The following is a 42,183-nucleotide window of genomic DNA, read 5'->3' on the forward strand; positions in this document are numbered from 1 at the left end:
AATAATGCAAATCAATTGAATTTGTTCAAAAGTGTCTAATTGTCAACCCAAGGTCAACCTATTTCAGGCATGGACAAGTGTTTTACTCAAGGCAAACTTGTGGCTTGTTGCTAAAAGCTATGAGTGACTAGCTATCAGCTTCAGGCGACAAGTGTTTTACTCAAGGCTTGAACCACAGCTTTAAACTTGTGGCTTGTTGCTAAAAGCCTGAAGCTATTACTTCCTTATATTTTTCTCTGGAATATAGAAATGAGCCAAAAAGATTAGAATTTTCGTTCTATATTTGAAAGTTGGCAATTATACAATTAAAATAATGCTCAAAAGGTTAGACAAGTATATACTTAAGAAGTTTTTAGTTACCTTCTTTTTTGTGGTGATTATATTAATCTCTATTATAGTAATCATTGATATTACCGAAAAGATTGGGGACTTTAACAAGATGGATCAAACGGTTTGGCAAATCTTTACGAAGTATTACCTCAACTTTATTCCTTACTGGGCAAACTCCCTCAGCCCTATCCTCATATTTATAGCTACAGTATTTGTAACTGCCCGCCTTGCCACTCATACCGAAATCATTGCTATTTTGAGCAGTGGCGTAAGTTTTAAACGTATGCTGGTGCCCTACCTGCTGGGCTCTTCACTGATAGCAGTGCTCACCTTTTACCTCATTGGGTGGGTGATACCCAAAGCCAACCGGGTAAGGCTCAAGTTTGAAAATACCCACATCAAAGACAAGTTCTATTTTACTGACCGTAATGTGCACTTGAAAATAGCTCCCAATACCTTTGCTTACATAGAAAGCTACGACAATACCAGTCATGTGGGCTACAAATTTACTCTCGAAAACATCAGTGGCTTTGAGTATGACGGCAAAAAACAACAGAAAAAATTAAACAGTAAAGTAGAATGCCGACGCATATTGTGGGACAAAGACCGCAAAAAATGGGTCATGGAAAACTATAAAATTACGGAGTTTAACCAAGGGGATTCTCTCAACTATAAGATTACTTACGGGCAAAGCCTGGATACTTTGATGAATCTGAAACCATCAGATTTTGAAAGCAAGTACATGTTCAATGAACAGCTTACGTCTGATCAGCTGGAAGCCTACATTGCTGAACTGAAGCAACGGGGGGTAGGCAAACTGGAAACTTATCTGGTAGAACGTTATGAGAGAATGGCCTATCCTTTTGCCGTAATTATTCTCACTGTAATTGGAGTGATTGTGTCGAGCCGTAAAACCCGTGAAGGTGCAGGTTTACAAATAGCGGTAGGCTTTGGGCTTGCTTTTATTTATGTCATGCTGATTATGGTAAGCCGGAGTATTGGTAAAAATGGTGAGTTGCCTCCCTTGGTGGCCGCCTGGATGCCCAATATCTTATTTGCTTTGATTGGTTTATTTATGTACAAACGAGTGCCTAAATAGCATTTATACTTGGAACGGCATGGTTAACCGAAACCTGGTTATTCTAATGGTTGTTGTACCGATATACATCGGTATTCAAGCTCTCCGCTCATTGTTACGCTTCGCTTAATGGCATAAAATGGTTGTAACGGGATGCAAGCACGCGATGCGGTACAAAGATTGGAACCTAAAAACGGTTTTTTATCCCATTCACAGTATATTTACTCTAATTGCCCAGTTTTATTAAAAGTCTACCGACTGCACTAAGAAACCTGGCAGGTATAATCAAAAAAAATCCCGGATAAAGCCTGTACTTTATCCGGGAATCAATGCCTATCGTTTTTTAATGTAGTGCTTATTTACACTTAGTGCTTTTCAAAGCGTCGTTGCACCGTAAACTGGCGGTTGCTCAATTTGATAATATACACTCCGGAGGCAAGGTCGTTTACCCTCAATGACCACTGACGACTACCACGCGTCCAACGTCCTTGTTTGACCGTTTGCCCCGACACATTCACTACCTCCCACTTGATGTCCTCGGTAAGGCTTTTGGTAGACCCATTGGCAGGAAAGGAGATGTTTAATTGATCGGCAGCCGGGTTAGGAAATATGCTCCATTTACCCGCTTTCAAATCATCTACAACACCAGTGACCTGATTTTCATCATTGACATCGTTTTCACGACCGTTTGCCAGCACATCGCTTACCTCTGCCTGGTATATTTCTTTGGTTTCATAATCTGCCACAAACACCACCACCCGTAGGTTGTTGGGCGAAAGCCCTGTTACAGCGCTGTAGTTCCAGGTTTCATTCAATGTTTGGCTATTGCCTACCACCCAAGACTGCGCCCGGAAGGTACCTGCTGCATCAGGCAACATTTTGCGCACCGCATTGTAGTAGTTATTGCCCTCAATGTTAATGGTGTCTTCTATTACGGCAATGTGCATCACCACCTTGCGGTCAAGTGCTTCGATGGCGTTTACAGTAGCCGAAACGGTCAAAGTACCATTGGTAGCTGTAGCCTGGCTTATATTAATTAAGAAAGGAGCCGCGCGTAAAGTACGCTGAGCAAAAGCCGTGTCTACCCAGGTGCCCACATAACTCCCGGTAATTGACTCATCTCTTACTTGCCCGTCAAGGGTAGGACGAGGTACTTCACGTATGCCGTAATGAAACGCCCGACCACTGGGGTCTTTTGGGCTTTGGTTATTGATAGCGTCGTTGCCCGGAAAAGCCGTATGGTAGTGAATATTAATCGCCTCGGCTTTGCTGTTGGCATAGGCATGGGTAGTGGCATCCAAGGTAGCGGCGTTGGTTACAGCCTGATTGATAAAGTACTCCATCAACACCAGGCGGTTTCGGTTATTGACTTGGAAATTGTCAAAAGCAAACCCATCGTATTTTACGTCGGGGTTATTGTCGGCGTTGCTGCCAAAAGCCACCCTAAACCTTACGATGCGGTTGGTTATGTTTTCGGCAATCATTTTTTGCAGCACAGCATCTAAGCCAAAACGCGCCCTTTTCCACCCCAGGGTAGTAATTGTGCTTTGGGCATTGCCCGACCAACCTTGCCCATCGCCGTTGGAGGTAGTAAAGTCATCGCCTGGCTTGCCCAAAATAGGTTTGGTATTGTACCAGTCTAATCCTTGATTTTGCTCCCCTACCCTATGCCAGGTAGCTCCATCATCCACGGTATACAACAATACCACCCCGTCGCCTCCCCGGTCGGTATCCGACCAGTAATCAAACGATACCATGGGGCGGTTCAAGGCATTGATGTCAAAACAAGGGCTTTCTACATACGATTGCTCGTTGGCGTTGTAATTGGCAATGGTATCTGTTTTAGCCGGGTTGTCGCTGTTATCGGTCACCCAGGCATTGCCTTTATCCGCCGGAATGTGTTGGGCAATCCCCGCTGGCGTTTTTACCTTCCAACTGGTACTGTCTTTTTTCAAGCCTGATACATCTACCCAACCGTGAGAAATCCAATTGGCGGCTCCTGAAGTAAAGTCTTGGATGTAAGGGGTATTGGGGCTTACGGCAATCACCGGGAAAATATCGATGCGCTTACGCAAAGTATAAGAGGCTATCCCATCTTTGGTGGTCACGGTGAGCGACACAGGATAAGTACCTGGGGCTGCATAACTATGCAGGGGATTTTGTACAGTAGAGGTATTTCCGTCGCCAAAGTCCCACGCCCAACTAGTCAAATCATCGGTAAGCGAAGTAGAGACATCGGTAAACTGGGTAGGTGTACCCAAACACTTGCCTTTAAAGGTAAAGTTTACATTATAGCTCTTGGTAATGGTAGCCTGACAACCCGAAGTATTGGCGATGACCACCTCGTAGTTATGAATCACGGTATTGTCGGGGCTGCTCAATGTTTTCAACGGATTTTGTGCCGCAGCACTCGTTCCATCTTTAAAGTCCCACGCCCAGCTGACGCTATTGGTAGCAGCAGAGGTATACTGCAGCTCAGGTTTGTCATAGTCTTTGGTGCTGGTAATGCGGATATTTTCCGGGGCAGGCACCACATTAAAACTCACCACGACACTGGTGTCTTTACAATTGTTGGCGTCTTCGTAACTGTAGGTGATTTTGTAAGTGCCTACGCCATTCAAATCATTTTTAGTATGGAAACTGGCAGAACTAAACTTATACTCAAACGAACTAGGCGCCTCTTGCCAAATACGAAACTCTCCATTGGCAGGTACTGGTGGGCTTTGGTTGTTTACCAGGCGAGTTAAAGCGACGTTGCCTTTGTCCAGACAAAAAACATCGCCATCGTTTATACCCGCAAAAGAGGCTTCTGAGGGCTTGTTGGTAGTAATGGTATAGGTCAGGCTTGATGAACACTTATTCAACCCGGTTTCTGCGTGTACAAAAGTCACCTCGTATTTACCCGCAGGCAAGGTGGTGATTTTTAACTGATCGTCGGGCAAGGTAGTTTCTACACTGGTGCCCAGGTTTTTTAGCTTGATATAATCTTGCGCGGTTCCTAAAGTTACCGTGTTGGCTCCTCCCCCTCCGGCTGGGGTTACCTTGGCCACCAGGCTAATGTCGTTGGTGTTGGTACAGTAAGAGGCATTGTTTGTAATGCCCTCTACTTCAAGCGTAGGAGTAGCCGTAATCACCAGGTCTTTTTCGGGGGTAGTAACAGCACAAGAGCCCACTGTATAGGTGTAATATACTTTGTAGGTTTTGCCCGCAGTAAGGGTACTTAAATTGATGCTATGGACTGCCGCACCAAGACTGGTAATATTGGCGCCATCTTTTATCGAAAAAGTTCCGTTTTGTGCTTCCAAAGCAGTAGGAGAACCTCCATTGACTGTAGGAGCCAACTGTAAGGTATTGCCAACCCCGTTGCAATAAGTGCTGGCAGCAATATTGGCAAAGTCTATAGTAGGAGGCGCCAATACTTGAATGGTAATCAGGGATGATTCCTTAGAACAAACATCGGTATGCGCAAACTTGATGCGGTGAGTGCCTACGCCTAACTGCTGAGGGTTAAAAGTATGGTTGATGTTGCTTATTTTGTTGCTGCTGTTGAGTACTGTAGTAAAAGGACCATTATCGGTGCTCAGATAAAACTGTACTTCTTTGGTAATAATGCTGCTTCGGTTTTTCAGGGTAAAATTAAAGTCGGTGCCTTGGTTGTTACAATAGCTAGTGGGCGCATTGGGGTCGGTAACAGCAATGCTGAGCTCTAAACCAGGGTAAATGGTGACTTGAGTAGACTCGTTTTTGACAACATTCGTGAGGGCGTTGGTAACCGTATGGCGGCAAACGTGGTTGGCAGTGACGTTGATGGTGACTACAGTAGGGGTAGTAATGGTGCCTACCGCCCCTGGGTTGAAGGTAAAAGTACCACTCGATGAATTGACACTGGTAATAAGCCCCGAAGTAGGCGAAGAAACCGAATAAGAAGAAGACTGGAGGGTATTCAGAAAAGCACAAGAGGCTGATATTTCAGACTTACCAGTATTTACTTTAGCCGCAAACGAGGTGTTTTCTTTGCAAATATTGATGGGCAAAGGGTCACTAGGACCGTTGTTTAGTTGAATCAAAGGCTCAAGCTCGGTGACGTCTATGTCAATATTGTCGGTGTTTTCGCAATTGGTTGTGCCGTTTTTGTAGGTATACACCACGTTGTAAGTTTGCCCGGTAGCCAGCCCGTTAGAGTCAAAAATATAGGTACTCGCCCCGGTTTGTTTTACCCCAGGCCCGGTAAATACACCTCCGGTGGGGTTTCCGCTAAGGGTAGTGGTGCTTCCGGTAGTTACCACAGTAGCGCCCGACGAGGCAGTGACTGTAGGTTTGGGGTGTACGGTAAAGTCCTGGTTGGGCGAAGAAGTTACCTGACAGCCCCCATTGGCGCCCGATGCGGTACCTACCACCCTCAAACTATAATTATTGGCAGGCAGGTTGGCTTTGGTAGTAAAGGTACCACCCGTGACGGTGCCCTCAGCGGCCGTGACGGTGGCAAACCCTGAGCCTTTGTCGATCTGAAAAACGTAGCTACTGGCTCCAGTAGCAGTGTAAGAGAGGGTTTCGCCCCGGCATATTTCGTTAGAAGCCGCATTTCTGATCAACGATACCGTAGGGGGTTCGTGCACGGTTACGGTCACCGTTTTGACCGCACTATAGCAACCATTGTGTTCGCGGCGGGCATAATAAGTAAGGGTAGTGGCGGTGGTGGGCTCTACCCCAATGAGGGCATTGCTGCCAATGCTTTCGGCACCATTTTGCACCAACACCTCGTTTCCGGTGGCCACTTGGTTGGTCAGGGCAAGGTCGGAGTACCAATTGGTGGTGCCCGTGCCTCCGTTTACGTTGAATTTGTCGGCGGCAGTAAAAGTAGCACCTACGCATATATCTACATTGGTAAGCCCGGTAAGGTTAAGATCGGCGGGGGAAGTTTTGGAGCCATAAGTAGCCAAAGGAGAAGCCGCAGACTCGCTCAAACCAGTAAAAACCCCATCGGTGGTGATGCCGCCGGGGTAGATTGCCTCGCTTGCCACTGCCGTAGCAGACAATGCCCTTACCTGCAAGCCCGAAATGGTGATGGCGTCTAGTTTGTCATTTTTTAACAAGTCAAAAGTAATGTCAAAATAATACATAGCTCCCGTATTAATGACCTCGGTAGTGCTGATAGACTTGATATTGGTGCCCGAGGTATTGGCAGCAACGCTTACCGAACCCGGTCCGGTTTTGAACTCAAAATTGGTGGTATTGGCGGTCCTTACCCTTAATACAACGTTCATAGCTAGATCAGTGTCATTGTTAGGGTTGGTATCCGTAAAACTATCGTTGGTGGTTTCGTAAATGGTGATGTTGGGCAGGGTGACAAACTGCCCGTCTTTGCAGAGGGCGGCGGTGCCGGTAAAGTCGGGTGCCGTAATGACCACATTGCCCGCGGCGGCGGTGGGTTTGAGTAGGGGTAAAAAATGGCCGGAGGGCAAGGCAGGCAGGTTAGGAGGGTTCACCACCTGAGGGGTTGCCCGCCACCAGGAAGACCGGATAGCCGGATGGGTTTGTAACCATAACCCTATGATGCCTGCCAGGGCAAGCAAGGTAAAAGATGCCTGTGTTTTGGATAAAGTCAACGTTTTCATAGATGTGTACAAAATAATAAACAATAAAGATGATTTAATAAATTGATTGCTTAAGGTGGTGGAACCCGCCCTCTTTGATGGGATTGGGTGACCAAAAGTAACCCCTTCTTTTTGAAGGAATAAAAAATTGAGGGGAACTACTTCAAATATACTACATTTGGGGCAATGAAACGGATAAAATTTCGCGGTTTTTATGGGCAAGGTAAGTTTTTAGCCAAACCTCTCCCATTGCCCTGCAAGGGCAGCCAGGGTAATGCAGGTGGGGCAACACCTGCTTTACTTCCTGGTTATCAATCAGTTGACTAACACCTACCCACATACTGACCATAAGTCAGTGTTTTTTGAGGGCGTGCCAGTACCACCTCCAGCCATGGACAAATCTGACCCAACCGCTTTGGCAATGCCTTAGCTAGGCGCAAATACCTGCCTAAGAGGTACTTAAGGCAGGTGGGCGTGTAAAAAAGCCAAAAAAAAGTATGAAATTTCGCGAAAGACGTATCTTTGTAGGTAGGAAACCAATTTTAATCAAACCTAAAATACTGACAAAGTATGCAACAAACACAATTCTACAACGCACAAAGGTTATGGAGTATCTTGATGGCACTCTGCCTGCTGGCTCCCCTGCAACTGACCGCTCAAACTGCCTTGATATTAAAAGATACTGTGGGCACTAAAATAGACGGCACGGGTGATGGAGAACTCAATGCCCCTAAAAAGATAGTCTTCAACGATGATGGTAGTTTTTGGGTGGTAGACGCAGGCAACGACCGGGTGCAAAAGTTTGACAAAGACGGCAAGTTTGTCACAAAATTTGGCACCCCTGGCGCGGGCAATGGACAGTTTAGCTCTCCTTATAGCATCACCAAAGATAGCCAAGGGAATATTTATGTGACTGATTCAGGCAATGACAATGTCCAAAAGTTTGACAAAGACGGAGGACATCTAAAAACATTTGGCGGCAATGGCACTACAGACGGGAAATTTGAATCTCCCAGAGGCATTGTGATAGACGCTTCAGGCAATATCTATATAGCCGATGGACCTAACAACCGCATCCAGAAGTTTGACAAAGACGATAATTTTGTAAGTAAGTTTGGTACTGCAGGTACAGGAGATGGGCAGTTTGACTTCCCAGACGAAATGGCGATGGATGCAGACGGCAACCTGTATATAATAGATAGGAATAACAAAAGGGTGCAAAAGTTTGACAAAGATGGAAAATACCTAGCTCAATTTGGTGGCGCAGGCACCACCGATGGCAAATTTGATAATATTCAAGGAATTGCCATTGACAAAGACGGATTTATATATGTAGGCGAAGGCGGTACCAGAGACATTATTCAAGTATTTGACAGCAATGGAAACTTTAAGACCAAGTTCAACTCTAACAATGAGGCAAACGGCAACAAAGTAGAAACCCACCTTACCTTTGATGCCAACGGACAATTATACATCAGTGAAACTATTGGAGACAGAATCAGAATCATGGCGCCCGCCCAAGAAATCAACCTCAAAGCAGGCACGACTGCAGTAGCTTCGGGAAGCACGGTAGATTTTGGCAGTGTGGTGGTGAGCCAGTCGAGCGATAAAACTTTCACTATTGAGAATTTGGGCGGCATAGATTTGACTTTGAGTGGTACTTCGGGCAGCCAGGTGGCAGTGAGTGGTACCAATGCTACTGACTTTGTGGTGACCCAAACCAGTGTAACCGATAAAATTACTGGGTTTAGCAACGTTACGTTTAGCGTAAGCTACAAGCCTGCCGGGTTGGGCGCCAGCACCGCAGCTTTGACCATTAGCAGCAACGATGCCGATGAGGGTACGTATACGATCAACCTCACGGGCACTGCTACCAGCAATGTAACCGGGGTAAGCCCCGACTTGAAAGAGGGCATCTTGACGGTAGGCCCTAACCCTACCCAGGGCAAGCTGCACTTGAGCATTGAAGGCAAGGCTTCGGGCAATATCAGCTACCAGGTAGTAAATATGCAAGGACAAACTGTAGCAAAGGGTGCTCCACGTAAGGGAAGCATTGATATGGGCTCGTTGCCTGCGGGTAATTATGTGTTGCTGTTGCAAATTGGCGATGAGCAGGTGGTACGTAGAATTCAAAAAAAGTAGGCTAAATTATATTATATGGTTATATGGTTTTATGGTTCGCGAAGCGGGGCTTTTTATACTAGGATTAAAGTGATTTTAGGATTTACAGGATTAGCTGAAGCTGAGCTCAGCACAGCAAAGCTGTAGCTTCGATTGATTAATGTTGGTATTCAGACAATTAGTCAAAATCCATCCTCAAAACCATTTTTGTTTAAGTATAACAGTAAAGCCACGGACTTCTGCCGCAAGTTGCTACTTGAAGCTTGTTGCTTAAAGCTTGTAGCTATAAAAACTATCACCCAAAAGAAATTTAACTCATGAAAAGAACACATATATTTTTAGTTTTGGTGGCAATGGTTGCCGTATTTTCTCAAAGTTGCAAAAAGAAGAATGACAACCCCGCCCCTACCATCGAAAACCCAGAGTTGCTCAAAGCCTGGAAAGTAAGCCAGGCGTTGGAAGGCACCCTGGACGTAACGGCTGAGTTTAGCCAATACCGCCTGACCCTTGCCGATGATGGCACTACCAAAAGCTATACGTTGGTAGACCGCACCGGCACCTCTAGTACGGGTACCTGGGCTTTGTCTACCGACAAAACCACCCTCACCCTTACGCCTGCCAGCGGCACCGCGGTTACTTATAGTTCGGTGAGCTTTAGTGCGTCTGAGCTGAAGTACCAGGGCAGCACTACAGGCAAAGGTGGTTCGGTGACCATTAACTTTGTATTGGTACCCGCCTAAACCAGGCTTTAGCCAATCACCAGGCATTTGAACCCATGACACCGCCCTTCTCAAAATAGAGGAGGGCGGTTTTTTATTGCCTTATTTTGGAGTAAAATAGTTGACATTATAAACATTTTGTTTACATTTGAAATATATACAACCACACTTATGAAATGCCGTACACAAAACCAAGGTTCGGAAAGAAATATTTATCTTTACATCAAGCACTATACAATAAGTTATGAAACAAATACAAAACGAACAAGATCAAACACCGCAAAACCAGGCACCCCAACAACAGCGTCGTACTGATGACTCTCATAGAAGTAAGCACAAGCCCCACAAGGCAAAGCAACGCCCGATAGACAGGAGCAAGCCCAAGCCTCACCAAAGCCACCAGCAACCCGTGGGCACCAGCGACTATACCCAGCAGAAAGAAGAGCAAGGGCAAATGCCGGTAAAAGGCGACTTGAAACTGCTGAACTGGAAAGTAGCCGAGCGGCCATTGGGCAAACACTGCAAACTATCGGTAGACTGCGCCATACTATATGCAGGCAAACCTTCGGTAGAGTATGGCATACTCAAGTCGAAAATGGGGAGCGCAACCGTGGCTGAAGCCAATATGAGTAAAAAAGGAGCCGCTTTGGGTAAGTATTCGCGCAAACTGCTCGAACTCGACCTCAGCAATGGAGGCGTAATACTGGCAGATGGGGTAACATTAAGTGCGGGGATCAACCTGTTTGAGTTTAAAACTTCGCTCAGCGATATAAAAGGACTCAAGTCTAAAAATAACAAAATAGGCAAAGGAGTAGCAGGCATGGGGTTTGACATGGACTTTGCCAGTTTGTCTATCAAGGCAGCCTGCGAAGTAAGCAAGCAAACCCAAGGCAATGGATTGGTACGCCTGATAGCAGGTATGCCTGGCATAGAGTACGCCGTTGCTCACGACTTGCCCCTGAAGTTTCAGGTGGAGTTTAAGTTTTCGTTGCTGGGACCCGACCTGGATTTGCTCAAAAAACAAAAGCAGCTCTACAATGCCCTTGACAAAAAAGCTACAGAAGTAGAAGGGCAAGCTCAACAACTCGAAAGGGTGAAGCAACAACAAAAAAACAACCAAAAGCTGCGCAAAAGAATAAGAAACCTGGAACGCAAGGCCGCCCAAATGAGTAAAAATGACCAAAAGGCCATTGCCACCTATAGAAAAGAACTAGAAGCCTTGAACAAAGAGTATGCGGAGTTTGTAAAAGCCCGCCAACATACTGCCCTGCTCGACACCAAAGGGGTGCCCTTGAAAGACCGCCCCGCCAAAACCATCTATTACGACAACCCCCACATAGGCAAAACCACCACCGAACAAAGCCAGTTTGTAAAAGGGCAAATACAAAAACTTGAGCAACAAAAAGCCACCAACAGCGCCAGCCTAAAACGCTACGCTGGACTAGGCGATAAACCTCCCAGCATACAAGCACTTACTGCACAAGGCAAAGTCATTAAAGCAGAAATTGCCCTTGAAAAGGCCAAGCTCAAGCAGCTCACTACCGAACTGAACCAAACGGCTAAAGAAATAGCTGAAGTGGGTGCCAAATACGAAACCAAGCTGGGGCGTAGGTTGGGCAAAGATTTGATGGCCAAGGCCGGACGCAGGTTGGCACAACTCAACCTGATAGCCGAAGTAGTAGAAGCCCTGGCGTTTTTGCTGGCTTGGGCAATGGCTCCCGAAAGACTGACTTCTATATTTAGCGGTAAAAGTTCGTCAGACGGCACTGCCTTGCTTACCTTGATGGTGCAAGACCGCATGGAAGGCGACAAAACCCATAGCGTAAACGGCACCACCGACATACGCAAATCAAGCCAACACGGTACCAGCAAAGAGGTGCTGGGCGGAGTCACCACCGACAACCCCAATGCCCACCGCAACGACAAGGGCAAACGCAAAATCGTGTTTAACAAAAAAGCCGAAGAACAGAAAAAAGCCAATGGCAAAATAACCCAATTACTAAAAATACTGGACACCCAACCCCAGGCAAGAAAATTATGGGGTGCCATGTTAGCAAATGCGGTATTGAAAGGGCAACATACCTCGCTTATGAAAGAATTTACTGCGCAACACGCCCACGAATTGGTACGTATTGCCCAACGGTACGGCAACAAACTCGACCTTATAGAAGTAACGAACAAGCATAACCGAGCCACTACCGACAAAGGTACTACCATGGACGACTACTTGGCGAAGCTAGAGGGGGTTTGTGCCCGCACCCTGGACCCTACCATAAAAAAGGGCCAAGAAGATAACCCCAAGGTAGACCGCGAAAACCAACACGTGGTGCATGATAAAGGGCTGGAGAAGGAGAAAAAGCCTTTAACAGGAGAAGCGAAAAAAGGCAGAAGTATATCTAAAAACACTGTCAATTATAAACCTAAAGGTCGTTACATCATAGAAGGAGTAGATAAGTCTTCTTATGCTATAGATTCAGAGCTTATCCTTAGGTTTTATGGTACTTACCACGGACAAAAGGCAGATTTTAATGGTATAAAAGTAGTAGTGGTAGAGTCACCTCGAACAGTGAAAGGCACACGTTATGTAAGAGTTAAATTTCCCTATGATCAGGAAGTGGTAATTCAAAAAATCAATAAAAGCGTTTACTTTACCCCCGATTTAGGCAGTTTTTATGTGAAAATTAATTAACCCAATGAAATATACTAAACTAAAAAATTATAGCTTATGTATCCTGTTGTTGCTTTTGCCCGTTTGGGCAAAGGCTCAACGCTCCATAGAGTTTACCTGGCAAAAAGAGCAAGAATACCGGGCAGGCAAACGCTATACTGAAGAAAAACATTATAAAAAGGGCAAATTGCACGGTGTGTATAAGAAGCTAGATGCAACAGACAATGTGGTAACTAAAGGTTGTTATGTGGTAGGCAAACGACACGGCAAATGGCGGGAGATGATCACAATGTATGGTACTTATCATTATATACAATATACTTATCGTTATGGGACACTAAAAAAAATATATGAATACAAAGGTTGGGGAGAAAAAAAAGATTCCATAAAATATGTAACCCGTTGGTATAACCTAACACCAGATACCAGAAATTATACAATGCATGAAATTTTATGGGATGTAAAATACCTAGGGAAAAAAAACGAAGAAGAAATATATATAGTTAAAAAAGGAATAACAGTTTACCATAAAATAAAGCGTTGGGACAAGGGAATACCTTGGGAAATAGAAGAAAAAAAAGCCTTATATGACCAAAATGGCAATAGCTTAGGCTTAAAAAAACATGGTTATTGGGCAATATGGAACGAAGACGGCACCCTGCAAAAAGAAACCTGGTATGACATGGGCAAGCTCTTGCGGCAAAAGCGGTATGAGGGGGGCAAGTTGGTAGAGGATAAAAAGTATTCAAAACTAAGGCGATGATTATACTTATTACTATAAATGTGGTATTATGGATATGGCAAGCTACCTACAAAGGTAATAGTGAAACTCCTTTGTCTATTACTTTTACCGCTTATGCCATTTCTTTAGTGATAGCGGGTGCACTGGTGATGGTATATTTGCAGCCTGTTGTATTTATTTTATATATAGGCATAGTGCCCATAGTAATACATGGGTTAATATACCTACACCTGATATACAAAAGTGATACTATAGAGCACGCAAAACAAATACTAAAAAACTACGGCAGGGCTCAAGAGAATACTCAACCTGATAGCATCGAACTATCTCCAAAAACCAAGTATCTCCATGAGCAAGTAGCATTTTTGCACGAAAAAAAAAAGCGGCTTCATAACAATGTAAAAGCAGCCATAGGGCAAAAAAAGGTTTTGCTAAAGCTTTCACCCCACAAACGTTTACCACATATTCAGGGGCATATCAAACAGTTGAAACAAGTACAAGATCAATTAACTACTTTAGAGCAAGCGTATGATGATTTTGCTCAATTAGTCAAGTCAGTGTATGACCAAAAGCTCATTTCGACCACTTCTCACCAAGCACTATTAAAAGAGGTAGGGCTTTATCAAGCAGCAATTGTGTTATTACAAAAAGAAAGGCGTGATTGTGTAGAAGCATTGAACCAACTGAGACCTACAGTAGAAAAACCTGCGTCTTATTATTTACACCAACAACATAAGCAACAAAAGCTAAAACCATCAAGAAAACTCAAACGACTTGATAAACAGGCAAGTACTTTATGGCAGTCGTTTGACTTACAAAACGAAGAAGTATTTTGGAAAGCATACAATGCTATGATTGGCCTGGCTCGAAACCAACAAGCACATATACAACAAACAAGTAAGTAGTTTTTGTAATCATTGCACTCGCCTTGGGTATACGCAGTGACCTATTACCCCGATATTTCGCCTATGGAGGGCTTACGTAAAATATACAGGTATAATTCGCCTTTCAACCATAGAATGCTGAGCGAATATGGGCTAAAGCCCACGTTTAGCGTGAATATGAAAACTTTTGAAGAGTTTTGGCTCAAGCACAAAGCCCAACTACAAACCGGGCAAGGCTACGACTGGAACATAGACCCTGGACAAAGGGTATTTATCGATCTGAAAGTGATTAGTTTTAAGCGTATAAGAGAGCTGGCAGAAAATGAGAAAAACCTCAGCGATGAGCGCTACCGCAAGGCTACTCCCTGGGAGGTGTGGCTCAGAAAAAACATAGACCAAACTGCCTGGGACGATTTGGTCAATATGGCTTTTGACGATGCCGTACAGCTACAGCTGCCCCCTGGTGGCAAAGACCCTGACGGTGAGCCCAAGAAAGTTATTTACCCATTGGATGCGGTGAACCGCCATGAAAGGCCTGAAGAAAAGTATAATAAGACTTATTATGGGGAGGATATTTATCAATTGGATAAAGAAGGGGAAGCTGATCCAGATAACTCTACCAGTCTGGTATCACAAAACCCGATTCTAGCCCGTGGAAAAGTAATGAGTAGAAAGTATGTAGTGAGTGAACATAAAGGTTTTTATTATGATCAGGAAGATTTAGAAAGAAAATATTGCTATTACCCTGTAACTCTTGTTAAGACCAATAAACAAGCTGTACATTATATCTACAGGGTGCAAGCAAAACAAGCAGGAAATATGTCTCGAAGTCAAGTAATGAATAGTCAATACCTTTATCTAAAGAAATAGTTGAATGAAAAAAGTAACTTTATCAATATTCCTAATTATCCAAATATCTTTTTTGTCTTGTAAGCCCATCAAAGATAATAAAGCTATAAAAAAAAATGGCTTCAAGGGGGTACACAACCTACAGTCGTTAAATAACCTGATAGTACGCTGTAATGTGTATCAAAAGAAACAGTCTGACAATACCCTAATTCAAATACAAAAAAGGTTTAAAGGAGAGCCTGCTACTTTGAAGAAAGTAGTTAGGCTTAAAAAAAGCACCTTAAATTTGATGCAGTTTATCAATAAATTAAGGGTAAGTTTGATAAAAAATGCTGGGCAAGGTATTAATGAAAACACTCATACTTTGATGACACCTCATGAAAAACAAAAAGTGAGACAATACATGGTCATAGAAAAAAACGCTTATGTACTAGAAAAAAAACTAAATAACTATGTGTCATTTATCAATAAAGAATATCAAGAGTTTGGTATACCTAAAATGCTTTTGATAGCGAAAGGAAATGAGCATAATATCTTGTATAAAGATGACCCTATTAAGTCTAAACAAAAGTTTGTTGAACTCTATTTTGAGAATACTCCTGTTATTTTGGCACTTGCTTATTTGAGTTGTTTTCAAAACACTGTCCTTCGTTACGAGGAAGAGGTTTTCAAATACATGATATTAAGTTTGGTAGATAAGAAGTAAAAGCAAGATAACGCAGTGGCTCAAGTAGTCGCTGCGTTTTTTTGTGGTAAACATTATCAATGCTTGCTCAACCTGCCCCCACAGGCAAAGCCCCCGATGGTGAGCCCAAGAAAGTGATTTACCCGTTGGATGCGGTGAATCATCATAAGGCACCTGAGGAGAAGTATAACAAGACGTATTATAAAGCTGGGTAGAGTACTACCCAGCTTTATAATCATATTTTTTTGACAAATCGCCGTTTTATTTTCTAAAAACGTTTTTATGAAAAACCTACTTGATAAGCTTCTCTTGATGGTACTTGGCTTGGCTTTATCGCCCTTGCAAGGCTGTCAACCTTCTGCCCAACACAATTTTATCATGGCTAAAGACACTTGCTTTAGAAATAGCCTGCCAATCAATCCGACAATTAAATACGGCATGGCAACGGGTCAGGACAATTTCCAATATCCGCATATCTACAAATCTTTACTACATATGCCAGGGGTAAATATCATTAAAGATTCGATGGCTTTTTTATCAAGAGATAAAGAAATAAGGATTACACACTGGAAAGCATCCAGTGCTGAGGGACGCCATAAAAAGTTGATGAAAGAAGTACTTACCTATAATGATTTAGCAAAGTTTAATGACTATGTAGCAACACAAAAAATGTTTATAGCAGACTCCAGTATGCAAATAAAAAGTAATGTAATGTATAAAAATTGCAAGCATCCTCACTTTATTATGCAAGGCGCTACAAAAACACATCATTATTTTATGAAAACCGAGCTAAGTGGTTTGCCATTAATCAAAAACAAAGTGTTGAAGAATTGTTTGATACGTTTTCCTAAAAAGCTAAAAACAAAGTACTGGGGAACTGTACATCAGATGTTAGCCAAAACTGGATACATACAAACTGATACTGTAAAGTTAAAGCAAAATTTGGCAGAAGTAGCTTTAGAAGAAGCGTTTTACAAATATATAGAGGAAGAAGGCGCCAACTTACCTTTTAGTTTTACAGTATCGATGGATGCTTGTTTTAAAAACAAAATTAAACCTCATCAAGGTATTAAATATCATTCAGTTTTTGATACACTTTATGCCTACCGGGTACCTGTCATCAACAACTCATCTCCAAAAACTTACGCAAACAAACAATTGTCAGATTATCAGATGTTTTCTTCACCTGATAGCAAAGTATTGGTTACTGCCTGGCACGGGCATGCTGTCTTAACTGACCAAAAAGATAGAAAAGGTTATATAAATACGGCCCCTTGGACACATACGTACTTAGGCTTAAAGGTATTTAATAACATGGCAATAGGTCATCAAGTGTTTAGCAATGATAAAACAGTAAAAGTGGTTAAAAATGTAATGTATGAGAAATGTAATAACCCACACTTTATTATGCAGGGTGAAAATGAACAGCACATTTATTTACTTAAGAGTGAATTGAGCAATGTACCAATTGTAGGCAAACCAGTGATAAAAACCTATTTAATACGGTTGGCAAAAGATGCTACTGATAAATATTGGAATACTGCCCACCAAATGCTACAAGAGTTCGGGTATGATGCACCTAAAAAAGTGCAGGATTAGTCAGTTTGCTTTGGGTGGGCTACTGCCATCAACTTTACGCTGGTGCCTGCCTAAACTACGTTCTGGAAGAAAACCAGGCATTTGGATCAATAAAAAACCGCCCTTCTCAAAATAGAGGAGGGCGGTTTTTTATTGCCTTATTTTGGAGTAAAATAGTTGATATTATAAACATTTTGTTTACATTTGAAATATATACAACCACGCTTATGAAATGCCGTACACAAAACCAAGGTTCGGAAAAAAATATTTATCTTTACATCAAGCACTATACAATAAGTTATGAAACAAGCACAAAACGAACAAGATCAAACACCGCAAAACCAGGCACCCCAACAACAGCGTCGTACTGATGACTCTCATAGAAGTAAGCACAAGCCCCACAAGGCAAAGCAACGCCCGATAGACAGGAGCAAGCCCAAGCCTCACCAAAGCCACCAGCAACCCGTGGGCACCAGCGACTATACCCAGCAAGTAGAGCAACCACAGGAGCCAACCCTCCCGGTGGGTCTTACCGGAGACATTACTTTGTATAAATGGGTCTTTTTGGAAACCGACACCACTCGTGGTGGCAAAAAGCTGCCCTTTAAGCTGAGCGGCGAGGTGGCTATCATGATTCCTAAGCGTACTACCCAACCCATACCCACGGGTACGACGCTCGACAAGTATGTAAAAGCGTCGCGTTCGGGTGGGGGCACCACCATCAAAGAAGTGCACAGCCCCAAGGGGCAAAAAACCCTGGGTAAGTACTCTAGCAAGTTGTTTGACCTGAACACCCAAGAGGCGGTAATGGGCGGGATTAAGCTCAAGTTGAGCGCGGGCTTTATGGAGTTTAAAACCTCGATGAAAGATGCCAAAAAACTGAAAACCAACCCCCAAAACAACCTCGCCAACGGAGTAAACCCCCACACTGCTCGCGTAGGCAAGGGGGTCATGGGCATGGGCTTTGACTTTGACCCCTTCAATATATCGTTGAAAGTAACGGGCAGGCTCCACAAAAACAGCCCCCAAACCGAAATATTTGGGTTTATATCGAATTTGCCTTTGGTAAAGCAGGCATTGGCATCGGGCATTACCATAGACATAGTAGGGGCGCTCAAAATATCGCCTACTATAGGGTTTATGGAGTATGGCAAAATAAAAGCCCAAAAAGAAGCCCTCAAAAACCTGGAAACCAGCAAACGCCAGCAAATAAAGCTGGAGGCCGAAGCAAGTACCAACCCCGCCAAACAAAGCAGGTTAAAAAAACTAGGCAAACAACGCCACGCCCTAAACAAAGAGATAAAAAAAGACCCTAAGCTACGCCAACTCATGGAAGACCTGAAAGCACAACAGAAAAAAATAGACCAACTCAACCAAGACCATAAGCAGGTGAGACAAAGCCGAAAAGACCTGGCCAATACTCCGCGTAAAAAATGGCAAGAAGTACCCAAAAAAAAGTTTGGGCAAGCGGTGCGCCAAGACGTAAACCTGACCTCGATAGACCGCACCATAGAACAAAATAAACTAAAGCGGCTCAAAGCCCAAATGCGCGCCGAAGAAAACAAACTGGCTAAAAAACTAGGGCTAGGCGCCGACATACCCTCGCAAAAACAACTGATAGCCCAACAAGCCCAATTGCGTAAGAAAGCCAAAAACCAGGCTGCAGAACTAAACAAGCTCAAAAAAGAGGTAAAACACCACCTGAGCGAAGTAGAGCACATGGCGGAGGAATATAGCACCAAATACGGCAAAAAAATGGGGGCAAGGGCAGTGCAATTCGCCCGCGTGGTGGCACACCTCAACCTTGCCATGGACACTATAGACGGCTTGGCGCTGTTGCTTGCTTTTTTGATAAAGCCCGACCGTGCCACCCACATTTTTAACAGCAAAAACACCATAAGCGCCACCGATATGCTGCTACTACTCGCCCAAGACTTGCCCGAAGGCGACCAGGAAAACAGCGCCCACGGCACCACCGACTGGCGCAAAGCAGCCACCAACGACCAAAACAAGGCAGGCAAGGGCAAACCAGCCGCCCGCAACCGACAAGAGGCAAGCGGCGACACTGTAGTGGGTAATGGTAAAACCAGCCCCACTAAACCCCAAGACAAGCACGGCAACGGCAACCGCGAAGAGATAATGAAGGTAGTTTTTGCGAACCTCCACGCCAAAGCCTTGTGGCAAACGATGCTCGCTGAGGCGATTTTACGGGGAACCCACGACGCTTTTTTTGCCGACTTTACCCTGCAACACGCCCAGGCATTGGTGCGTATTGCCCAAAAGTACGGCGATGAACTAGACATAAGCAAAACCGCCCAGGAGTATAGCCAAGCTGCCCAAAAAACCACTAAAGGCACTATGGACGACTACCTGGCGAAGCTAGAGGGGGCTTGCGCCCGCACCCTGGACCCCAGCATAAAAAAGGGCAAAGAAGATGACCCCAAGGTAGACCGCGAAAACCAACATGTAGTGCATGATAAAGGGCTGGAGAAGGAGAAACAACCTTTGAGAGGTAAAGCAAACAAAGTTAGGGGCATACCTAAAAACACAGTAAATCATAAGCCCAAAGGGCGTTATATTATAGAAGGAGTAAGCAAAGCTTCTTACGCTGTAGGTACAGAGCTTGAACTAAGTTTTTACGGCACCTACCATGGACAAAAGGCTGATTTTAGTGGTATAAAAGTGATAGTGGTAGAAACACCCAAGGAAGTAAAAGGGATAAAATATGTAAAAGTTAAATTTCCGTATGATCAGGAAGTGGTAATTCAAAATATCAATAAAAGTGTATATTTTACGACTGATTTAGGGAGTTTTTATGTCAAGATCAATTAACATAATGAAAAAAGTACTATTGATAGCATGGTTGCTTTTGCCCGTTTGGGCAAAAGCCCAACGCTCCATAGAGTTTACCTGGCAAAAAGAGCAGGAATATCGGGCAGATAGGCAATACACTGAGGAGAAACACTACAAAAAAGGAAAACTGCATGGGGTGTATAAAAAACTGGATAACCAAGGTAATCTAGTAACCAAAGGGTGTTATGTGGCAGGCAAGCGTCATGGCAAATGGCGGGAAATAATGACCATGTATGGAGGTTATAATGACTACATAGAATATACTTATAAACGTGGGGTAGTAAAAGAAATATTCGAATATAGCGCTTGGGGTAAAAGCAAAGATTCGCCCAAAAGAATTGAAGATCATTACATTTTACAACCTGACTCAAGAAATTATACGGTACATGAAATATACTGGGATGGAAAACTAATAGGGAAAAAAAACGAAGAAGAAATCAAAGTAGTTAAACAAGGAATAACAGTTTACCATAAAATAAAGCGTTGGGACAAGGGAGTACCTTGGGAAATAGAAGAAAAAAAAGCCTTATATGACCAAAATGGCAATAGTTTAGGCTTAAAAAAACACGGCTATTGGGCAATATGGAACGAAGACGGCACCCTGCAAAAAGAAAGCTGGTATGAAATGGGCAAGCTCTTGCGGCAAAAGCGGTATGAGGGGGGCAAGTTGGTAGAGGATAAGAGGTTTTAAAAAAAACACAAAAGCTCCTCGTAGTGGGGGAGTTTTTTGTAAAAATTAAATGACCTGTATATGTATAGAATAAATATCCTATTATGTTTTTTATGGGCAATGCCGTTTGGGGCATTTGCCCAACTGTCTCCAGGCAAGTTTGATTTAGATTTAGAGCTTGAGCACCGCCAAGGAAGAGCCTATAAAGAAGAAAAGTATTACAAACATGGTAAGCTGGATAGTGTATACCGCAAGTGGGACGTTGCCACCGGGCAAAAACTAACCGAAGGTTATTATATAGAAGGCAAACGCCACGGCGAATGGACAGAATGGCTTAGTTATTTTGAAAAACAATACTACCTGCGTTATACTTATTCGCGTGGCAAATTAAAAAAGCTATATCAATACTTTGGTTGGGCAAACGCCCAAAAAGACTCTATCAAAAGTAGAGAGTATCATTACATATTTGAGCCTGATGGTAAAAACTACACTGCCCATAAAATTAGTTGGAATAAGAAGCTTGGAGGGAAAAAAACGAACGTTTTATTGTTGTGAGAGATAATGAAACCTTTCATCGAAAAATAAAACGTTGGCGCAGCAATGGCTTACCTTGGGAACAAGAAGAAAAAAAGAAAGCCTACGACCAAAATGGCCATAGCTTAGGCTTAAAAAAACATGGCTATTGGGCAATATGGAACGAAGACGGCACCCTGCAACAAGAGACTTGGTATGACATGGGCAAGCTCTTGCGGCAAAAGCGGTATGAGGGGGGCAAGTTGGTAGAGGATAAAAAGTATAACTGATAGTAAAATAAATTTGTTACAGATTTAATATGCGTGTATTTAAAAAAAATGTGTTCGGGTTACTTGCTGCTTGTTTATTTTTGGGTATAGCCTATACAGAGTATAGAAAAACCCAATACATACTCAAAGATGGTAAAGTAGTGCAAGCAAAGGTGGTAGCAGTAAAAGAAATACCAGCTGATGAAGATACCGACTATGCGCTTACATTTGAGTATGTCGACTTTCGGCAAAGAAAACAAACCGCACAGTTAATAGATGACCTTCACTACAAAGTAGGTGAGCAAACCCACATTATTTATAAACCTAACAACACCGCACACGTGCGTATTTATGGGTTCAGAACTTTGTTTCTTGGTATTTGCATTATGCTCTCTCTGGGTTTGGTTTTTTTGATTCCCACCGTTTGTTTTTTGTGGTTTAGACGCAAGCTTTATTTAAAAATTATATTCCCATGATCTTTATTTTATTCCATTCGGTGTGCTTTGTGGTAGGTGCAGGGTTTTGGATTTATGCCCTTAGGGGGCTATTACAAACAAGGGCATTGTTGCGTAACGGGGTAGTTGTGCAAGCCCAAATTATAGACTTTTTTGTAAAAGAAGACTCTGAAGGCATAGAGGCTGTAAATGCTGTGTGCAAGTTTACTGATCAAAATAATAAAACACATCAGTTGACCGACCCTTCAGATGTGCGAGAATTGTACTATGTAAAAGGAGACCAAGTAAAGATGTTGTACCCGGCGGGTAAACCCAAAGAAGCCCAACTTATGGAAGATTGGCACTTGTACGGTGAAGATATTATATTGATCTCCGTTGGTTTACCATTTCTGATAATTAGTACTGGCTTTTTTTTAAGTAGATGGTGGCTTTGGTCTCAAATTTAACTTTTTAGTAAAACTACTAAAGTAACCTGAGCCATTTGACTAATCTTGTAGCCCCAGACTTCTTGAAAAAATATGTCCATAGCTTTGGCTATGCAAATATTTTTTCAATCGCCTAAAACTAAAATATTGCACCAAATTAGCCGCTGGCAGAGCTCGGCACAGCAAAGCTGTAGCCATCGGTTTGGCTCATTTTATTTTTTCCGTTTTACTTAAGATAAAAAGAGTGCCACTGCCAATGGTTTTAACCCTAAACAATAAAAAATGAATAATAATATCGAATACTGTTTACAGTTTTGTAAAGTTTGTCAGCATCAAAAGTTTAATTTACAAGAAGGCATCGTGTGTGGGTTGACTGATAAAAAACCTGACTTTGCCGACACCTGTGCGCATTTTGTAGAAGACCAAGAAAAAAAAGAAAGGGTGGAAGTCCGCCATCGCGACAGTTTTGTAGCCACTCAGATGGTAAACTCAAACACCCGCCTGATACACCACATAGTAGATGTTGTGGCGGTTTATCTGTTATTTTTTGTGATCATCAAAATATCATTGAGTACAGGTTCCAGGCTATGGTATAGAATGACTTACTTTGATGTAATACTGTTCTTCTACCTGGTCAAAATGAGCTATTACGCTTTGATGGAAATCTTTTTTAGCAAAACCATTGGTAAAATGATTACAAAAACCAAAGTAGTAGATATGGAAGGCAACAAGCCTACTTTGTTTCAAATCATCTTCCGTTCTTTTTTTCGCTTAATCCCTTTTGAGCCTTTTTCTTTTTTAGGAACAGATGCTTCAGGTTGGCACGATAAAATGTCGGATACCAGAGTAATTAGTGATAAAGCAGGCTTGTAAAAAGAGGGGTTTTTATTTTCAAATTGCGACAAATATATTGTTTGATGGTTGCGCGATGCGTAACCCAATCATTTAGCAATAAAGCTGTATGACCATCAAAATAAGTAGGTCTGCGTAACTTCAATTATTAAAAAAAGATTCAATATATAAACCAATAGTCCACAGCCTTGACAAGGTTCTAGGGACTAGGTGCAAGGTTCTAGGTATACCTTGTTCCACAAGTAACCAAACTTTTATATCACGTTGATTTTTAGCAACTTATAAAAAGCGTAGTTAGAAGCATTTAGTCCGTAGTCCATAGCCCTGACAGGGGCAAGTCCTTAGATGCCGATGCATATCGGTGCTTCAAGTCCTTGGATACCGATGCATATCGGTGCGACAAGTCGCAAGTCCTTAGATACCGATGAATATCGGTGCTACACCCTGTTCCACAAGTAACCACGCTTTTGTATAACACTGATTTTCAGTTATTTACAAAAAGCGTAGTTAGAAGCGGATTCGACTAAATGTTTACCCTATTAATCATTGTAAACCAATGGCGTATATTAAATTTGCGTACTTGCTTTATTTTTCAAAGGGTTTCACTTTTACGTCTAAACACGTAATTAAATAGTTTTTAAACTTATAAACATTTGATAACCGACCAACGGGAGCTCAACGAAGGTAATCAGTAATCAACTTTGACTAAAATCACTGAGGAGTATTGATAAACACATGCCTATAGTTTTACTCATGGCAGTACATTATGCTTTGCTTAGCCTGGCTCTTCTCGATAAACTCAAGCCAAAACAACAAACCCAACGCGTGCTATTACTTTCTGTTTTGGTGGCGTTGATAATGGCAATATAGACACCTAATAAAAAACCAACTGACCCTTGGCTACCTTATGTATTTGCCCAGGTGTTCGTTCCAGTCTTGGCAATCAGCATTTTTAAGCTATGGCGTATAGAGGCTAAAACAAACCCCAACACTACTAAACCACCTCAAGCTTCGAGTAAAACTAAACCTGCACCAACTATGAAAGCTGTCAAAGTATTCAAATTTTGGCGATTCGATCAGCGCGTGGGGACACTCGCTGAGGCGGTGACGGTATTTTTAAGTAATTTTTTACTATGCTCCTCTTAACCTGACGACTATGGTATCTTCACAAATCGCTCCATCGCAAGGTCTGGGAACAGTGTTTTTCAAGGATTCGATCAGCTCGTGTCTTTGCGAGCTGAGACGATGACGATGCTCTCAGCATTGGACTAAAGGTTATGGGTTATTGATATTTGAACCTGGACAAATATTTTCAGTCTATTTAATTGATAAAGTATATATATCCTCCCAAATTGCAGGCTGGTATTTAACTCCATCAGCATTAATTTTTGTAATACATTGGCAACACTCTTCGACGAACCTCAAAAATTTCCCCTGGCAGAGCGCTTACGACCTCAAACCCTGGCACAATACCAAGGACAAGCACACCTGGTGGGCAAAAATGGTGTCATCAGTAAACTGCTCCAGTCAGGCAAAGTACCCTCTATGATTTTATGGGGACCTCCGGGGGTGGGCAAAACTACCCTTGCCCGCTTGATAGGTAATCATGTCAAAACGCCTTTTTTTACCCTGAGTGCCATCAACTCAGGCGTAAAAGAGGTGCGTCAAGTCATAGAAAAAGCCAAAACCAGGGCGGGCAGTATTTTATTTATAGACGAGATTCATCGTTTTAACAAAGCGCAACAAGACGCATTGCTGGGTGCCGTAGAGACTGGGCTGATTACGCTGATAGGAGCCACTACCGAGAACCCTTCTTTTGAGGTAATTTCGGCGTTACAGTCGCGTTGCCAGATATATATATTGCAACCGCTCTCGCCCGAAACCCTAGTAGAAATGCTGGAAAACGCCCAAAAACAAGATGAATGGCTCAAAAAATTGAATATAAAACTGAAAGAAACTGAAGCTTTGCTCAACTTGTCGGGAGGCGACGCCCGCCGTTTGCTCAACTTGTTTGAACTGGTAGTAAGTGCTTTTCCGGCAAACCAAGACCCCTTGGTAATCACTAATGAGTGGGTGCTGAGTACTGCACAGCAAAAAACAGTGCGGTATGACAAAACCGGTGAGCAACACTATGACATTGTATCGGCTTTTATCAAGTCTATCAGGGGCAGCGACCCCAACGCGGCAGTATATTGGCTTGCCCGTATGATAGAGGGAGGCGAAGATCCTAAATTTATTGCCCGCAGGCTGGTCATATCGGCGTCGGAAGACATAGGCAATGCCAACCCCACGGCTTTAGTCATCGCTACCAATTGTTTTCAAGCGGTTACTATGGTGGGTTACCCCGAAGCTGAAATTATATTGGCACAAGCCACCACTTACCTGGCAGCGTCTGCCAAGAGCAACGCCAGCTATATGTCTATCAAAAAAGCGAAAGAGTTGGTGCGTAAAAAAGGAGATTTGCCCATTCCATTGCATTTGCGTAATGCGCCCACTCAGCTCATGCGGGAACAAGGCTACGGCAAGGGCTACCAGTATGCACACGACTACCCTCACAACTTTAGCCCCCAGGAATATTTGCCTGAGGCAATTGCCCATACTACGTTGTATGACCCTGGACAAAATGCCAGAGAAAATGAACTAAGGAAACGTTTGAAAAACTTATGGCAAGACAAATACGGGTACTAATATTCAATAGTCCACAGCCCCGACAGGAGCAAGTCCTTAGATGCCGATGCATATCGGTGCTTCAAGTCCTTGGATACCGATGCATATCGGTGCTACACCCTGTTTAACTCCGTTGAGCTCATCACAGCAAGCTGCCCCGATGAAACGAATCGGGATTTAGAAATACATTCGGTTCACAAGTAACCACACTTTTTTATCACACTGATTTTCAGTTATTTACAAAAAGCGTAGTTAGAAGTATTTAGTCCGTAGTCCCGACAAGGTTCTAGGTACACCCTGTTCCACAGGTATCTACACTTTTGTATCACGTTGATTTTCAAATACTTATAAAAAAGTAGCCAAAAGTCCATAGCGGATTCCAGTAAATGTTTACCCTATTAATCCCTGTAAACCAACCATAGGGAGCTCAACGAAGGTAATCAGTAATCAACTTTGACTAAAATCACTGCGGAGTATTGAATATTCTGCAATAATTTCAAATCGACTAAACGCTGCGGACGATTGAATAAGGGAGCGAACAAGAAAGAACCGGTATCCTATTTTTTAATTGCTCCCTAACAGCCCCTGTTTTTAACATTGTGTTCAAAACTCTGGGGGCAAAATGGTGGTTTTTAGGCATATTTTTTTTACCTTGTATATTTTACTTGGTCAATTAGAAAATACACGGTTTATGAGTTTAAAGGGAAGATCGCTTTGCCATAATCATAAGGGTCTAAACCGAGGGTGTTTGCTGGTGTTATTTTTTATTTTGCACACTGTTTCTACATCAATGGCACAAATGCCTTCTGGTAGTTGGGCGCGTGTAAAAGACCTGTACAAAGGTACATTGGTGGTGTATTACCTGGTCAATCAACCTTTTATTTATCAAGATAAAAATACCCAACAATTAACTGGTATAGAGCATGACCTACTCCAAAGTTTTGCCCAGTACCTGCTCCACCAACACCAAGTATCGCTTACCCTTGACTTTCAGTCTGCCCCTTCTCTTGCCGCACTTTATAACCAAATAAAAAACGCTCCCGTAGACCAGGCAGTTTTGGGCGTTTCGTCTTTTTCTATCACTCCACAACGCATACACGAAGTAGGCTTTACTACACCCTATTGCCCCGATATAGAGGTGCTCATTAGCAATTCGGCGGTACCAGGGGTAAATAATGTAGCTGACTTTCAAGAGGTAATGAGTGATTTTACTGCACTTTATATCGACCAAAGCAGTTTGGAAGAAAACCTTGATACCATCAAAAAACTCATCAAAGGACTTAAAACCGAAGCAGTACCCAGTTCTGACAATATACTACAACGGATAAGCACAGAGATAGACAAGTTTGGTTATATAGAACTGCCAAAGTATTTGCAGGGACTAAAGCAAGGACTCAAGATCAAGCGTCAGGGCGTATTTAGGGTAGATAGAGAAGGTTACACGATGATTTTCCCTAAAGGCAGTGATTGGGTAACCCCACTGAATGACTACCTTAAAAGCGATGTATTTAAACAAAAGCTCCCTGTTTTGCTGGAAAAACATTTGGGCAAAGATGTTCAGGAACTGTTGATTAAAGCAAAAACTAAAGTGAGTACGGAGAACAACTCAGGGATATTGAGAGTGGAGAAAAGGTTAAAAACGTTGGAACTTCAAAAAAAGGAAATTGAACATAAACGAGATCGTTTGTATATCAAAATTTTTATTACAGGTCTGGGGTTCGCCGCTATCATTATGGTGCTGTTGTTTAGAAACAATTGGCAAAAACAAAAAATCAACAGTTTGCTGCAACAACAGAAGAAAGAGATTGAAAAACAGAAAAATGATTTGGCCGAAAAAAACGAACAAATACTTCAGCAAAAAGAGGAAATTTCGCAACAGCGCGACGATGTAATTGCCAAAAATGTAGAGATAGAACAGCGGCGTGAAGAACTCAATAAGTTGAATCAAGTAAAAGACCGGCTTTTTTCTATAGTTTCACACGATTTGCGTAGCCCATTGAATAGTCTCAAGGGTACCCTGGCTTTGATGGAAATGGGGGCATTGGCAAAAGACGAAATGCAATATTTTACCGGAGAACTCAACAAAGAGCTTTCTTATGTTTTGGAGTTGTTGGAAAATTTGCTCAAATGGGCAAAAGCTCAAATGGAAGGGATTGAACCTCATTTCGAAAAAATTGACATGCAGGCATTGGTCAAAAGCAATATAGGTTTGCTACAACCCATTGCTGATAAAAAGCACGTTGCCCTCATAAACCAGGTAGCGGCTGAAGCTACTGCCTGGGGCGACGAAGAAATGATAAAACTAGTGGTGAGGAACTTGCTTAGTAATGCCATTAAGTTTACTAAAGAATCGGGTACAATCGAGGTAACCACAAAAACAGTAGAAAACATGCTTGAAGTAGCCATTGCAGACAGTGGGGTGGGCATCAGTGCTCAACAACAAGCACAATTGTTCAATACAGATACTCACTTTAGCACCCAAGGCACCAACCGCGAAAAGGGTACAGGCCTGGGCTTGTTGATATGCAAAGAGTTTATAGAAAAAAACAATGGGCATATTTGGGTAGAAAGTCAACCCGACAAGGGGAGTACGTTTAGGTTTACCCTGCCACAAAAAAACTAAAAAAACTATACTAGGATTAAAGTGATTTTAGGATTGATTAATGTTGGTATTCAGACAATTAGTCAAAATCCATCCTCAAAACCATTTTTGTTTAAGTATACCCTATGATACAACAAGCACTGGCTTTTCATCCGTATGCCGGCAACTCTACAACTCATTAAAAATACCTATTGCATAGTGTTGAGATATTTTATACCATTACATACCATCATTATTTGTTTGTGCCTAAGCACGGTGGTTCAGGCACAAACCCTTCGGATCACCCAACTTAAGAAGCAACTCAGTGCCACTCGTAATAACGACCACGCCCGTACCAATCTACTTATTGCCCTATCGCGGGCATACCTGCGCACCTCCCCTGCCAATGCACGGCAATATGCCGAACGTGCCTTTAACACTGCCAAACGTGCCAGCTTTGCTCAAGGAGTAGGGCGTGCGCTTAATCAAATGGGCCTGGTGTCTTTTCAGGTAGATGACTACGCCAAGGCGGTTAGTTATTTTTTGAAAGCATTGAATATCAATGAGCAATTGGGCTATAAAAATGGCATTGCCGATACTTATGGTTACCTGGCGCGGGTATATGCCCAACAACGCAGCTATGAACAGGCCATTGGGTATCATTTTAAAGCATTGAAGCTCAGGACTGCCCTCAAAGACCCTGCAGGCGCCGCCAGCACTTACAACAATTTGGGGCTGCTGCACAACCAGCTTAAGAAATATAACAAAGCCATTGATTTTTATACCCAATCGCTGCTTATTCAGCAAAAGCTGGACAACCAACAAGGCATGGCCATTACTTACAACAACATTGGCGAACTCTATAACCAACAACGCAACTACCCAAATGCTTTGTACTATTTTATAAAATCGCTGCAAATAAAAAAGCGGTTGAAAAACCTGCCCGGTGAGGCGGTAACCTTGAGCAATATTGGCAATATTTATTACCAAACAGGGCAGTATTCGCTGGCGGTCAATTCATTGCTCAAAGCACTCCAGATAAGGCAGCAGCTCAATGACAACCGACGCATTGCCAGTACTTGCAACAACCTGGGCAGGGTACTGGCCCAACAACAACGTTACAACACTGCCATTCAGTACTATACCCAAGCATTACAGCTTGCCAAAACAATCAAAGCCCATACGATGGTAGCCAATGCCTACGAGGGGCTTGCCATTACCTACCATCGTATGGGTGAGCACGACCAGGCTTTTTCCCATCACCGCAAGTTTGCCCAAATGAAGGATGTCATTTTCGACGAGCAAACCAGCAAACGTATCAGTCGATTGCAGGCACGTTATGACGCCCAAAAAAAACTAGACAAGTTGGCATTGCTCAACAAAGAAAACCAGCTTAAGCAAGACGAAATAGCCAAACAACGCTTATTACGTAATTCGTTTATTGGTATTTCGTTTTTGGTCATTGTGTTGGCTTTTGTCTTATACCGCAACAACCATAAAGAAAGAACATCGGGTGAGGTGTTTGCCCATAAAACCAAAGAAATAGAACGCAAAAACCAAGAGATCGCGTTGAAAAACCGGGCTTTGCAACGCCACAAAAACCTGATTGAAAATAAGAATAAAAACATTACTGATAGCCTTACTTATGCCCGTCACATTCAATCGGTCATATTGCCTACCGCTCAGGAAATTGGCAGTTTTTTGCCTCATCACTTTATTTTTTATAAACCCCGTGACATTGTCAGTGGCGATTTTTATTACTTTGCCTTGGTCAGGCATAAATACGTATTGGCAGTAGTAGACTGTACCGGACACGGGGTACCAGGGGCGTTTATGAGTCTGATTGGTAATAACCTGCTCAACCAGGTGGTAAAAGAGCAAAGAGAAACCGAACCAGGTAAAATACTGGATAAAATGCACGCTGGGGTGATTAATATATTGAAACAGAAAACTACTGATAACCATGATGGTATGGATGCAGCGGTATGTGTGATAGACCCGGCACTTAAAATTCTGGAGTTCGCCGGAGCCAACAGCCCTTTGCTACTGGTGCAACACCAACAAATGCAAGTAATAAAGCCTGATCGCCAGGGAGTTGGAGGTATATTTTCAGATGAAGAAGCCCAATTTACTACCCATATTATTGAGGCAAACACGCCTACCACTTTCTATATGTACTCAGATGGATACCAGGATCAGTTTGGGGGTAAAAACAATAAAAAATTTATGCGGCAAAATTTGCGTAAGCTATTGCTTGACAACCATCACTTGCCCATGGCTGAACAACAGCAATTGCTGGAAAATACTATACACCAATGGATGGCTTACCTGCCCAATGATGAAGACGCCATTCAGCAAATGGACGATATGCTGGTGCTGGGGGTAAAACTGAATTTTTAAAAAATTGCTACAATACTTTAGGCATCAGCAAGTCGCTTAAGCTGGCAATGATTCTTTTTTTGAAGTCAAATTCTTGCTTGCGTTGCACCCACCAATATTGCCACCCCATGGCTTGCGCACCTTGTATGTCAGCTCGGGCACTGTCCCCTATCATAGTGACTTCATCGCCAGGCTGCTAGTGCTCTGGGTACTAAATTTCTTTCACACCTTTCGGCTTCTTTTGCCTGCTGACTTCACCTAAAAAAACTCACGTAGCTTAGGCTATGCTCGTTTTTTGGAGGTTTGACAGCCACCAAAATAAACTCGAAATAATGTATAAACTACTTAGTTCCCAAAGCACTAGGGAATCAAATCAAAAATAGCTTGTTCGGGTTTTACAAAGCCTACCTCACAAGAAAAAATTGCTTGCTCGAAAAATCTGTCTAACTTTAACTCCTGATAGGGTTTTATATAAGGTGTAGCAAGGTTAGAGATCAGGTAGAGGGTGTAAGATGGGCGTAGTTTGGTAAGCACTTCGATGGTTTCGGGAAACAACCTAATCGAATTGAGTTCTTGCTGTAGTGCTGCGTCTATAGCTTTGTGGTCAATGTTTAGTTGATCTTTATACATCGCCCAAAGCGTTTCTAACGGTTGGGTCAGTGCCTTTCGGCGAAACTGTTGGGCAGTCACTCCCGCCTCTTGTCTATAAAGCTGCATCAATGGATTAAAAGGCTCAGTAATTTCTATCAACGTATTGTATAAGGAATGGTACCAAAATAAATTTACATTCTTAATCTCATCTTTTGAGGCTATACTTTGTTAAAAAATAGCCGAATAGCGCTGCTATTAGCCAATTTTTTGCCGCGTCTAGCAACAAAATATTTTATTAAACTATAGAAATTTATTTTTACACCATTCCTAAGTCAAAAACCAGTATTTTTTGCATACGAATAGTTACAAACAGGTTTACTGTAATTCATTGAACTACACAACAATGTTTTTCAAAAAACCTCTTTTTCGAAAATGGTAAAGCCGTAAAGAATCCCTATATTGACTTGCCTTCAAAGCTACATGTGACTTCAATAATAACATTAATCTATTAAACCAAATGAAAAAAGTTTTACTTTTCGCCTTTATTTCTTTGTTTTTTTGCGGTTTTGCTCAGGCACAATTAACAAAAACAGAAGTAGAAGCATATATGAAACCCCTTAACCTTCAACAAGTGAAGACAATATACCTTACTTACAACACCAACCAAAAGATGGTATCAAATGCATGGTCAGATAATGGATATGAATATCCCACGGTCGCTTCTCTTCAAATCAAATACACCGCAAACGCTATGCTTTTGACCGTAAACCAAAGGGCATATTTGATTCCTTATAAAGCAATTAAACTTTTGCGTTACCGCAAAAAAAACCAAGGAATGGAACTCATAGTGATGCTTTTTGACTAAAAACAAACAACGTTTACCATTCACCACAAAGCCACCCCTCACAGTCAAAGCAGGGGTGGTTTTGTGGTTGTTAATTTTTGACAAATATCAACGCTTCCAGGTTTCGGTAGTGGTTTTGCCGTCTACATCTTTAAATATAAAAGTATAAGTACCGCTGGTGTCCCAACTATAGTCTACCGAGCCCGCCACCCCACCAATGGTATAACTCAACACATACCCATTCTTGGCGGTTTTTTCTATTACTGAGGTAATCACCAAATTATCGCCATTGATGGCGTGTGGGTCACCCTGACGGATAGGAATAGCACTTGGTTGAGGTGAAATTTGGTTTTGAGGCGCAGTGCCTTCCAAGGTTACCTCACCACGCATTGCCGACATTACATAAGGGTAAGTGGTAGTGCCATGGTAATGGTATACATTATCACTGCCCAAGTGCCCTTGGTACTCGTCTAGTGTGGCCATAGTAGATCCATCGGGCTCTTTTGAGCCATATATAGCAAAACCATCAAAAGCATAGGCAATGGGTTGGGTACCAGAGGTGGCTTCGAGATGCAGCGGTGCGGTATGGTAATGATAATCGTCGGCACGGCCAGAGTGTCCGCCAAAAGCATCGAGTTCGCCTATTTCGTTAGACACCAAACCAGAAGCATTCAAGGGGTTAAAAATAGGAATGCCATTAGCAGCTATAGCCACGGCTCCCCGTTGAAAGTTGTCTTTTAAACTTATCGGACTTTCGGCATATTTGGCGCTCAAAGGAATAGACCATTTTGCATCATCTTTCAATACTTGTGGAGTAGGCACCTGGGCAATCCAGGCGGTGATTCCTTTCATCATTTCGTGCTCAGGAATCTGATCGGAGCTCACGTATACATAATTGGCATCGGCGCTGGTAGTTACTTTGGTATAAGGCGCAAAAGCCGCTTGAACAGTGGCTGCGGTGGTAGTAAAACTCAATAGCTCCTGAGTGGTCACTTCCTCGCTTTTTTTGCACGCTCCCAACAACACAAGAAACAATACCAAGCTTACTCCAGTAGCTGCTTTGCGCAAACGCTCTGCCCGAATGTACTGGTAGGCTACCGCACCCAATGCTGCCGCCAACAAAGCAAGCAAGCCGTACAATATGGCTACCCGATAGGCATAAAAAAACGAGGTGATGCCTGCATTTTTTTTCTGAGTTTTCTTTTGGCTGGCTTTCTTTTCTAGGGTCTTTTGTAGCAGTTTTTGGTTCAACCTCCTTGTTTTTGCCTGCCTTGCCAACACAAATGCCACGTCTGATGTAGAGAACTCGTTGAGCGGCTTGGTAACAATGTTTCCATTGGTTTGTTCTATCCACACCTGGTTATTCTTACATAGCACAAACCAACCTTTTACTGCTTGGTGGTCTTTGAAGCGCCACTCACGTAGGGTCTTTTTTGTCTTGTGGCTATGGTAGCCTCCATGGGCTTGTACTACAGTTGGGCTTGCCATCAGACAAACCAACCATAGCATATAAGTAAACATTTTTTGTGCTTTCATTTTTTTATTTTTTTGGTAAAGAAGTATCCACTACAAGTAACAGGAGTTCACTCATTGAACTCTCTAGCCCAAGCCAGGCAACTTTGCCATTTGGCTATTTAGTGTAAGTAATGGTTTTGGTGGTGGTGCCCAAGGTAATGTCTTTGATGGCGGTTTCGAGTTCAGCTTTGGTAACTTTACTACTACTAATGGTAGGGCAAGCAGACAAGGCATGTACAGTCAAGATATACTCTTTGGTGCCTGTTCCTTGTGAACAAGGAGGTGTATAGGCAGCTTGCTCGTTTACAGTATTTACTCCCCAACTTCCTATACTGGTTTCGCCACTGGCTAGACTTGTGGTGGCAACGGGAATGTTATACACCACCATGTACACATGCTCGTCGCCTGGACCAGGTATGTGGTGCATAGTAATGGCATAACAAGCTGTACCTTCAGGGGCATTTGCCCAGCTCAATTGTGGTGAAGTACCTGCTCCATCGCAAGTATGGTCTACCGACAAGGCTCCATCAGTGCTCACTGAGCCGCTGGTAAGGGTAAAGTCGGTGGTAGTAGTGGTGGTAGGCGTCACATCATCTTCTTTTTTCTTACAGCTGGTGGTCGTAAAAATAAATAACACAAGCACCATCACTAATAGACGGGTATTGGAACTGTTCTTCGTTTTGTAGGGGTAAAACATAGAATTTATTAAGTAAAAACTGTGATACAATCATTTTGCAGCAACATCAAAACTTTCTTTTAATAACGGTGCTGTTCACTTACATAAAGTATGGCATTCATACGATGTACTATGTTTTTACTGAAAAAATATTTTGATAATAAACTCAGTACAAAATCACTAGGCAAGCTTTGTTTTAGGTATAAAAGCGGATAAAATATTAGATTTTCACCTTAAAACACTGATAAATGCACTCTTTTAAAAAAATTGCCTGCTGCTTGAGCATTGCCCTGATCCTGTTGAGCAGTTGTAAAAAAAATGATGACTCCAACACTAGTCCATCTACTTCTACCAATGGATATAATGGCACCGGGTCGGTCACTCAAGGGCTTGCCAATACTACCAACAGCAACCTTTTTGCTCAAGGGCAAAGAGTAGCCGGAGTGGGTACCATAACCTCTACTGATAACACTGCCTGGACAGTACCCGCTAACGTAAATTACACCGATGCCAGCTTTCCAACGGCGTCTGATTTGTACAACCCTTATGGCAATAAATACAATACTTCTACCGAAGCGGTCAATGCCTTGACGGGCACGTCCGATATTATAGAAATAGATGCCAATGGGGAGATAGTCACGGGTTTTATATTTGCCGATAATTATTTTGAATTGTATATAAATGGGGTAAAAGTAGGTAAAGATGCGGTGCCTTTTACTGAATTTAATTCGCACATTGTCAGGTTTAAAGTAAGTAAACCCTATACTATAGCGATGAAGTTGGTAGACTGGGAAGAAAACCTGGGCATTGGCACCGAAAAACAAGCTATAGATCATCATCCTGGTGATGGTGGAATGATTGCCGTATTCAAAAATGCCAACAATCAGATAGAAGCCATTACAGATGCTTCGTGGAAAGCCCAAACTTTTTATACTACGCCGATACTTGACCTTTCTTGCCTGTCGGAAGATGGTCAGCAACGTGTTTCTACCAATTGCAGCGAACCCACCGCCTCTACCACAGCAAGCGCTGTATATGCCGTACATTGGACCATTCCTACCGATTGGGCAGCCAAGGGCTACGACGATACTGCCTGGCCTGCCGCCACTACTTATACTGCTGCGGCTATAGGCATGGATAACAAAGTGCCTTATACCAATTTTTCGGATGTGTTTGACGATGCCACCCAAAATGCTCAGTTTATATGGAGCACTAATATTGTGTTAGACAATGTGGTAATTGTGCGGAAGACAGTGGAGTAGTGAAGGAAGGAAACTTAGGCTTTTTTATGCTGACGGTTAAGTATATACTTTGTACAACGCTTGACTGGCAAGGTTTCGTTGTGCACACAACAGTAAAATGGTAAGGATAAAGGATAGATAAAATAAAGATAAACTTAAAAAAGGTTACTTTAGTCAAGTAACCTTTTTGTTTTTGAGAGCACTCACCTTCACCAAAACCAATGATTTAGCCCTCTCTCAATATCCTTAAAACTAATGAGGGATATCACAGTATAATTCCTGAAATTTGGCAAAGCATTGAGGTACAATGCCTTATTTTTCACTCAAACAAATCAGAAGTATAATGCCAAAACAACAAAAAATATTTGCTTTATTGGTAGGAATCAACCAGTACCACCCTGCAAGTAGTGTAACACCGCTGAATGGTTGCATTGCAGATATAGAAGCCACCGAAAAGTTGTTAAAAGAAGATTTCAAAGTAGCTTCAGGCAATATCTGCAAGCTCACCAATGAGCAGGCGACCCACGAAAATATAGTGGATCATTTTCAACGCCACCTCATAGCCAATGCTGCTCCTGATACCACGCTGTTGTTTTGGTTTAGTGGACACGGGTCACGTCAACGTACCGACCCGCGATTTTATAAATATTTACCAGAAGAAAATCCTGAAGATTTGAGAGATGAGACATTGGTGTGTTACGACAGCCGGGCAATAGTGAAAGGAATAATGCCCAACCCTGACCTCGCCGATAAAGAGTTGGCGGTGTTGATTGATTTGGCAGCTCAAAAGGGTGGCGACATAGTGACCATATTTGATTGTTGCCATTCGGGCGATATTACCCGCAGCGATCCTGACCACTATGAACGTGCCCGTTTGATAAAGGACAGGGATGAAAGGGAAAGCGAATTATCAAGAGACTACGGAAAGCCTAACGAATCTTTTAGTCGAAATTATTTGGGAGGATATTATCAAAAACACCAACTTGACCGCATTCCTAAAGGGAAACATTTGCTGTTGGCAGCTTGCCAATATTATGAAACAGCCAAAGAGTGTACTATTGACGGAGACAGGCGAGGCATATTTAGTTATTACCTGCAAAACGTCATTGCACAAAACCCTGCCATTACCTACTCCAACTTGTTTGAACAGTTACGTAGTATGATAGCTGCTGAGAGCACTCAACGCAACTTTAGCAGCCCACAAACGCCCCAGTTTATGGCTTATGCTGGTTTTGACACCCACCAATTGATTTTTACCCAACAAAAACCTGAGTACTTGAGCGACAAGTATGAAATTACTTACAGCAATGAACAAAAAGAATGGCAAATAAAGTATGGTGCCAACCAGGGCTTACCTACCTCAGGCAAGGTGATAAAGTTTGATGTGTATGACCATCCTCCTCTCCAAAAAGCAGCGACTGAAGGGTATGTCAAAAGTGTAGAGGCAAACTACAGCACCCTTACCTTCGAACAAAAACTGTCGCCCAAAAAACGCTATTGGGGAGCGCTTACTCAACTAGATGATGTACCTGTATATGTTAATTTAGAAGGTGATTTTACAGTGCAAAATGAGTTACACTTATTTATCAAAAAACATGGGACTATCTACTTTGCCGTAGATAATACTAAAAAACATGCGTTTAGAGTAAATATAAGTCAAGGGCACTGGCAATTGTTTAAGGATAAACAAACTGAAGCCTTGGTAAATGAACCTTTTACTCCTGGCAAAGTGTTTCACAAGCTTAACCGCTTGGGACGTTGGCATTTGCTACGGAGCAACCAACATAAAAATACCCGATTTAAGCTTCCTGAATTCAACTTTAGAGTAGAAGATACCCTGCACAATCAAGTGCTCAAAGGTTCAAATGCTTTTCAAAGTAAGACATTTGTTTGTACTCTTAATGAGGAGGAGGAGTGGATACTTGATGCTGAAATAAAAGGACAGAATTATACTGATAAAGAGCTGTTTTTTGCCTTGCTATATTTCACTTCTGATTACAGTATAAGAGTTCCTTACAATAAATGTGTGAGCGCCAACAAGCTTTTTGTAATAGACAATCAGGAGTTTGTAATGGAGCCTGGAAACACAACCGCAGAATGTATACAATTGATGGTAAGCACTGAAAAGATCGAGAGCCATTTTTTGTCACAGGAGGGGCTGACATCAGCCGATACTGGAAGGGCAATGAGAGAGAAGAAAAGACGTACAGATTGGTGTACAGTGACGATGGAGTTGAACTTGGCAAAGAAGTAAAAAATACAGTCATACCTGCCATGGCAGGCAACAAAAAAGCCTTATCAAATCTGATAGGGCTTTTTTGTTGCTTAAAGTTATGGTAACCAAACTCCCCCCTACCCCTTAAGAAAAAACAACCCGAAAGGAAAAATTCCTAACGGGTTTGTCACAAAAGGTAGTTAAACAAAAATTTATCTTTAATAACCAAAAACTATTCATTAACTTGTTTTCGGCAGATGTATTATCTAATACTTTGAACATTGTTATTAAAACAATGGATGTTGTATATAGCAAGCCCAAAAATGAGGGTATACACAAGAGGCAGCAAAACTATAAAACTTTATGACTTTTTTCATATAAATGACCTGATAAATTCGTTTTAGTTGGCTTACGCAAACAAATGTACAGCCAAAGGAATATAGGAACGGACGAACAAGTTACCTGCCATCTAACCATTACAACAGTGTCTTGCAGATAAAAATATACCTAAAGCCAGACAAAAGAAACCATGTAATACGTACAGATAGTAGTTGTCAAAGTACGTGTATAAACTTAATGTCATTGAAATGAATAAAATCATACTCTTCCTCTGGATGCTCTTAATGGGAGCATCGGGCTATACACAGGCTCAAATCCCTGTTTTAGCCAAAACACGGGCACATCACAAGAAACCTCCTCAAAGCAAAAACTACAAGTTTGTTGAAAACAAGAACCAGTGGAACAAAACTGTCAAATTCAGGGCAGCTATTCCAAGTGGTTTTATGTTTCTAAAAAATGATGGCTTTCAATATACTTATTATGACTCTAGGGCAATAGGGCGACTACACACTGCCAATGTACCTTCGGTGGCAAGCCGTAGAGCTCAAGCCCAACAAATAAAAGCGCATAGTTTTGAGGTAAAGTTCAAAGATGCTAACCCTCACCCTCAGATAATTGCTCAAGAGTCAGTACCCGAAACTATGAACTATTTTTTGGGCAAAGACCCCTCCAAATGGGCTACCAATGTTCAAAGTTATCACTCAGTTTATTACCAAAACATCTATCCGTCTATAGACCTGAAGCTGTATGAACGAAACAACGCTTTGAAATATGAATTTATAGTGGCTCCCAACACCTCGCCCAAAATCATTCAAATGCAATACAATGCGGCTGATAACATTCGCCTAAAAGATGGCCAACTGGAAATACAAACGAGCCTGGGCAAGGTAATAGAAAAGCGCCCGTATTGTTACCAAATCATTCAAGGCAAAAAGGTAGCGGTAGAGGCTCGCTTCAAACTCAACAACAATGAGGTAAGTTTTGAATTTCCTTATGGTTACAATCCCAACTTTGCCTTGGTGATAGACCCTGAATTGGTTTTTTCTACCTACTCAGGGTCTTTTGCCGACAACTGGGGCAACACTGCCACTTTTGATGCTGCTGGCAACTTATATGCTGGAGGCACCGCGTTTGGCTCTAACTTTCCACTTACGCTGGGCGCTTTTCAGTCAAATTATGGTGGGCAAATAGATGTAGGTATTCTTAAATTTAGTGCTCAAGGCGATCGCTTATTGTACGGGTCTTTCTATGGGGGGCAAGATGCCGAAGTGCCCCATAGCCTGGTAGTAGACAGCAACGATGACTTAATAATTATGGGTACTACTGGCTCTGATGACCTGCCTACCAGTAACACCGCCTTTGACCAAACTTTTAACAATGCCAGCGGTTTTCCATCGGTTACTCCCTTGGCGGGCATGCGCTACACCTCTGGCAGCGATATTTTTATTGCTAAAATAAGTCAAAACGGTAACCTGCTCAAGGCAGCTACTTATATAGGCGGCAACAACAACGACGGGCTCAATACTTCTACTTTGCCTCGTATTAAAAACTACGGAGACGCTTACCGGGGCGATGTGTTTGTAGATGGCAGCAACAATATTTATGTAGCCTCCACCACACTGTCTACCGATTTCCCGGTAGTTAACGCCATTCAACCCGCTATTTCGGCAGGACACGATGCGGTGGTTTTTAAAATGACCAGCGACCTGACAACTATGGTGTGGGGGACTTACCTGGGTGGTAATGGGTTTGACGGAGCTTTTTCGATTAAGGTGTTCAAAGACCAAGAGGTATTTGTAGCAGGCGCCACTACCAGTACGGGTTTGCCCAGCTCTGCCGATGCCCTGCACCGCAACAACCTTGGCTCTGATGACGGCTTTATTGCCCGCATATCTAACAATGGCAACACCCTCGAAAAACTCACGTATTTGGGTACCAATAGCGCTGATCAGGCATTTTTTATAGACCTAGACACCAACAGCAATGTCTATGCCTTTGGACAAACTTTTGGTAACTATCCAGTAACCCCTAATGTATACTCTAATGCCAATGCCAGGCAATTTATCCATAAACTCAACAAAGATTTGTCTGCCACCATTTATTCTACGGTGATAGGGTCGGGGCGCAGCGAGCCAGACATTTCGCCTACGGCTTTCTTGGTCAATGATTGTGAGAATGTATACATTACGGGTTGGGGTGGAAGCATTAACCATAATTTTTTACCCAATGGATATACCACTCAACCCATGCGCAATAGTAGCACCAATGGCTTACCCATCACTTTTGACGGGGTACAACAAACTACCGATGGAGACGATTTTTATATAGCAGTACTTTCTACTGGAGCTAAAGACCTGGTGTATGGCACTTTTCTGGGCAGCAATCTCTCAAGGGGTGAACATGTAGACGGGGGTACGTGTCGCTTTAGTAAAAATGGCATTGTATACCACTCGGTATGTGCCTGTGGCGACGGTTCTACCTTTCCTACTACGCCCAATGCTTACTCGCAGTTTAACCGTAGCAACAACTGCAACAATGCTGCTTTTAAATTTGACGTAGATATATTGACAGTCGATTTTGACATTAAAGACTCGGTGCAAAACAACGTTACTGAAATTTGCGCCCCAGCTACGCTTAACTTTGTATATAAAGGTCTGGGTGCCAGCACTTTTGACTGGAATATAAACAATGGTGTAGGCAATATTGGGAATACCGAATCGGTCAATTTTCGTTTCAACCAAGAAGGTTTGTTTACTGTAACCTTGGTAGCAAGCAGCCCTCCCAGCTGTTTGCGCACCCTTACTACCACCAAAACTTTTAGGGTGTATAAAAACACATTGACCGTGAGTTTGTCTGACACAATTTGCCTACGTGACTCTATTCCATTACGAGTAACCTCAGGCAAGTCGGTAGTGAGCTATAGTTGGACTCCAGGCGCTGGCTTAAGTGATAGTACCATTGCTAACCCTGTGGCAAGCCCTGCCCAAACTACGGACTATAAGGTGACAGTAAAAGATGTGGATGGCTGTGAAACTGCGGCTTTGGTAACGGTCAATGTCTTAGATTTTCCTACCACTAACTTTGTAGCTAAAGTACTGAATGAATGCGGCAAGGTACCTAGAGTAAAACTAGTACCCGATGCAGGTGAGGGATTGAAGCATACCTGGCAAATGGGCAATGGCGAAGTGTTTGACAGCGAATCGGGCGGAGGGTTTTATACCTATCCGGAGTCGGGCAGTTATACCATTACCTATACTGTAGCCAATAGTCATTGTAGTGCCACCGATTCGGTAAAGGTAACGGTAGACAACAGGGTGCCTGAACTGCCCAATGTAATTACGCCTAATGGCGATGGTAAAAACGACTTTTTTGTCAGCCCTTATACCGATCATAAGATAGAGATATACAATCGTTGGGGCAGAAAAATATTTGAGCGGGATCAATACCAAAACGACTGGGGCACAGACGCAGACCCTGGCATTTATTATTATATCCTTATTTCGCCAGAAGGCGTTCGCTGTAAAAATTGGCTCAAAGTAACGAAGTAGTGATTATACAGGCTGTACAAAAGCATGTGGGTTTGCATTGCTCAGGTCAACCTCTAATAAGATCTTCGCAGGAAATGGAGGTTGGGAAAGCATCCCCCCCAACCTACCTTTATCTTGAGTTTTTATAGACTTTTAGCCTTTTTCTTGAGCTATGATTGGCTTTTAGCCTTTAGCTTTTTCTTGAGCTATGATGGACTGTTAGCCTTTAGCTTTTTCTTGAGCTACGATTGGCTTTTAGCCTTTAGCTTTTTCTTGAGCTATGATGGACTGTTAGCCTTTAGCTTTTTCTTGAGCTACGATTG

General features: G+C 42.6%; 30 protein-coding genes and 1 pseudogene. 25 read left to right on the forward strand and 6 right to left on the reverse strand.

Translation table 11 applies throughout. From position 1 onward, the window contains the following. The first annotated feature begins 313 nt into the window (after window positions 1–313). A complete protein-coding gene (locus tag Q0954_RS16330; RefSeq protein WP_299458564.1) occupies window positions 314–1,429 on the forward strand; it encodes an LptF/LptG family permease in 1,116 nt (371 codons plus the stop codon). 344 nt (window positions 1,430–1,773) lie between these two features. Here the strand turns inward: Q0954_RS16330 and Q0954_RS16335 are convergent, their stop codons facing one another. Both Q0954_RS16335 and Q0954_RS16340 read right to left on the reverse strand, forming a co-directional pair. Then, window positions 1,774–7,023, reverse strand: a complete 5,250-nt coding sequence (locus Q0954_RS16335) for a PKD domain-containing protein (protein ID WP_299458565.1) — start codon at window positions 7,021–7,023, stop codon at window positions 1,774–1,776. Between the two features lie 151 nt (window positions 7,024–7,174). Beyond that, a complete protein-coding gene (locus Q0954_RS16340; RefSeq protein WP_299458566.1) occupies window positions 7,175–7,351 on the reverse strand; it encodes a hypothetical protein in 177 nt (58 codons plus the stop codon). A gap of 221 nt (window positions 7,352–7,572) precedes the next feature. On the opposite strand from Q0954_RS16340, the gene Q0954_RS16345 reads away from it, so the two are divergent. The 20 genes from Q0954_RS16345 (at window position 7,573) to Q0954_RS16440 (ending at window position 30,933) form a co-directional block, all read left to right on the forward strand. Further along, on the forward strand, window positions 7,573–9,144 hold the full coding sequence (locus Q0954_RS16345) for a choice-of-anchor D domain-containing protein (RefSeq protein ID WP_299458567.1): 1,572 nt from the start codon (window positions 7,573–7,575) through the stop codon (window positions 9,142–9,144). A gap of 296 nt (window positions 9,145–9,440) precedes the next feature. After that, a complete protein-coding gene (locus Q0954_RS16350; protein WP_299458568.1) occupies window positions 9,441–9,863 on the forward strand; it encodes a lipocalin family protein in 423 nt (140 codons plus the stop codon). 223 nt (window positions 9,864–10,086) lie between these two features. Continuing rightward, on the forward strand, window positions 10,087–12,531 hold the full coding sequence (locus Q0954_RS16355) for a hypothetical protein (RefSeq protein ID WP_299458569.1): 2,445 nt from the start codon (window positions 10,087–10,089) through the stop codon (window positions 12,529–12,531). Between the two features lie 4 nt (window positions 12,532–12,535). Further along, window positions 12,536–13,273, forward strand: coding sequence for a hypothetical protein (locus Q0954_RS16360; protein WP_299458570.1), 738 nt, complete (start codon window positions 12,536–12,538; stop codon window positions 13,271–13,273). Further along, the gene (locus Q0954_RS16365; RefSeq protein ID WP_299458571.1) at window positions 13,270–14,157 is read left to right on the forward strand and encodes a hypothetical protein; all 888 of its coding nucleotides are present in this window, start codon (window positions 13,270–13,272) and stop codon (window positions 14,155–14,157) included. The genes Q0954_RS16360 and Q0954_RS16365 overlap by 4 nt, the downstream gene beginning before the upstream one ends. Before the next feature lie 12 nt (window positions 14,158–14,169). Continuing rightward, the gene (locus Q0954_RS16370; protein ID WP_299458572.1) at window positions 14,170–15,006 is read left to right on the forward strand and encodes a hypothetical protein; all 837 of its coding nucleotides are present in this window, start codon (window positions 14,170–14,172) and stop codon (window positions 15,004–15,006) included. 4 nt (window positions 15,007–15,010) lie between these two features. After that, window positions 15,011–15,691, forward strand: coding sequence for a hypothetical protein (locus Q0954_RS16375; protein ID WP_299458573.1), 681 nt, complete (start codon window positions 15,011–15,013; stop codon window positions 15,689–15,691). A gap of 59 nt (window positions 15,692–15,750) precedes the next feature. Further along, window positions 15,751–15,885 (forward strand): hypothetical protein, encoded by a 135-nt coding sequence (locus Q0954_RS16380; protein WP_299458574.1) that lies wholly within the window; start codon window positions 15,751–15,753, stop codon window positions 15,883–15,885. Between the two features lie 67 nt (window positions 15,886–15,952). Continuing rightward, window positions 15,953–17,269 carry a hypothetical protein gene (locus Q0954_RS16385; protein WP_299458575.1) on the forward strand — a complete coding sequence of 439 codons (1,317 nt, stop codon included), beginning with the start codon at window positions 15,953–15,955 and terminating at the stop codon, window positions 17,267–17,269. Between the two features lie 279 nt (window positions 17,270–17,548). Continuing rightward, on the forward strand, window positions 17,549–20,080 hold the full coding sequence (locus Q0954_RS16390; RefSeq protein WP_299458576.1) for a hypothetical protein: 2,532 nt from the start codon (window positions 17,549–17,551) through the stop codon (window positions 20,078–20,080). Between the two features lie 4 nt (window positions 20,081–20,084). Beyond that, entirely contained in the window at window positions 20,085–20,792 is a 708-nt protein-coding gene (locus tag Q0954_RS16395) for a hypothetical protein (RefSeq protein WP_299458577.1), read from the forward strand. Window positions 20,793–20,852: 60 nt separating this feature from the next. Continuing rightward, window positions 20,853–21,326, forward strand: coding sequence for a hypothetical protein (locus Q0954_RS16400; RefSeq protein WP_299458578.1), 474 nt, complete (start codon window positions 20,853–20,855; stop codon window positions 21,324–21,326). Continuing rightward, a complete protein-coding gene (locus Q0954_RS16405) occupies window positions 21,323–21,574 on the forward strand; it encodes a prolyl endopeptidase (RefSeq protein ID WP_299458579.1) in 252 nt (83 codons plus the stop codon). The genes Q0954_RS16400 and Q0954_RS16405 overlap by 4 nt, the downstream gene beginning before the upstream one ends. Window positions 21,575–21,603: 29 nt before the next feature. After that, window positions 21,604–22,029 (forward strand): DUF3592 domain-containing protein, encoded by a 426-nt coding sequence (locus Q0954_RS16410; protein ID WP_299458580.1) that lies wholly within the window; start codon window positions 21,604–21,606, stop codon window positions 22,027–22,029. Continuing rightward, on the forward strand, window positions 22,026–22,454 hold the full coding sequence (locus tag Q0954_RS16415; RefSeq protein ID WP_299458581.1) for a DUF3592 domain-containing protein: 429 nt from the start codon (window positions 22,026–22,028) through the stop codon (window positions 22,452–22,454). Before Q0954_RS16410 ends, Q0954_RS16415 begins: the two co-directional genes overlap by 4 nt. A gap of 261 nt (window positions 22,455–22,715) precedes the next feature. Next, window positions 22,716–23,306 carry an RDD family protein gene (locus Q0954_RS16420; protein ID WP_299458582.1) on the forward strand — a complete coding sequence of 197 codons (591 nt, stop codon included), beginning with the start codon at window positions 22,716–22,718 and terminating at the stop codon, window positions 23,304–23,306. Window positions 23,307–24,020: 714 nt separating this feature from the next. After that, a complete protein-coding gene (locus Q0954_RS16425) occupies window positions 24,021–24,155 on the forward strand; it encodes a hypothetical protein (protein WP_299458583.1) in 135 nt (44 codons plus the stop codon). Between the two features lie 528 nt (window positions 24,156–24,683). Further along, a complete protein-coding gene (locus Q0954_RS16430) occupies window positions 24,684–25,973 on the forward strand; it encodes a replication-associated recombination protein A (protein WP_299458584.1) in 1,290 nt (429 codons plus the stop codon). Between the two features lie 733 nt (window positions 25,974–26,706). Then, a complete protein-coding gene (locus Q0954_RS16435; RefSeq protein WP_299458585.1) occupies window positions 26,707–28,575 on the forward strand; it encodes an ATP-binding protein in 1,869 nt (622 codons plus the stop codon). 180 nt (window positions 28,576–28,755) lie between these two features. Further along, entirely contained in the window at window positions 28,756–30,933 is a 2,178-nt protein-coding gene (locus Q0954_RS16440) for a tetratricopeptide repeat protein (RefSeq protein WP_299458586.1), read from the forward strand. Window positions 30,934–30,940: 7 nt separating this feature from the next. On the opposite strand, the pseudogene Q0954_RS16445 reads toward Q0954_RS16440, so the two are convergent. Beyond that, window positions 30,941–31,090 (reverse strand): annotated as a pseudogene (locus tag Q0954_RS16445) (HAD hydrolase-like protein); the annotation flags it as partial. 182 nt (window positions 31,091–31,272) lie between these two features. Further along, window positions 31,273–31,662: a hypothetical protein gene (locus tag Q0954_RS16450; protein ID WP_299458587.1), complete on the reverse strand. Its 390-nt coding sequence runs from the start codon at window positions 31,660–31,662 to the stop codon at window positions 31,273–31,275. A 358-nt stretch (window positions 31,663–32,020) separates the two neighbouring features. On the opposite strand from Q0954_RS16450, the gene Q0954_RS16455 reads away from it, so the two are divergent. Further along, entirely contained in the window at window positions 32,021–32,368 is a 348-nt protein-coding gene (locus tag Q0954_RS16455; RefSeq protein WP_299458588.1) for a hypothetical protein, read from the forward strand. 87 nt (window positions 32,369–32,455) lie between these two features. On the opposite strand, the gene Q0954_RS16460 is transcribed toward Q0954_RS16455, so the two are convergent. Both Q0954_RS16460 and Q0954_RS16465 read right to left on the reverse strand, forming a co-directional pair. Next, window positions 32,456–33,883, reverse strand: coding sequence for a YHYH protein (locus tag Q0954_RS16460; protein WP_299458589.1), 1,428 nt, complete (start codon window positions 33,881–33,883; stop codon window positions 32,456–32,458). A gap of 94 nt (window positions 33,884–33,977) precedes the next feature. Further along, window positions 33,978–34,559, reverse strand: coding sequence for a YbhB/YbcL family Raf kinase inhibitor-like protein (locus Q0954_RS16465; RefSeq protein ID WP_299458590.1), 582 nt, complete (start codon window positions 34,557–34,559; stop codon window positions 33,978–33,980). Between the two features lie 227 nt (window positions 34,560–34,786). Between Q0954_RS16465 and Q0954_RS16470 the strand changes: the two genes are divergently transcribed. The 3 genes from Q0954_RS16470 (at window position 34,787) to Q0954_RS16480 (ending at window position 41,881) form a co-directional block, all read left to right on the forward strand. After that, a complete protein-coding gene (locus Q0954_RS16470) occupies window positions 34,787–35,800 on the forward strand; it encodes a hypothetical protein (RefSeq protein ID WP_299458591.1) in 1,014 nt (337 codons plus the stop codon). Window positions 35,801–36,122: 322 nt separating this feature from the next. Then, window positions 36,123–38,033, forward strand: coding sequence for a caspase family protein (locus Q0954_RS16475; protein WP_299458592.1), 1,911 nt, complete (start codon window positions 36,123–36,125; stop codon window positions 38,031–38,033). Window positions 38,034–38,581: 548 nt separating this feature from the next. Beyond that, the gene (locus tag Q0954_RS16480; protein ID WP_299458593.1) at window positions 38,582–41,881 is read left to right on the forward strand and encodes a gliding motility-associated C-terminal domain-containing protein; all 3,300 of its coding nucleotides are present in this window, start codon (window positions 38,582–38,584) and stop codon (window positions 41,879–41,881) included. The last annotated feature ends 302 nt before the right edge of the window (window positions 41,882–42,183 follow it).

The sequence above is a fragment of the uncultured Microscilla sp. genome, assembly GCF_947493425.1.
In the GTDB taxonomy this organism is placed as follows: domain Bacteria; phylum Bacteroidota; class Bacteroidia; order Cytophagales; family Microscillaceae; genus Microscilla.

Coding starts and splice junctions, on each gene's coding strand:
- Q0954_RS16480 (WP_299458593.1), top strand. CDS start 38,582: ATGAATAAAATCATACTCTTCCTCTGGATGCTCTTAATGGGAGCATCG.
- Q0954_RS16425 (WP_299458583.1), top strand. CDS start 24,021: ATGCCTATAGTTTTACTCATGGCAGTACATTATGCTTTGCTTAGCCTG.
- Q0954_RS16380 (WP_299458574.1), top strand. CDS start 15,751: ATGCTTGCTCAACCTGCCCCCACAGGCAAAGCCCCCGATGGTGAGCCC.
- Q0954_RS16460 (WP_299458589.1), bottom strand. CDS start 33,883: ATGAAAGCACAAAAAATGTTTACTTATATGCTATGGTTGGTTTGTCTG.
- Q0954_RS16385 (WP_299458575.1), top strand. CDS start 15,953: ATGAAAAACCTACTTGATAAGCTTCTCTTGATGGTACTTGGCTTGGCT.
- Q0954_RS16470 (WP_299458591.1), top strand. CDS start 34,787: ATGCACTCTTTTAAAAAAATTGCCTGCTGCTTGAGCATTGCCCTGATC.
- Q0954_RS16365 (WP_299458571.1), top strand. CDS start 13,270: ATGATTATACTTATTACTATAAATGTGGTATTATGGATATGGCAAGCT.
- Q0954_RS16330 (WP_299458564.1), top strand. CDS start 314: ATGCTCAAAAGGTTAGACAAGTATATACTTAAGAAGTTTTTAGTTACC.
- Q0954_RS16420 (WP_299458582.1), top strand. CDS start 22,716: ATGAATAATAATATCGAATACTGTTTACAGTTTTGTAAAGTTTGTCAG.
- Q0954_RS16410 (WP_299458580.1), top strand. CDS start 21,604: ATGCGTGTATTTAAAAAAAATGTGTTCGGGTTACTTGCTGCTTGTTTA.
- Q0954_RS16345 (WP_299458567.1), top strand. CDS start 7,573: ATGCAACAAACACAATTCTACAACGCACAAAGGTTATGGAGTATCTTG.
- Q0954_RS16415 (WP_299458581.1), top strand. CDS start 22,026: ATGATCTTTATTTTATTCCATTCGGTGTGCTTTGTGGTAGGTGCAGGG.
- Q0954_RS16360 (WP_299458570.1), top strand. CDS start 12,536: ATGAAATATACTAAACTAAAAAATTATAGCTTATGTATCCTGTTGTTG.
- Q0954_RS16400 (WP_299458578.1), top strand. CDS start 20,853: ATGTATAGAATAAATATCCTATTATGTTTTTTATGGGCAATGCCGTTT.
- Q0954_RS16350 (WP_299458568.1), top strand. CDS start 9,441: ATGAAAAGAACACATATATTTTTAGTTTTGGTGGCAATGGTTGCCGTA.
- Q0954_RS16375 (WP_299458573.1), top strand. CDS start 15,011: ATGAAAAAAGTAACTTTATCAATATTCCTAATTATCCAAATATCTTTT.
- Q0954_RS16335 (WP_299458565.1), bottom strand. CDS start 7,023: ATGAAAACGTTGACTTTATCCAAAACACAGGCATCTTTTACCTTGCTT.
- Q0954_RS16340 (WP_299458566.1), bottom strand. CDS start 7,351: ATGGTCAGTATGTGGGTAGGTGTTAGTCAACTGATTGATAACCAGGAA.
- Q0954_RS16390 (WP_299458576.1), top strand. CDS start 17,549: ATGAAACAAGCACAAAACGAACAAGATCAAACACCGCAAAACCAGGCA.
- Q0954_RS16465 (WP_299458590.1), bottom strand. CDS start 34,559: ATGTTTTACCCCTACAAAACGAAGAACAGTTCCAATACCCGTCTATTA.
- Q0954_RS16355 (WP_299458569.1), top strand. CDS start 10,087: ATGAAACAAATACAAAACGAACAAGATCAAACACCGCAAAACCAGGCA.
- Q0954_RS16455 (WP_299458588.1), top strand. CDS start 32,021: ATGAAAAAAGTTTTACTTTTCGCCTTTATTTCTTTGTTTTTTTGCGGT.
- Q0954_RS16475 (WP_299458592.1), top strand. CDS start 36,123: ATGCCAAAACAACAAAAAATATTTGCTTTATTGGTAGGAATCAACCAG.
- Q0954_RS16395 (WP_299458577.1), top strand. CDS start 20,085: ATGAAAAAAGTACTATTGATAGCATGGTTGCTTTTGCCCGTTTGGGCA.